The organism is Variovorax beijingensis, assembly GCF_003951285.1.
GTDB classification, from domain to species: domain Bacteria; phylum Pseudomonadota; class Gammaproteobacteria; order Burkholderiales; family Burkholderiaceae_C; genus Variovorax; species Variovorax beijingensis.
In genome coordinates this window covers 56052-111333 of sequence record NZ_RXFQ01000004.1, presented here as the reverse complement: position 1 = coordinate 111333, position 55282 = coordinate 56052, and the positions used below count along the sequence as shown (strand labels likewise).

Below are 55282 nucleotides of genomic sequence, written 5' to 3'. Positions count from 1 at the left end.
CTGGGCCTCGCTGCGCGTGAAGCTCGACCAGATGTTCTTTCGCGACGGCGTGCATCCGCCGGCCGACATCATCGAATCGGCGTCTTTCCTGGCGCAGATCAGCTTTTTGCAGCAGCGCGATGCCGTGGCCTTCATGGCACGCTCGGTGGCGCGGCATTTCCAGCAGCAGGGCATGCTCAAGGTGCTGGCGCTCAAGGTGCCGATCGAGCTGCCGCCGGTGGGCCTCATCACCATGCGCGGGCGCCGGCGCACGCCCAGCACGCAGCAGTTGATCGATTGCCTGCGGCGCGCGGCCAGGGTGAAGTCCGCAGCTTGAGAGGGTGCCATGGCGGCATCCCCAGTTCATGGGAATGCACTCTGCAGTGCCTTCGCAGACCATTCGGGCATGTATTTGCATACCCTGGTCGCCGGTCTGCCGCACGCGGACCGCACGGCATTGGACGAGGCCAGCGAACTGCGCTCCTACCAGTGCGATGAAACCGTTCTTGCCTCGGGCGAGTGGACCGACCGGCTCTTTTGCGTGGCGAGCGGGTTGCTGCACGTAGTGAGCCACGGGCGCGGCAGCGATGGCGGCGTCGTCACCGATTCCATCCGCCCGGACGAATTCTTTCTTGGCCCCACTCTCAGCGAAGGCCGCTACCAGGCCAGGCACGCGCTGGTTGCGGCGCAGGCCTCGTCGGTGTACCTGATTCCGGTAGTGGCCATGCGCGGGCTCTGCGAGCAGCACCCGCAGGTAGCCCTCAAGCTGCTTGGCATTGCCATCGAGCGTACGAGGGCGATGCGCGTGCAGCTTGGCCAGGGGTAGCCGCCGGCCCGTTCGTTGCCAGTGCGCTATTTGCCCGGCGGGGTGACCGGAACCGTCTGCGGCTCGGTCTTGAGTTGGCGAGAAGACTTCATTCTTGCGATCTCCCTTCACCTTCAGTGCGAAAGGCGGGGGCAGGCGCCCGTTCAGGCCGTGGCCTTCGCGCGTTCGATGATGCCGCGCACCGCAAACGAAAGGGTGCAGAGATAGCGGACGTCGGCCGAAACCGACCGGCTCATGGCGTGGATGAGTTCGTCGAAATCCTCGTCCGCGGGGCCGTTGCCGAGATCGCGGTCGCGGCGGGACAACGAGTCGCAGATCCGGCGCTGGACCTGCACATAGTCGGCGCGCAGCAGCACGCTGCGCGCGAGCAGTACATCCAGGTTCAGCAGGTCCAAGGCGTTCATGGATGTTCCTTCCAGCGCGGTGTCGACATCAAAGATTCGGACGGCGATCGAAGGTGCTGCGTAGGAACCTTTCGCATGTGAGGTGGCAGCGCAGACTACATCCAGCGGCCACGGCAAGAAGCTCGCGCCGATGCGCGCCGGGCGCTCGAAGCCGGCTTCAACGCGCACCTGCCGAAGCCCGCCTTGCTTGAGGAACTCAAGGCGGCCATCGGCCGGCTGTGAGAGCTTGCGCTAGCGCTGCGCGCGGAAGATGAAGCCGCTGGCCGGAGCGATCCATTCGGCCTCGCCGGTCGCATGCGCTGCGGGCGGCGCGGCGCGGCCGGTGAACAGCATGCGTTCCTCGGCCAGCTGGAACTGTCGCGCGGGGGCGCCCTGATCGGCCGCTTGACTGACGTGCAGCGTTGCGCCCGCAAGGCGCAGGGTGTCCCCGGGCTGCGGCCACAGCACGGCGGCATCGGGCCATGCGGATCGAAGCGCCTCGAGCGACGCGGCCGAGGGCAGCGTACCTGCCGCGGTCCAGAGCAGCCACTTCACCTGGCCCGGCGCCGCGTTCTGCGCAAGGCCGTGCGGCAGGGGATCGATCAATGCCCAGTGGCCGCCTTCGCCGCCGACGAAATAGCCGTGATGCGAATCCGCTGCGCCCGCCATGCGCACGACGCGCGCCGACAGCCGTGTGACCAGGCCGGGCTCGAGCGCGTAGTGCGCATGGCCCTTGCCGTCGGGGTCGAGGTGGCCGATCTCGTCGTAGGCGGCTTCGTCGATGTTCACCGCGCGGCGGCCCGCAGGCCCGTCGGCCAGGCGCGGCATGTTCAGCACGATCCGCGTCAGCGCCCGCGAATGCGCCATGCAGTCGGCGGCGCTGCCGAAGCCTGCCAGCTGTTCGAGCGTGCGCCGCGTCACGTTCATCAGCTTGAGGCCGCGGCGCGGGTCCGCCGCCTCCGCGGGCTTGAGCCACATGTGCGCCACGGTCTCGCGGCCGTCGGGCCTCACGGCCTGTGCCGGCGGCATCTGCGCAATGAAGAAGCGGGTGTCGAAGCGGCGCGGCATGCCGGGCGGCGTGAGCCAGTGGCTGAAATAGGCCAGCCGGTCCATCGCAAGGCGCCAGCCTTGCGCCTCGCACATGGCCAGCAGCGCATCGGTGCCTTGCTCGGCGGCATGGCGCATGGCTTCGAGCCGGCTCGGCGGCAGCCCGTCGAGCTCGACCAGGCGGTCGTCGGCATCGCTTGCGAACAGGACGCCCGCTTCCTCGAAGCATTCGCGCACCGCGGCGGCGTAGTAGTCGAGGCCGCCATCGGGCAGGCCCAGGCGCGCGCTGGCCGCGGCGTCGTCCAGGCCCTTGCACATCAGGTGCAGGCGGCGGTCGTGCGCGTCGACCACGCCGCCCGGAAACACGCTGGCGCCGCTGTTCTGGTCATCGGCCTTCTCGGCGCGGCGCAGCAGCAGCACTTCCATGCCGTCGGCGCCGTCGCGCAGGAGGATCAGGGAGGCCGCGACGCGGATGGGGCGCGGCAGGGACGGCGCTGGACCGGGTGGGGTCGTTGTCGTCGAGGGCTTGGCGTTCATGGGCGCCGATTGTCGGGCCAACGACGGCCTCGGGCACCGCGCTAGATCGCCCGCTGGTTCACGCGCCTGGAGAGCTGCTCGGCGCTTTCCTTGCGCTCGCTGTAGCGGTCGACAAGGTAGGCGGCCGCATTGCGCGTGAGCAGGGTGAACTTCACCAGTTCTTCCATCACGTCGACCACCCGCTCGTAGTAGGCAGAGGGCTTCATCCGTCCCGCTTCGTCGAACTCCAGGAAGGCCTTGGCGACCGACGACTGGTTGGGAATGGTCAGCATGCGCATCCAGCGCCCGAGCACGCGCAACTGGTTCACCGCGTTGAACGACTGCGACCCGCCCGACACCTGCATGACGGCCAGCGTCTTGCCCTGCGTGGGCCGCACGGCACCCACGCTCAGCGGAATCCAGTCGATCTGCGCCTTCATGATGCCGGTCATGGCGCCGTGGCGTTCGGGCGAGCACCACACCATGCCTTCGGCCCATTGCGCGAGTTCGCGCAGCTCCCGCACCTTCGGATGATCGTCGGGCGCGCTGTCGGGCAGCGGCAGGCCGGCGGGGTCGAAGATGCGCGTTTCGCCGCCCATGGCCTGCAGCAGCCGCGCGGCCTCCTCTGTCAGCAGGCGGCTGTAGGAACGCTCGCGCAGCGAGCCGTACAGCAGCAGGAAGCGCGGTGCGTGGCGCGCCGGCGCCGCATGGGAGAAGCGCTCGGGCGAGGGCCGGTCGAACAGCTCGGCGTCGATGTTCGGCAGCTCAGGCAGCGCGTTCGACACGGCGGCCCTCCGCATCGATGACCATCTCGCCGTCTTCCTTGGTGAACGGGCCTTTTTGCGGCAAGGGCAGGATGTCGAGCACTTCCTCGGAAGGGCGGCACAGGCGGGTGCCGATCGGCGTGACGACGATCGGGCGGTTGATGAGGATCGGATGCGCGAGCATGAAGTCGAGCAGCTGTTCGTCGGACCATTTTGGATCGTCGAGCCCGAGTTCGTCGTAGGGCGTGCCCTTGCGGCGCAGCAGCGCGCGCGGCGCCATCGCCATGGCGGCGAGCAGTCCGCGCAGTGTTTCCCTGGTGGGAGGGGTCTTCAGGTATTCGACGACCCGGGGCTCCTCGCCGCTGTTGCGGATCATCGCCAGCGTGTTGCGCGAGGTGCCGCACGCGGGGTTGTGAAAGATGGTGATGGATGAAGTTGTCGATTGCATTCTTGCAATTATGCAACTATTATTGAAATATGGAAGAACAAGACATCGTCAGATCCCTGGCCGCGCTGGCCCAGCCGGTGCGCCTGCAGGTGTTCCGCGCCCTGGTGGTGGCGGGACCGGCGGGGCTCACGCCCGGCGCGCTGGTGGAGGCGCTCGACGTGCCGGCCACCAGTCTCTCGTTCCACCTGAAGGAATTGACCCATTCGGGGCTGGTGACGCAGGAGCGCAGCGGCCGCAACCTGATCTACCGCGCGGCCTTCGGGCAGATGAACGCGCTCATCGGCTACCTCACCGAAAACTGCTGCCAGGGCGAGGCTTGCCTGCCCCAGGCGGCCCAGGCTTGTCCATGCTGAAGGAGAAACCATGAAGCGATTCCATGTGCATCTGAACGTCCAGGATCTGCCGGCGAGCATCGCCTTCTACTCCAGGCTTTTTGCCTCGGAGCCGGCGCGCGTCGAGAGCGACTACGCCAAGTGGATGCTCGCCGATCCGCCGGTGAATTTTGCGGTGTCCACGCACGCCGGCTCGACGGGCATCGACCATCTGGGGCTGCAGGCCGAGAACGAGGAAGAACTCGCGGAACTCAAGGCCCGCGCCGCCAAGGCCGAGATCGAGACCTTCGACGAAGGCGCCACCACCTGCTGCTACGCACGCAGCGAAAAGCACTGGATCACCGATCCGCAGGGCATTGCCTGGGAACACTTCCACACGCTGGGCAATGTGCCGGTGTACGGCGAGACGAGGGCGGTTGCGAGCCAGAAGACCGCGTGCTGCGCACCAGGGACGGCGAATTGCCATGGCTGAAAGAATCTACAACGTGCTCTTCGTGTGCACCGGCAACTCCGCGCGATCGATCATGGCCGAAGGCCTGCTCAACCACATGGGCGAGGGCCGGTTCAAGGCGTATTCGGCGGGCAGCCATCCGACGGGCAAGGTCAGCCCGCATGCGTTGCGCACGCTCGAGCGGCTGCGGCTTTCCGCGCAGGGCTACCGCAGCAAGAACTGGGACGAGTTCGCCGCGCCCGGCGCTCCCGCCATGGACTTCGTGCTGACGGTCTGCGACAAGGCCGCCGGCGAGGTGTGCCCGGTATGGCCGGGCCAGCCGATGACCGCCCATTGGGGCGTTGCCGATCCCGCGGCTTTCGAGGGCTCGGAGGAAGCGACCGAGCGCCAGTTCATGGACACGGCGCTGACCCTGAAGCGCCGCATCGAGCTGATGCTGGCGCTGCCGCTCGCGCGGCTCGATGCCATGGCCATCCAGCGCGAGATGCGCGACATCGGCAAGGTCCAGAAGGCCGCGCCATGACGGTCAACGTGCTGATCCTGTGCACGCACAACTCGGCCCGCAGCGTGCTCGCCGAAGGCATGCTCAACCAGCTGGCGCGAAAGGCGGGCAGGGACGTGCGGGCCCACAGCGCCGGCAGCGCGCCCAGCGGGCGCCTGAACCCCTTCGCGCTCGAGGCGCTTGCCAATGCGGGCGTCGACGTGTCGGCCTGCCGCAGCAAGAGCTGGGACGAGTTCGTGGGCGAAGGCAAGCCGGCCATGCGCATCGTCATTACCGTGTGCGACAGCGCCGCGCAGGAGACCTGCCCGTACTGGCCCGGCAGCCCGGTGCAGGTGCACTGGGGCTATCCCGATCCGTCGAATGCACCCGGCGGCGACGAAGGCAAGCGGGTGGCCTTCGAGCTGACGCGCCAGGCCCTGGCCTACCGTCTCGTGCAGCTGCTGGCGCTGCCAATCGAGACGATGGCGGACACCGAACTTCAAGCGGCGCTGGCCGCGATTTCCGAAAGCTGACCTTTCATGAGCACCCATACCGCCACCGCCACTGCCGCTGCATCGTCCGCACCGCCGCCCGCCATCGGCTTCTTCGAGCGCTACCTCACGATCTGGGTTGCGCTGTGCATCGTGGTGGGCATTGCGCTGGGCCAGTGGCTGCCGGGCGTGTTCCGCGGCATTGCCTCGCTCGAGGTGGCCAAGGTCAACGTGCCGGTGGGCGTGCTGATCTGGGTGATGATCATCCCGATGCTGCTGAAGATCGACTTCGCGGCGCTCGGGCAGGTGAAGGCGCATTGGCGCGGCATCGGCGTCACGCTCTTCATCAACTGGGCCGTGAAGCCGTTCTCGATGGCGCTGCTGGGCTGGATCTTCATCCGCCACGTGTTCGCGCCGCTGCTTCCGCCCACGCAGCTCGACAGCTACATCGCGGGCCTGATCCTGCTGGCTGCCGCGCCCTGCACGGCGATGGTGTTCGTGTGGAGCCAGCTGTGCAAGGGCGACCCGTACTTCACGCTGTCGCAGGTGGCGCTCAACGACGCGATCATGGTGGTGGCCTTCGCGCCGGTGGTCGCGCTCCTGCTCGGGCTGTCGTCGATCACGGTGCCGTGGGACACGCTGCTGACCTCGGTGGGCCTGTACATCGTGGTGCCGGTGGTCATTGCGCAGCTGCTGCGCAAGCACTTGCTCAAGAAGGGCGCGGCCCACTTCCAGGCGGTGGCGGCGCGGCTCGGGCCCTGGTCGATCTCGGCGCTGCTGCTCACGCTGGTGCTGCTGTTCGCGTTCCAGGGCGAAGCCATCATCCGGCAGCCGCTGGTGATCGCACTGCTGGCGGTGCCGATCCTGATCCAGGTGTTCCTGAACTCGGGGCTGGCCTATGTGCTCAACCGCAGGTTGGGCGTGGCGCACTGCGTGGCCGGCCCGTCGGCACTGATCGGCGCGAGCAATTTCTTCGAGCTTGCAGTGGCCACGGCGATCAGCCTGTTCGGCTTCCAGTCGGGCGCCGCGCTGGCCACGGTGGTGGGGGTGCTGATCGAGGTGCCGGTGATGCTGCTGGTGGTCGCGGTGGTCAACCGGTCGCAGGGCTGGTATGAAAAAGGCGTGAGGGCGGACTGACCGGCGCCGAGGCCGCCACGGCATGGCCCCCGCATCGCGCCGGGCGCTGACGGTGTCGGTGCTCGGAACCGCACAGACGCTCTCCTGGGCTTCGTCGTACTACCTGCCTGCCATGCTGGCCGCGCCCATCGCGCGCGACCTCGGCGCGCCGTCGTTCATCGTGTTTGCCGCGTTCTCGCTGGCGCTCGTGGTGTCGGCCGCGCTGGGGCCCTTTGCCGGCAAGGCGATCGACCGGTTCGGCGGTCGGCCCGTGCTGATGGGCAGCAACCTCGTCTTTGCCGCGGGCCTGCTGGCACTGTCGCAAGCCGGAAGCGTTCCATGGCTGATGGCCGCGTGGGTGCTGATCGGCATGGCGATGGGCAGCGGGCTTTACGAGGCGGCTTTTGCCACGGTGGTGCGCATTCATGGCGCCGACTCGCGCGGTGCCATCACGGGCATCACCCTGTTCGCGGGATTTGCCAGCACGGTGGGCTGGCCGCTGACGGCGTTCCTCGAATCGCATTACGGCTGGCGCGGCGCATGCATGGCCTGGGCGGGCCTGCACCTGGTGCTGGGGCTGCCGCTGAACGCCATCGTTCCGAGGGTGCGGGAGGCCGCGGCGCAGCAGCTTCCCAAGACCAAAAAAGCCGCCGCGACTGCACCGGGTGGTGGGCCCCGGCCGCGGCGAACGGAATTCCTGCTGGCCTATGTCTTTGCCGTCGGCTGGTTCATCAGCACGGCGATGGCGGCGCATCTGCCGAGCCTGCTGCATGCGAGCGGGGTGTCGGTGATGGCCGCGGTTTCCATTGCCGCGCTGGTGGGACCGGCGCAGGTGGCGGGCCGCCTGCTGGAGTTCGGTTTTCTCAGGCGCGCACCGGCGCTGCTGTCGGCGCGGATCGCCGCGCTGGCGCATCCGCTGGGAGTGGCTGCGCTGCTGGTGTTCGGCGCGCCGGCGGCCGTGGTTTTTGCCGTGCTGCATGGCACCGGGAACGGCATCCTCACGATCGCGGTCGGGACTTTGCCCTTGCTGCTGTTCGGCCCCCAGGGCTATGGCGGGCGGCAGGGCCTGCTGATGGTGCCCGCGCGGCTCTTGCAGGCCGGTGCGCCGTTCCTCTTCGGCCTGCTCGTGCAGGGCTGGGGCGCGCGCGCGCTGTGGGCTTCGGCCTTCCTCGGGCTCACGGCCCTGGGCGCGCTGATGTGCATCCCGGAGCCGGGCGCACCTCGAAGCGACCGCCGCTGAAGCCTTCCGGGCGGTTCGCGGCTTCTCGCGGGGGGCGTGTTCTCCGACATGGCCGGGGCGGCTTTCGGGCCATGATCCGATGCATCCGCTTGTGTTCGACGCAGCGTCCATGAAGATCGCGACCTTCAACGTCAATGGCATCAACAGCCGGCTTGCGCTTGTGCTGTCATGGCTGGCCGAGGCCCGCCCGGACGTGGCCTGCCTGCAGGAGCTGAAATCCCCGGACCCGAATTTTCCCGCCGCGGCGATCCGGGACGCGGGCTACGGCGTGCTGTTCCACGGCCAGCGCGCATGGAACGGCGTGGCCATTCTTGCGCGAGGAAGGGAACCGATCGAAACCGGCCGCGGGCTCGACGGCAACTCCGAAGACACCCAGAGCCGCTATCTCGAAGCCGTGGTGGGCGGCGTGATCGTCGGCTGCCTGTACCTGCCCAACGGCAATCCGCAGCCCGGCCCCAAGTTCGACTACAAGCTCGAATGGTTCGAGCGGCTCAACGCCCATGCGCGCCTTCTCTGCGGCTGCGGCATGCCGGCGGTGCTGGCCGGCGACTTCAACGTGGTGCCCACCGATGCGGACATCTACAACCCGGCTTCATGGCAGGACGATGCGCTGCTGCAGCCGGAAAGCCGCGCGGCCTTCGCCCGCCTGCTGAAGCAAGGATGGACCGACGCGATCCGTGCGCGCCATCCGCGCGAGGCGATCTACACCTATTGGGATTACTGGCGCAACCGCTGGCCGCGCAATGCCGGCCTGCGCATCGACCACCTGCTGCTCAACCGGGAGCTCGCATCCTTGCTGGCCGATGCGAACGTGGACCGCGAAGTGCGCGGGCGGCCCGGAGCGAGCGACCACGCGCCGGTCTGGGCCGAACTCGGCTTCGACCTGCCTGCGGGCTGATCATGGCGAGGCTGTCGATGAAACGATTACATTTGAATACTTCTTGGTGCAGTTCGACGACTTGATCCCTTTCCCGCGAGATCCACTCCAGTGACCATCGGAACAATGGCGGATGCCTGCTTTCCCGGCTTCGATGACGGGTTCGTCATGGCCTTCCAGCCGATCGTGGATTTCCAGCGGCGCGAAGTGTTCGCGCACGAAGCCCTGGTGCGCGGCACCTCGGGAGAGGGCGCCTTCGAGGTGCTCTCGCGCGTGAACCCGCGGCACCGCTTCGCGTTCCACGAGGCCTGCCGCGTGAAAGCCATCGAGACCGCTTCGGCGCTGGGCATGGAAACGCGGCTGAGCCTCAACATCCTGCCCAACGACGTGGCGGGGCGGCAGGACCAGTGCTTCCATACCGCCATGGTGGCCGCGCAGCGCTGCAATTTTCCGGTGGACCACCTGATGTTCGAGATCACCGAAGGCGAACGCGTGGCGGACCTGCCCGCGCTGGCGGCGGTGTTCCGTACCTACAAGGACTACGGCTTCACCTCCGCCATCGACGACTTCGGCGCCGCCTATGCGGGCTTCGAGCTGCTGGCGGGCTTTCAGCCCGACGTGGTGAAGATCGACATGGGCCTGGTGCGCAACATCCACAACGACGCGGTCCGGCTCAGCATCGTGAAGGGCTTCGTGGGCACCTGCAGCGAACTCGGCATCCGGGTGGTGGCGGAAGGCGTCGAGACTTCGCAAGAGGTTCACGCGCTGCGGGCGCTGGGCGTGGACCTGTTCCAGGGCTACCTGTTCGCCAGGCCCGGCATCGCGATGCTGCCGGCCGTGGCGTGGGACGCCGCCTGAGGCGCCAGCTCAGGCGTTGCTGGTTGCGCGGACTTCCTCGATGGTGGTCTGCCCGGCCAGGACCTTGCCGATGCCGTCCTGGCGCAGCGTGCGCATGCCCTCGCGCAGCGCGGCTTCCTGCAGTTCCTCGGCGCGCGCGCCGCCCTGCACCAGGCGGCGCAGCGTCCTGGAGATCACCATCAGCTCGTGGATGCCGACGCGCCCGCTGAAGCCGGTGTTGTCGCAGTGCAGGCATCCGGTGCTCGAAAAGGCCTGGAGCTGGCCGTCGCGGCCGTGCTGGCCGAGCCAGGTGTTGTGCACGGCTTCGCGTTCGGCCGGCGTCTCCTGTCCCGCGAACGCGTGCATGTAGTCGGCCAGCAGCTCCTCGATCTCCTCGGGACGCATCGGGCGGCTCTGGAGGCAGTGGCTGCACAGGCGCCGCACCAGCCGCTGGGCCAGCACCGCGAGCAGCGAGTCCGCGAAGTTGAAGGGGTCCATGCCCATGTCCAGCAGCCGCGTCACGGTTTCGGGCGCGCTGTTGGTGTGCAGCGTGGAAAGCACCAGATGGCCCGTGAGTGAGGCCTCGATGGCGGTGCGGGCCGTTTCCTCGTCGCGGATCTCGCCGACCATGATCACGTCGGGATCGGCGCGCACGAAGGCGCGCAGCGCCTTGGCAAAGGTCCAGTCGATGCGCGGATTCACCTGCACCTGGCGCAGGCCGGGCTGGGTGATCTCGATCGGGTCTTCGGCCGTCCAGATCTTTCGCTCGGGCGTGTTGATGTGCATCAGGGCCGAATGCAGCGTGGTGGTCTTGCCCGACCCCGTGGGCCCGACGCACAGCACCATGCCGTAGGGCCGCTCCACGGCCTTGGTGAGTTCCGAGAGATTGCGCGGCGACAGCCCGAGCTTGTCCAGCGCAATCGGCTTGGCCGAGGCCAGGATGCGCATCACCACGTCTTCGAGCCCGTTGGCGGTGGGAATGGTGGCCACGCGCAGCTCGATGCGGTGCTGCGGCGAGTACTTGGCGAAATTGATCTTGCCGTCCTGGGGCTTGCGCTTTTCGCTGATGTCCAGGTCGCACATGATCTTCACGCGCGCGACCACCGCGTTGCGGTAGCTGGCCGGCAGCTCCAGGTGGGTGTGCAGCCGCCCGTCGCGGCGAAACCGGATGCGGGTCTTTTCCTTGCCCGGATAGCTCTCGATGTGGATGTCCGACACGCCTTCGCGGTGCGCGTCCACGATCATGCTGTTGATCATCCGCACCAGCGAGTTGTCCGACTGCTCGATGGCCGTCTCCTCGACGGCGGGAGCGGGACGCTCCTTCTCGAGCGTGACCAGCAGGTCGCTGGTGCCCAGGCTGGTACCGGTGCCGGGGCCGGGGCTGCTGCCGGGGCCCGCGCCGCCCATGTCGAAGTCCAGCGGCCGCGAGGGATCGTGCACGATGGTCGGGTCGGCCGAGTCGGTGCCGATCTTGCCGTAGGCCTTGTAGAGCACGGTGTCCAGCACCAGGCATTCGCCGATCACCGGCACCACCTTCTTCTGCGAGATGAACTCCACTTCGTCGATGGCCGCATGGCGGCTGGCCGGGTCGTCCAGCGCAAGGATGAGACGCCCCTCGTGGATCATGAGCGGCATCACCTGCAGGCGGCGGGCCACGCCATGGCTGATGGTGCGCAGGGCGTCCACGGCGACCGGGAACTCGTGCAGGTTCACGAGCGGATAGCCCATCTTGCGCACCAGCGCCGCCTGCAGCTGGGCCCGCGTCACCACGCCCATGCGAACCAGGGTCTCGCCCAGCGGCACGCTGCGGTCCAGCTGCTGCTGCTCAAGGCCGGCGCGCAGTTGTTCTTCTGTGAGCATGCCCAGCGCCATCAGGGCCTGGCCGATGCGCAGGATGGGCATGCGGCTTTGGACTTCCAGTGCGTGCAGCAGTTGCTCGGGCGTGACGACTTCGGTGGGGGACATGAAATGGTTTCTCCTGTGAAAGGGATTCTGAGGCCGCCAGGGCGGGCTTGTCAGCAGGAATGCGCCCCCCGCCACCTGCAAGGGCGATGCGCAACCACTACCAAAGTTCTCAATCAGAAAAACCGAAGGTGTTGCGTCCCGCGGCCTTTGCGCGATAGAGCGCGGCATCGGCGCGCGCCAGCAGGTCGGCGGCGCCGGCCGAGGCGTCCGCGGCCTGGTGGAAGGCGATGCCGATGCTGGTCGTGACGTTCAGGCTGCGGCCGTCCAGTTCGAAGGGGACGGTGCCCACCCGCTCGACGATCTTTCGCGCGATGGCCACGGCGGCTTCCCGCGTGTGCACGTTCTCCAGCACGACCACGAACTCGTCGCCCGCCAGGCGCGCCACGGTGTCGGTGCCTCGCACGCTGGCCAGCAGGCGCTGCGCATATTCCACCAGCACGGCGTCGCCGGTCGCGTGGCCGAGCGTGTCGTTGATGGTCTTGAAGTAGTCGATGTCGAGAAACAGCACCGCCAGCGCGTTGCCCGAACGCTGCGCGCGGGCAATGGCGCCCGGCAGGTACTCGTTGAAGGCGAGCCGGTTCGCAAGGCCGGTGAGCGTGTCGACCCGCGCCAGGTCGCTCAGCTTGCGCTCCACCGCCTTCAATGCGCTGATGTCCAGGCTCAGCGAGAAGATGCCGCGCGTGGCGCCGTCGGGGCCGATGTCGGGCACGTAGCTCACGCGGGTGGTGCGGTCGACACCCTTGGTCCTGGTCTGCGCCTCGAACTCCACGCGCTCGCCCGCCAGCGCACGCGCGATCATGGCCTTGCGCGAGAGATACAGCTCGGGGCCCGCGACGTCGCCGACATGGCGGCCCAGGATCTCGGCCGGCTCCACGCCGAGCCATTCGCGGTAGGTGGCATTGGCAAAGGTGATCTTCTCTTCGCGGTCGATGTAGGTGATGAGGGCCGGCAGGTTGTCGGTGATGGTGCGCAGGCGCCTTTCGCTCTCGGCCTGCCGCAGTTCCGCGCGCTTGAGCGCGGTGATGTTGAAAGTCATGAGATAGAAACCGACGAGCCCGCCCTGCGGGGCCATGTCGGCAACCAGGTTGACCTGGAAAAAGCCATCCTTCCCGTGCAGCGGCGCCTGCACCGGAAAGCGCACCGACTTGCCCTCGCGCACCAGCGGAAGATAGGGCCGGATCTGCCGGTGCACTGTCCTGCCCAGCGCCGAGCGCAGGGTGACGCGGTCGAGCGGGCCGCTGCCCAGGCCCGCCATCTGCCGCGCGCGGCTGTTGGCGAAGAGGCAGTTCTCGCTGCTGTCGAAATAGCCCACCAGCGCGGGGATGCTGTCGGTCACGTCGCGCAGCCGCTTCTCCTGCTCGGTCAGGGCCTTGCGTATGTTCACCTCGTCGGTGATGTCGAAGGTCATGGCGAACACGCCCTGCACCACGCCGTTCGCGTCCCGGTCGGGAATGTAGTGGGCCTTGAAGGTGCGCTCGCCGATGCCCAGCGCCGGATCGCCGGATTTCTCGACGACCACCGTCTCGCCGGCCAGCGCGCGCTCGTAGGCCTGCACCACGATCGCAAAATCCGACGGACCGCGAACCTCCGGCATCGATTGCCCCACCATGGCGCGGTCCTTGTGCAGTGCCCTCACCTGGGCATTGACGAAGGTGTATCTCAGCGAGGAATCGACGTGCGAGACCAGGGCAGGGATGTTGTCCGCAATGACGCGAACCTGCGCTTCGCTGTGGGCCAGGCTGAATTCGATGCGCTTGCGCTCGGTCACGTCGGAGGTCATGGCGTAGTAGCCGCGGACCTGCCCGGCCTGGTCGCGGTCGGGGATGAGTTCGGTCTGGAAGTAGCGGTCTTCCTCGCCGCGCTTCGCTTCGCCCCGGCTTTCGAAGCTGACGGCCTCGCCGGCCAGCACGCGCCGCACTGCGGCGTCCACCGTCTCGTCTTCGCCGATGTTCTGCGCCGTTCGCCCGATCAGCTGCGCCGCGCCGCGGTCGAGCTTCCTGCACAGCGGGGCGTTCACGAAGGTATAGCGGCCCTGCGCATCCACATGCGACACCAGCGCGGGAAGGTTGTCGGTGATGTCGCGCAGGAACTTCTCGCTCGACTTGCGCTGCTGCATCAGCGTGTCGAAGGTTTGCGCAAGATCGCCGATCTCGTCGCGCCTGTAGGTGCGCGGCACGGCCGTTTGCAGGGCCGGGTTGTCCGCGTCCAGCATGTGCCGGTGCAGATGCGTGAGCGGCCTGAGCTGCTGCCGCACGAGGCCCAGCGCCGCGGCACCCGCAAGCATTGCGAGCACCACCGTGCCGATCCATGCCGAACGCTCGATGGCGTCGACGCGGGCGAATGCCTCCGCGCTCGGATACATGGACCCCAGCACCCAGTTCGTCTGCTGGATGCGCTTGAAGGCATACAGGCCGTGCACGCCGGCATGGTTGAGGCCTTCGGCCGCGCCTTCGTAGCCTTCCAGCGGCCGCTCGATCTCGGGATTGCCGACGCCCTTCAGGCCCGTCTGGTTGATGATGCGCTCGGTGCGCGGATGGTCGATCACCACGCCGTCCGTGCTGGTGATGAACAGATAGCCGGTTTCGCCGAATCTCACGTCGGTGAGCTCGCCCAGGAGGTTGCGGTCCTTCAGGTTGATGGCGCCCGAGATCACGAACTTCAGGTTGCCTGCGGGGTCCAGCACCGGCTCGGTCATGGCGATCTGCGCCAGGCCGCTGAGCCGGTTGAGATAGGGTTCGGAGATCACGCCGACCCGGGATGAGAGCGTTTGCTGGAAGTACGGCCGGTCCTTGATGTTCACCCGCCCCGGCTGCTGCGCACCGCTCAGGCTCGCGATCAGGTCGCCCTCGGGCGTGAAGAACGCCACGTTGCTGAAGGCCTGGCGCAGCGACGGATGCCTTTCGAGGAAGGCCTGCAGCGCCGGCGCGTCGGGGAAGTCGTTCGATCCCAGGCTGTCGGCAAAGGTCTCCAGCAGGGTGCGGCGGCTGACGAACTTCTGGTCCACTGTGTTCGCGATGGCCGACAGGCGTGCGAATGCTTCGCTTTCGATCGAGGCCTTCATGCTGGTCTTGACCAGCTGCAGGGCAACCGTGGCAATGGCGAGCGTGGCGGCCAGGACCACCGCGGCAACGCCGAGGCCCACGCGTGTGTTCAGGCTGATGCGGATATTCCGAAGACCGGGCAATTTCATTGGCATGGACGTGCATCGCGATGAGATCCGCGCTGCGCCTGCACGTAGTGTGTCAGAAGCGAGGGACGGCCGCCTCGCGCAATCCCCCATGCACCGCCGGCCAACGGCGCACTCTCGCATTTCCCCGCGCTTGAGAAGATGATCGAGCGGGCCGACGCGGAACCACCGGTGGCCGTGGGGCTCCAGCAGCATGCAGTGCTTTCCCTTCGAGTTGGCGCGGCTTGCGATCCGCCGCGCACGCCCATGCAGTGGAGCCGGGCACATGCGGCCGGCATGAGCAGCTCGATGCCGGCGCCGACGTGCTGGCTTCCACCCACGCGGACCGGACCGGCGCCGCGGCCGCGCGGCTACTGGCCCGAGGGATAGGTCTCTGGAACTTCCGCGTCCATGGCTGCCGCATCGCGTTCCAGCGGCTCGACCGAGGCGCTGCTGTCGAAATGCAGCAGCGCATCGAACTGCACCGGCAGCCGCGCGAAGAAATAGTGGCTCTGCCGCTCGGTCTCGGGCCGGTAGATGACGCCGATCGCGCGTTCGAGCCGCGGCTCCCGCAGCGCGAAGAAGTGGCTTCCCTCGCCGCGCAGCGGCAGCATGAAGCGATCGAGACCGGTCTCGTGCATGAGGCCCTCGTAGCTGTCCTCGCGCGAGGGAAGCACCTGCTTGCGTTCGGCGGCCGCGCCCCAGTCGGAGGCCGCCATCACCGTGCCGGCGTGCGTGGTGAAGCCCACCAGCACCGCATCGCGGCCCTGGCGTTCGCGCACCAGCTGGCCGACGTTGAGTTCCCTGCGGCGCTCGCCCATCTCGGTGGCGCGCGCATCGCCCAGGTGCGAGTTGTGCGCCCACACCACGATCTTCGGACGTTCGCTCGCGCGCCACAGGTGGCGCTCGATCTCGCCCAGCGTCTCCACCATGTGCCGGTCGCGCTGGTTCCAGGAGGACACGTCGCTCAGGTACATCGAACGGTAGTAGGCCTCGGCGTTCTTGATCAGGCGTGCGTTCTGCTCGGCGTTGAAGGCCTCTTCCTCGCTGGCCGCGCTGCCGCTGCGCCATGCGTCGCCGGCGGCGCGGCGCATCTCGACCAGCATCTCGACCACTTCCCGCTGGCAGGAGGGTGTGTTGCCAAGGCCGGCCATCAGGCCGTAGACCTGCCCGCCATCGCTGAAGCGGTCGAAGCATCCGTAGCGCTCGCGGGCGCTGCGCGCCGCCACGGGATCGGTGCGGTCGAAGTAGTCGAGCACGGCTTCGATGGAGGCATGCAGGCTGTAGAGGTCCAGCCCGTAGAAGCCGGTCTTGCCCTGCGGCGGGCCCGCATCGTTGAAGGCGCGCTGCCATTCGATAAAACTTGCGACGTCCTCGTTGCGCCACATCCAGGTCGGAAAGCGCCGGAAGCCTGCGAGTGCATCGCGCGCGTTGGCGTCGTCGCCGGCGCCCCTCACATAGCGGTTGACGCGGTAGGCGTCGGGCCAGTCGCCTTCGATGGCCACCGCGTGGAAGCCTTTCTCGGCCAGCAGGCGCCGCGTGATGTCGGCGCGTGCCGCATAGAACTCGTGCGTGCCGTGCGAAGCCTCGCCGAGCAGCACGTAGTGCGCGTCGCCGATCAGCTCGAGCAGCGCGTCGTGGTCGCTGGAAGATCCATCCATCGGATGCGCCACTGCACGCAGCGCCTCTGCCTCGTCCGAAATGCGCGATGGCTTCATCGTCCACGGTCCTCAGGCAGGAAGCGCGCCATGATGGTTGGCGTCTTCGATCAGGTGGCAGACTTCCTCGTCGCTGGTCTGCGAGAAGTCCAGGTACCAGCGCCCCACGCCGAGGAAGGGCTCCGGCGTCTCGGCGCAGACCACGTCGTCCGCTGCGCCGAGCAGCAGCGCGCAGGCTTCGCGCGATCCCACGGGCGCTGCAACCACCACGCGGGCTGGCGCCTGCCGGCGCACCGCGCGAACGGCCACGCGCATGGTCGAGCCGGTCGCAAGCCCGTCGTCCACCAGGATGGCGGTGCGGCCATGCAGATCGGGCGCGGGCCGGTCGCCGCGGTAGGCGCGTTCGCGCCGTTCGAGTTCGTACTGCTCGCTGCGCACGACTTCGTCGACCTCCTTCGCGCCGATGCCGAGCTCTCGCACAAGGTCTTCATCCAGCACCCGCTCGCCGCCGCCTGCGATGGCGCCCATCGCGTACTCCTCGTGTCCCGGCACGCCGAGCTTGCGCACCACGAGCACGTCCAGCGGCGCATGCAAAGCCTTGGCCACTTCGCAGGCCACCGGCGTCCCGCCGCGCGGCAGGGCCAGCACGACGACGTCCGGCTTGTGCGCATAGGCGGCGAGCCTGTGAGCGAGCACGCGGCCAGCCTGCTGCCGGTTCCTGAAAAACTCGAATGCCATTTCCCGGATGTCCTTGCGGCCACCTTATTTTTGCCGGCGCATGGATGTTGTAGGGCGATGCCCACATTGGCGTAGGCGTGCACTGCCACCGGGGCGTGCGGCATCGCCATAGAGTGGAACGCATCTGGAGACGCAGTGGAGCCGCCGATGCAGGAGAAAGAACTCTGGGAACTCGAACGTACCTTCTGGGTGGATGGCGAGCCTGCCTATGCGCAGGGCCTTGCGCCCGAGTCGCTGATGGTCTTTGTGCCGCCGGTGGGTGTGCTGGACCGCGCGCGCACCCTCGAGGCGATCCGCAACGCGCCGCGCTGGAAACACGTGGTGTTCGCCGCCGAGCGCGCAATCTCCGCCGGACCGCATGCGGCCGCACTGGTGTACGAGGCCACCGCCGAGCGCGACGACGGATCGGCGCCCTACAGGGCGCAATGCAGCTCGGCCTATGTGCGCATCGGCGGGCAGTGGCGGCTGGCTTTGCATCAGCAGACGCCCCTGGCGAGATGAATACCCGCCTCGCCCTCAGGTGCCGGCCCGCAGCCCACCCCGCCCGTGCCGCTCCGCTTCCCGCCACGCATTCACAATCAGCTCGCGCGCCTTCGGGTGCTCGGGGTCGGTGACCACCCATTCGGGGTAGGCGTGCGGAAGGCTGGCTGCGGTCGCGCGGATCGCGTCGAATTCGATGGGGGAGAGCGGCGCGGCGGTGGCGCGGTGGGCCAGGGTCTTGCGCAGGCCCGCCTTCCATGCGTCCGGCAGGTGATCGACGGCGGGCAGGAGTGCCAGCGCGATGTGCGCGGCGCGCGGGCTCAGGGCCGCGGCGTCGGCGCGCAGCCGCGCCAGGCACTCGGTGCCGCTCATCTTCCTTCCATCGCCTGCGTCGCATGGCATGCTGCGCCCCTCGCTCAGGCTGCCTGGATCTCGATGCGCCGCGGCTGCGCGTGTTCGGCCTTGGGAATGCGCAGCTTCAGCACGCCCTGCGAAAGCTCGGCCGAGATGGCGTTGGTGTCGAGCTCCTTGCTGAGCGTGAAGACGCGGCGGAACCGGCCCAGGCTCACCTCCGTGTGGCTCGATTCCAGCCCCTCGGGCACGGAAAGTCCCGACTCGGCCTCGATGGTCAGCGTGTCGGATGCGACCTGCAGGCTGAGCTTGTCGCGCGAGACACCCGGCAGGTCGGCAAAGAGCGTGATGCCGCCGCTGTCCTCGACCACGTCGACCGGCGGAGTGAGCGCCGCGTCGCTGTAGCGCGTGCTGTCGTCCTTGCGCGCGATCTCCTTCGATCCGGCCGCGCGAGGCGAAGTGGTGGTGGTGTTGCGGTCCATGATCGTCTCTCCTTTCTTCAATTCATCGTTGCATCATCGTCACTGAACAGCAATGCGCCGCGGCTGCGACGAAGCGCGGCGCTGCACGCTGATGTGCAGCACGCCGTCGCGGTACTTGGCGGTCACGGCGTCCGGGTCGGCATCGTCGGGCAGGGTGAGCACGCGCCGGAACGAGCCCTCGAAGCGCTCGTTGATGTGCACGGCCGCCTTGGTGTCGGACCCGGGCAGGTTGTTGGCGCGCTGGCCGGCAATGGTGAGCAGGCCGCGCTCCAGGTTCACCTCGAGGCTGGACGGGTCGACACCGGGCGCGAATGCGTAGATCTCCACGGTCTGCGGCGTGCCGCCGATGTTCAGGGCCGGAAAGCCGTTGCGGCCGAAGCCCCGGATGGTCGGAGACAGATCGAAGGCCTGCTGCATCTCGCGCTGCAGGCGATCCATCTCTGCAAACATGTCGCGCGGAAACAGGGATCGGTACATGGCGAAAACCTCCATTCAAAGAACGAACAACAGGTTGAACGGTGCGCCGCAGGCGTGCGCCTCCAGCGCTTCCGATCAGCGAAATAGGCGCTGGCGGCTGGTTTTCAAGAGGGGATATCCGAGGGCGCTAACCTGATTGCCCAGGCGCTATGAAGGCCGATGCCGCAATTGAAAAAAACTAGAGTCGAGGCCTCTTGAACGCGCGCCGCGCGGACCTACATCGTTCCTCGTCGAAATCGTCAATCGTCATTCCAAACCTGAAGGAGATTTGCCATGCCGATGGACCTGCTCAAGCAGATTGCCGCATCCCGCCTGCCCGTGTCTTTCCGCACGCCCAAGGAGATCGACGAGGTCAGGATCCTGCGCCAGGCGGGGCTCGTGATTGCACTGATTCCGGCGCCGGCCGACCCCCTGAAGCTCGCTGGCAGCGAGCCCGCGGCGCAGGTGCTGGCCATTACCGAGAAGGGACGCGAGGAGCTCGCGCGAATCCGCTATCCGGGCGAACGGTCGCAGCCCGAACCCGGCTCCCGGGGCCCCAAGAACTGGCTCCGCGCAAAGCGCTTCGGACATGCATTGCAGCAAGTCTTACCCGCGCGAAGCCGCGATTCGCACCCCTCGCAGGGGTTGTAGGCCGCATCCTTCCTGAACATGCGCGCAAATCCATCCTGCCGGGTGCGTGGTTCCGCGCTGAATCCGATTCGCTCATGCAAGCGAAAGAATTCATCAGGAGACAGACATGGACTTCGAAGGCATCTATTGCTTTGACACGGCGGCCGTCCGCTTCGCGATCTACCCGGACGGCCACGATGGCGCGCGGATCATCGGGCAGATTTCGGAGGAAACCCTGCACGACGTGTTCGGCACCCGAAACCTGGGCGACCGCCTGCTGGAAACCTGCAAGGCGCACTTCGATGTCATTGGCGCGGCGGCGCTCAAGCGCTACCGCGCCAACCCGAACCAGCCGATCGTGCTGACCGTGGACGATTTTTCGCGGCGCTTTTCTCCCCGGTCCGGAGGCTCGCAAATGGCACCGCAGGCCACGCCGCTCGCCGCCTGAAAACGCCGCGCCCGGTGCGCGGCCGGTTTTCGTCCCTGGTCGCGTGATGGGCAACTCTCCGACACGGCAAGGAGGTTTCAGCCTTACCCGCTGAGCCCGGATTCTTTGCAAATTGTGCGGTCAGGCCTTGTAGATGCCGAAAGCGTGTTCCGTTGGACACCCGGTCGCTGGCCTTCATGCATGCAAGCAAGGAACACCGGTGCCAGTGACCCAACTGCTTTCAGAGCCTGAGGCGCAAGACGCCTACCTGTTCCGCGAAGGAACGCATTCCCGCCTGTACGACCTCATGGGTTGCCACCTGCTGAAGGAGGGCGGCGCGCGCTTCGCGGTGTGGGCGCCCAATGCGGAATCGGTGACGGTGGTCGGCGACTGGAACCATTGGTCCGGCGATGCCGATCCGCTCGTGCCGTCCGCGGACGGCACGGGCATCTGGCAGGGTCACGTGCCCCACGCCGCGCCGGGCCAAGCCTACAAGTACCGCATCCGCTCGCGCTTTGGCGGCTACACGGTCGACAAGGCCGACCCCTTCGCGTTCTGCGCCGAGCTGGCGCCCGCCACGGCCTCGCGAATCTGCGAACTTTCTTATGAATGGAACGACGCCGAATGGATGGCCACGCGGGCCGCGCGCAATGCGCTCGATGCGCCGATGTCCGTCTACGAGGTGCACCTGGGTTCGTGGCGCCGCCGCGAGGGCCGGTTCATGGGCTACCGCGAAATCGCGCATGAACTCGCGGCCTACGTGAAGGAGATGGGCTTCACGCACGTGGAGCTCATGCCCGTGACGGAGCACCCTTTCTACGGCTCCTGGGGCTACCAGACCACCGGCTACTTCGCGCCCACGGCGCGCTACGGCTCCCCGCAGGACTTCATGTACCTGGTCGATCACCTGCACCAGAACGGCATCGGCGTGCTGCTGGACTGGGTGCCTTCGCACTTTCCGGCCGACGAGCACGGCCTCGCGTTCTTCGACGGCACGCACCTCTACGAGCATGCCGATCCGCGCCAGGGCTTCCACCCGGAGTGGAACTCCAGCATCTTCAACTACGGCCGCGCGGAGGTGCGCAGCTTCCTGGTGTCGTCGGGCCTGTTCTGGCTCGACAGGTACCACCTCGACGGGCTGCGCGTCGATGCGGTCGCGTCCATGCTCTACCTGGACTACGCGCGGCAGCACGGCGAATGGATTCCCAACCGCCACGGCGGGCGCGAGAACCTGGAGGCGATCGACTTCCTGCGGACGCTGAACCGCGCCGTCTACCGCGAGCACCCCGACACGATCACCGTGGCCGAGGAATCCACCGCATGGCCGCGCGTCTCGCGGCCGACCGACATGGACGGGCTGGGCTTCGGCGAGAAATGGAACATGGGCTGGATGCACGACGTGCTCGCCTACATGAAGGAAGAGCCCATCCATCGCAAGTACCACCACCACAAGATGACCTTCTCGCTGGTCTATGCGTTCCACGAGAACTTCGTGCTGCCGCTGTCGCACGACGAAGTGGTCCACGGCAAGGGCTCGTTGCTCGGCAAGATGCCGGGTGACCAATGGCAGCAGTTCGCCAACCTGCGCGCGCTGTTTGGCTTCATGTGGGCGCACCCGGGCAAGAAGCTGCTCTTCATGGGGGGCGAGTTCGGGCAGCGGCGCGAGTGGACGCACGACGGCGAGCTCGAATGGTGGGTCTGCGATCTCGAAGGGCATGGCGGACTGCAGCGGCTGGTGGCGCAGCTCAACCGCGTGTACCGCGGCTCGCCCGCGCTCTACCAGCAGGACTTTTCGGCGGCGGGCTTCGAATGGGTCGCAGCCAACGATGCCGACGCCAGCGTGTTCGCCTTCCTGCGCAAGCCGCGCGACGGCCATCCGCCGCTGCTGGTCGTCAGCAACATGACGCCGGTGCCGCGCACCAACTATCTGCTGGGCGTGCCACTGCCCGGTTTCTGGAGCGAGCTCATCAACACCGACGCCGTTGAGTTCGGCGGCTCGGGGTGGGGCAATCTTGGCGGCGTCGAGGCTGCACCCGTGCGTTCGCATGGCCGCATGCACTCGGTGTGCATGACCTTGCCGCCGCTGTCCACGCTGATTCTCGAGCACCGGCCATCATGATGAAACTGTTCACAAACCCGCAGGCGCCCACGGCTTCCGTGGCGCCCGATGTGCAGGGCGGCAACCGGCGCGCAGTCATCGACACCGTGCTGCCGTCGGTGGACAACGGCCGCTTCGCGGTGAAATGCATCGTCGGCGAAAGGGTGCGCGTGAAGGCGCACTGCTTCACCGACGGCCACGACGTGCTGCGGGTGCAGCTGTGCTGGCGTCCGCAGGGCAAGACCGAGTTCCGCGAAGTGCCGATGAAGCCGCTGGTCAACGACGTGTGGGAGGCCTCGTTTGCGCCGCCCGCGCTCGGGCGCTACTTCTACACGGTGGTGGCCTGGGTCGATCCCTTCGAGTCGTGGCGCCATGAAATGACGCGCCGCGTGGACCCCGACGACGTGCGCATCGCATCGCAGGTGGGCGCGCTGGAGGTGGCCGCCGCGGCCGAGCGGGCCGAGGGCGCGGACCGGCAGGCACTGGCCAACTGGGCCACCGAGCTCGATGCCGTGGCCGCCGACCCCGGCGCGGATGTGTCGGCGCTCAAGGCGCTGGCGCTGGACGAAGAGCTCGCCGTGCTGGCGTGCCGCCACCCCGACCGCCGGCACGAGGTGCATTTTTCGCTCGAACTGCCGCTGGAGGCCGAGCGCGAGCGTGCGCGCTTCAGCACCTGGTACGAGCTGTTCCCGCGCTCGGCCGGCACCACGCCCGGCGTGCACGGCACCTTCAAGGACGTGGAGGCGCGGCTGCCCGCGATTGCGGCCATGGGCTTCGACGTGCTGTACTTTCCGCCGATCCATCCCATCGGCCGCCTGCAGCGCAAGGGCCCCAACAACGCGCTGGCCAGCGGCGCGGACGACGTCGGCAGCCCGTGGGCCATTGGCGCGGCCGAGGGCGGCCACAAGGCCATTCTTCCGGCCCTTGGCACGGCGGAAGACTTTCGCCACCTCTGCGCACAGGCCGCCTCGCACGGCCTGGAGATCGCGCTGGACATCGCCTTCCAGTGCGCGCCCGACCATCCCTACGTGAAGGCGCATCCCGACTGGTTCCGCTGGCGCCCCGACGGCAGCGTGCAGTACGCGGAGAACCCGCCCAAGAAGTACCAGGACATCTATCCCTTCAACTTCGAGAGCGAGGACTGGCGCGGCCTGTGGGCCGAGCTGCGCAGCGTGATCGAGCATTGGATCGGGGAGGGCGTGCGCATCTTCCGCGTCGACAACCCGCACACCAAGGCCTTCTCGTTCTGGGAATGGGTGATCGGCGAGATCCGGCGCCAGCACCCGGAGGTGATCTTCCTGGCCGAGGCCTTCACGCGGCCCAAGGTGATGCACCGGCTCGCGAAGCTGGGCTTCTCGCAGTCCTACACCTACTTCACCTGGCGCAACACCAAGCAGGAGCTGGTCGAATACTTCACCGAGCTGTCCACGCCGCCGGGCGTGGACTACTTCAGGGCCAACGTGTGGCCCAACACGCCCGACATCCTGCACGAGCAGCTGCAGGGCGGCGAAGCCTCGGTCTACATGGCGCGGCTGGTGCTTGCCGCCACACTGTCGGCCAACTACGGCATCTACGGGCCGGCCTACGAGCTGCGCGAACACCGGCCGCGCTCGTCCGGCAGCGAGGAATACCTCGACTCCGAAAAATACCAGCTGCGCCACTGGAACCACGATGACCCGGGCAGCCTGGCGCCGTTCATCACGCGCGTGAACCGCATCCGCAGCGAGAACCCGGCGCTGCACCGGGACCGCGGCCTGCGCTTCCTGCGCATCGACAACGACCAGCTGCTGGCCTATGCCAAGGTGTCGGAGGGCGGCGACAACGTGGTCGTGACCGTGGTCAACCTCGATCCGCACAACGTGCAGTCGGGCTGGCTCGAGCTCGACCCCGAAAGCGTGAACGTCGATCGGTCGCGCCCATTCCAGATGCACGACCTGCTGAGCGGGCAGCGCTTCATCTGGCAGGGCGGGTGGCACTACGTCAAGCTCGATCCGCACAGCGTGCCCGCGCACATCTTCGTCGTACGGCGGCGCCACGGCGACGAGCGCGACTTCGACTACTTCCTGTGAGGCCGCAACGATGAACGCCCCTGTCTCCCACATTGCGCTCGAAACGGTAGAGATCGACATCAGCGACGACCCCCTGTGGTACCGCGATGCGGTGATCTACCAGCTCAACGTCAAGGCGTTCTTCGACTCCAACAACGACGGCATCGGCGACTTCAAGGGCGTGACGGCCAAGCTCGACTACGTGAAGGAGCTCGGCGTCAACACGATCTGGCTGATGCCCTTCTATCCATCGCCGCTGCGCGACGACGGCTACGACATCTCGGCCTACGAGGACGTGAACCCGCAGTACGGCACGCTGGACGACTTCCGCGAGATGCTCGATGCCGCCCACGAGCGCGGGCTGCGGGTGATCACCGAACTGGTCATCAACCACACCTCGAGCGACCACTCCTGGTTCCAGGCCGCGCGCCGCGCGCCGGCCGGCTCGCCCGAGCGCGACTTCTACGTGTGGAGCGACACCGACCAGATCTACCAGGGCACGCGCATCATCTTCACCGACACCGAGACCTCCAACTGGGCCTGGGACCCGGTGGCCAAGGCCTACTACTGGCACCGCTTCTTCAGCCACCAGCCGGACCTCAACTTCGACAACCCCGCGGTGCTCGAAGCCATCTTCAAGGTGATGCGCTTCTGGCTCGACATGGGCGTGGACGGCTTCCGGCTCGACGCCATTCCCTACCTGGTGGAGCGCGACGGCACCAGCAACGAGAACCTGCCCGAGACCCACGCGGTGATCAAGAAGGTGCGCGCCGCCATCGATGCGCAGTACAAGAACCGCTTCCTGCTGGCCGAAGCCAACATGTGGCCGGAAGACGTGCGCGAGTATTTCGGCGATGGCGACGAGTGCCACATGGCGTACCACTTTCCGCTGATGCCGCGCATGTACATGGCGATTGCGCAGGAAGACCGGCATCCCATCGTCGAGATCATGCAGCAGACGCCCGACATTCCCGAGGGCTGCCAGTGGGCCATCTTCCTGCGCAACCACGACGAGCTCACGCTCGAGATGGTCACCAGCAAGGAGCGCGACTACATGTACACCATGTACGCGGCCGACCTGCGCGCACGCATCAACCTGGGCATCCGCCGGCGGCTGGCGCCGCTGATGGAGAACGACATCGACCGCGTCAAGCTCATGAACGGCATGCTGCTGTCGATGCCCGGCTCGCCGATCATCTACTACGGCGACGAGATCGGCATGGGCGACAACGTGTTCGTGGGCGACCGCAACGGCGTGCGCACGCCCATGCAGTGGAGCCCCGACCGCAACGCCGGCTTCTCGCGCGCCGACCCGCAGCGGCTGTACCTGCAGCCCATCATGGACCCGATGTTCGGCTACGAGGCGCTCAACGTGGAGGCACAGGCGCGCGACAGCAGCTCGCTGCTCAACTGGACCAAGCGCATGCTGGCCGTGCGCAAGACCAGCCATGCCTTCGGCCGCGGCAAGCGGCGCTTCCTGAAGCCGGGCAACCGCAAGATCCTGGCCTACCTGAGCGAGTACGACGAGGACATCATCCTCACGGTGTTCAACCTCTCGCGCGCTGCGCAGCCGGTGGAGCTGGACCTCTCGGCCTTCAAGGGCCGCGTGCCCATCGAGATGCTGGGCCGCGCGCCGTTCCCGCCCATTGGCGAGCTGCCGTACCTGCTCACGCTGGCCTCGTACGGTTTCTACTGGTTCCGGCTCACCTCCGATGCCGAGATGCCCAGCTGGCACCAGGAGGGCGTGGCGCTGCAGGAGTGGCCCACGCTGGTGCTGTTCGACGGCTGGACCAGCTTCTTCCGCGAGCGCGTGATGCCCTGGCGCATCGGCATGTCGGAGCGCATGCGCAACCAGTTCGAGCTGGAGACGCTGCCGCGCCACATCGAGATCCAGCGCTGGTATGCATCGAAGGGCACCGCCATCGAGCGCGCGCGCCTGGCCGACCATGTCGTGTGGGAGGTGGGGCCGCTCAGCTGGATGCTGCCGCTGCTCGAACTCGACGGGCCGCCCGGCGGCGCCACCTACTTCATGCCGCTGGCACTGGCCTGGGAAGAGCGCGACGAGGAGCGCATGGCCGGCGTCGCGCAGGCGGCGCTCGCCAAGGTGCGACAGCAGGCGCAGGTGGGGCTGATGGGCGATGCGTTCTACGACGAGGCGTTTTGCCGCGAACTGGTGCTGGCCATCCGCAGCGGCCTGGACCTGGAAACCGCGCAGGGGCGGCTCAGGTTCCGCGCGACGGCTGCCTTCGCCGATGTGGAGGCCGACATCGCCAGCCTGCCGATCGGACGGCCCAGCGGCGTGAGCAGCAACACCGTGGTGACGCTCGACGAAACCCTGTTCCTCAAGGGCTACCGCCACCTGCGCGAAGGCCTGAACCCCGAACTGGAGATGGGCCGCTTCCTGACCGAGGTTGCCAGATATCCGCATTGCGTTCCGGTGCTGGGCGCGCTCGAATACACCGGCAACGACGGGCGCACGATGACGCTGGCCATGGTGCAGTCCTATGTGTCGAACCAGGGCGACGGCTGGGACCACACGCTGGGCTACCTGGAGCGCTTCCTGCGCGACTTCGCCACCACCGACGGCGCGCTGCCGGACCCGATGGCCGTGCATGGCGGCTTTCTCGCGCTCATGGCCACGCTGGGCCGGCGCACCGCCGAGTTGCACCAGGCACTCGCGCTGCGCACCGGCGCGGCGGCCTTCGACCCCGAGCCGCTGCTGGACAGCGACATCGCCCGCTACGCAGAGCAGGCCCGCGCCGACGCCGCCACCACCCTGGGGCTGCTGCGCGAAAGGCTGAACCAGCTGCCGGCGCCGGCGCAGCCCGACGCCCAGGCCCTGCTCGCGATGGAAGCTGCGCTGCAGGACGCCATTGCCGCGCGCACGCCCCAGGCGCACGGCGGCATCAAGAGCCGCTACCACGGCGACTTCCACCTGGGGCAGGTGCTGCTGCGGGACAACGACTTCGTGATCATCGACTTCGAAGGCGAGCCGGCGCGCGGCTTCGACGAGCGCCGCGCCAAGGGATCGCCGCTGCGCGACGTGGCCGGCATGCTGCGCTCGTTCAACTACGCGCGCTGGTCCGCCCTGCGCCGCGTGGCGCAGAGCGTGGAGGAGGCCGCCTACCTGGGGCCGCCCGCCGCCGCCTGGGAACAGTCGGCGCGCCAGGCCTTCCTGGACGGCTATTCGCAAGCGGGCGCGGGAAAAGACGCCACCCGCATCGACGCCGACCTGCTCGCGCTGTTCGAGATCGAGAAGGCGCTGTACGAGCTGCGCTACGAGCTCAACAACCGCATCGACTGGGCGCAGGTGCCGATGAACGGCGTGCTCGCGCTGCTGCAGGTGGAGCGGCCCGGTTGATGCTTGCACCGCATTCGCCGCCTTCGTCCGCAACCGCAACCGCAACCGCATAACCACGCACCGGAGAAAAACATGGACCGATTTGGCATTCACCTGGAGCCGCTGAACGCAATGCTCTACCAGGTCGGGGCCTTCGTGCCCCGCCTGGCGATTGCATTGGTGGTGGTGCTCGCCGGCTGGCTCATCGCCAAGACGGTGCGCTTTGCGGTCACCAAGGCGCTGCGCGCCATCAATTTCAACGTGCTGACCGAGCGCGCGGGGCTGGACAACTTCCTGCGCCAGGGCGGATGGCCGGGCGACACCAGCAGCCTGTTCGGCGTGCTGGCCTATTGGCTGGTGATCTTTGCGGCGCTGCTGCTGGCGTTCAACGGCATGGGCCTGAGCTACATCGCCGACCTGCTCGGGCGCGTGGTGTGGTTCGTGCCGAATCTTTTCGTGGCCCTCTTGGTGCTGGCCTTCGGTTCTTACTTTGCCCGCTTCGTGGGAGAGGCGGTGTCGAGCTACTTCCGGGGCGCGCAGATGCGCGACGCCATGCTGCTGGGGCAGATCGCGCGCTATGCGGTCATGGCCTTCGTCATCCTGATTGCGCTGGACCAGGTCAAGGTGGGCGGCGACATCGTGCGCCAGAGCTTCCTGGTGATTCTGGCGGGCGTGGTGTTCGCGCTGGCGCTGGCCTTCGGCCTGGCCGGCAAGGACTGGGCGGCCGAGCAGATCGAACGCTGGTGGCCGCGCCTGCCGAAGGACGACAACGACATTCCCAAGGGCAGCCGGTCCGACGAGCGCCCACCGCGCTGAAATTTTTTTCTCCCACTCCAATTTGATGACACGCAGCAGCCAACGCAATCCGATCTCGGCCGTCTGGCCGGGGCGCCCCTATCCGCGGGGCGCCAACTGGGACGGGGAGGGCGTGAACTTCGCGCTTTTTTCCCAGCACGCGCAAGGCGTGGACCTGTGCCTCTTCGACGACAAGGGCCGCCATGAAATCCAGCGCATCCCGATCCGGGAGCGCACCGACGGCGTATGGCACTGCTACCTGCCCGAGGCCCGCCCGGGCCAGGCCTATGGCTACCGCGTGCACGGCCCCTACAAGCCGGAAGAGGGCCATCGCTTCAACCCGCACAAGCTGCTGGTCGACCCCTACGCGAAAGACCTGGTGGGCGAACTGCGCTGGGGCGACGCGCTCTACGGCTACACGGTGGGCAGCAAGCGCGAAGACCTTTCGTTCGACCGCCGCGACAGCGCACCGCTCGTGCCCAAGGGCCGCGTGCTGGAGCCGGCCTTCACCTGGGGCGACGACCGCCGCCCCTCGGTGCCCTGGCAGGACATGGTGATCTACGAGCTGCACGTGCGCGGCTTCACCATGCGCCACCCCGACGTGCCGCCCGAGCTGCGCGGCACCTACGGCGGCCTGTGCTGCGCGCCCGTGGTCGACTACCTCAAGCGCCTGGGCGTGACCACCATCGAGCTGCTGCCGGTGCACAGCTTCCTCAACGACCGGCACCTGGCGGAGAAGGGCCTGCAGAACTACTGGGGCTACAACTCGCTGGCCTACTTCGCCCCCGAGACGCGCTACAGCGCCTCGGGCAAGGTGAAGGAATTCAAGACCATGGTGAAGACGCTGCACTCGGCGGGCATCGAGGTGATCCTGGACGTGGTCTACAACCACACCTGCGAAGGCAACCAGCTGGGGCCCACGCTCTCGATGCGCGGCGTGGACAACGCCTCCTACTACATCATCAACGCCGACAACCGGCGCTACTACGACGACTTCACCGGCTGCGGCAACACCGTCAACCTGGAGCATCCGCATGCGCTGCAGCTGGTGATGGATTCGCTGCGCTACTGGGCCGAGGAAATGCACGTCGACGGCTTCCGCTTCGACCTGGCCTCGGCGCTGGCGCGCGAGGCCGGCAAGGTCGAGAACCTGGGCGGCTTCTTCGATGCCATCCGCCAGGACCCGACGCTCAACCGCGTCAAGCTCATCGCCGAGCCCTGGGACCTGGGCCACGGCGGCTACCAGGTGGGCAACTTCCCGCTCGGCTGGGCCGAATGGAACGACCGCTACCGCGACGGCATGCGCGGTTTCTGGAAAGGTGACTCGGGCGTGATCGGCGAGGTCGGCAAGCGGCTCACCGGCTCGGAAGACCTCTACGGCTGGTCGGGCAAGCGGCCCAACGCGAGCATCAACTTCATCACCGCGCACGACGGCTTCACGCTCGACGACCTGGTCTCCTACAACGACAAGCACAACGAGGCCAACGGCGAGGACAACCGCGACGGCAGCAACCACAACATCTCCTGGAACTGCGGCGCCGAAGGGCCGACGCAGGACGCCGGGATCGCCGCGCTGCGCGAGCGCCAGAAGCGCAACTTGCTGGCCACGCTGCTGCTGTCGCAGGGCGTGCCGATGCTGCTGGCCGGCGACGAGCGCGGCCACACGCAGAACGGCAACAACAACGCCTACTGCCAGGACAACGACATCAGCTGGATCGACTGGACGCCCACGCCGGAGCGGCAGGCGCTGATCACCTTCGTGGAGCGCACCATCGCGCTCAGGCGCGCCCACCCCTCGTTCCGGCGCCGCAGCTTCTTTGCCGGCAAGCCCTCGGAAGCCGAGAGCGTGACCGACGTGGTCTGGCTCAAGCCCGACGGCGCCGAGATGCGCCCCGAGGACTGGAGCGACGGCAACGCCCGATGCCTTGCGATGTACATGTCCGGCGGCGGCATTGCCGACCGAGGGCCGCGCGGCGAGGCGCTGCACGACGATGATTTTCTGGTGCTGTTCAACGCGCACCACGACGAGATCGCGTTCACCCTGCCGCCTGCGCCCTACGGCGCATGGCGGCTGCTGCTCGACACCGCCAGCGGCACCCCGCCGCCCGCCACCGAGGACGTGGCCGCGCTCGCGCCCGCCTGGTCGGAGCCCGCCTATCCGCTGCAGTGCCGCTCGCTGGTGGTGCTGAGCCGGCCGGACGTGCGGCCATGAAATTCAGCATCCACCGAATGCCCTTCGGCGCCACGGTGCACGGCGGCGGTGTGGACTTTGCGCTGTGGGCGCCGTCCATGCACGGCGTCCTGCTCGTGCACACGCCGGCCGGCGGGAAGGCAGCCTCGCACGCCATGGCGCAGGACGCGGACGGCTGGCACCGCCTCACGCTCGCGGATGCGCGCGCTGGCGACAGCTACGCCTACCAGCTGGCCGACGGCACCACCATGCCCGACCCGGCCGCGCGCTTCAATCCGCAGGATGTGCACGGCCCGAGCCAGGTGGTCGATCCGGCCCGCTACGAATGGGCCGACACCGCCTGGCGCGGCCGGCCCTGGCACGAGGCCGTGGTCTACGAGCTGCATGTCGGCACTTTCACCGAGGAAGGCACGTTTCAGGCCACGCGCGAGCGGCTCGGCGAACTGGCGGAGCTGGGCATCACCGCCATCGAGCTCATGCCGCTCGCGGATTTTCCCGGTGCGCGCAACTGGGGCTACGACGGCGTGCTGCAGTTCGCGCCGGATGCCAGCTACGGATCGCCCGACGATCTCAAGGCTCTGGTCGACAGCGCGCATGCGCTGGGGCTGATGGTGCTGCTCGACGTGGTCTACAACCACTTCGGGCCGGAGGGCAACTACCTGCATGCATGCTGCCCGGAGTTCTTCGATGCGGCCGAGCACACGCCATGGGGCGCGGCCATCAACTTCGACGGGCCGGGCTCGCGCACCGTGCGCGACTTCTTCGTCCACAACGCGCTGTACTGGGTGGAAGAATTCCACTTCGACGGCCTGCGCATGGATGCGATCCATGCCATTCGCGATTCATCTCCCAGGCACATCGTGCAGGAGATCCGCGAAGCGCTGAACGCTGGTCCGGCGCGCGAGCGGCAGGTGCACCTGGTGCTGGAGAACGACGCCAACCAGGCCTCGCTGCTGGCGCGCGACGCCAACGGCCTGCCCGTGGCGGGCACCGCGCAGTGGAACGACGATCTTCATCACGCCGTACACGTGCTGGCCACCGGCGAGCGCGACGGCTACTACGCCGACTATGCCGATGACGCGGCGGGCCGCTTTGCGCGCGCGCTGGCCGAGGGCTTCATCTACCAGGGGCAGCCATCGGCCTTCCGCGGCGGGGAGCCGCGCGGCGAGCCCAGCACGCAGCTGCCGCCGACCGCGTTCGTGTCTTACCTTCAGACCCACGACCAGGTCGGCAACCGCGCGTTCGGCGAGCGCATCCATGCGCTCGGCGATCCGGTGCTGGTGCGCGCCGCACTGGCCTGCGTGCTGCTGTCGCCGCATGTGCCCATGTTCTTCATGGGCGACGAGTTCGCGGCCTCCTCGCCGTTCCTGTACTTCTGCGATTTCGGCCCCGAGCTGGCCTCGGCCGTGGCCGAAGGGCGCCGTGCGGAGTTCGGGCGCTTCGCCGCCTTTGCCGACGAAGCCGCGCGTGCGCGCATTCCCGATCCCAACGCCGCCCAGACCTTCCAGGCCTCGAAGCTGCGCTGGCGAGAGCGCGGCGCGCGGCCGCACTTCGCGCGGCTGTGCGAGGTGCAGCAACTGCTCGACGCGCGCCATCGCCTGCTGGTGCCGCACCTGGCCGGTGTGCGCGGCGCGGGAAGCCATGGCGGCGAAGACGGGCTGATCCGGGTTCAGTGGGCGCTGTCGGGCAAGCGCCTCCATCTGCTCGCGAACCTTGGCGCCGAGCCTGCCGTGGACACTGCCGCGCCTGCGGGCACGGTGCTCTACAGCCGGGGCGCCGTGGCCGATGCGGCAGGCCTGCAACTCGAGCGCGGCGCCGTGCATGCGACGCTGGAGGACATGGCCGGTGGCTGATCCGGGTCATTGGGATAGCGATGCGCTGGAGCGCCTGTGCCGGCACTACGGCATCTCCGCGGCCTACCACGACGCCTTCGGAACGCTGCGCCATGCGTCGCCCGAGAACCTGGCCGCGCTCCTGGCCGAGTTCGGCGTGCAGGCGGGTGCCGCGGTGGATGAAGGGGGCGGTGCTTCATCGATGCCCGCCATGCCGCCGGTGCAGGTGGTGCAGGCACACGCGCCGCACTGGTCGCTGCAGCTGCCGCAGCGCTCAGGGAGCCTGCGCTGGCGGCTGCGCGACGAACAGGGCCTTGTGCGCCAGGGCGAAGCCGATGCGCAGCCCTGGCCGCATGGCAGCTGCACGCTGCAGTTGGCAGAGCCGCTCGCACCCGGCTACCACTGGCTGCACGTCGAGGGACTGGCCGGCGAAACGATGCTCATCGCTTCGCCCGGCCCCTGCTACCGGCCACCCGCCGTGCAGGACGGCGGCCGCGTCTGGGGGCCGGCGCTGCAGCTGTATGCGCTGCGCTCGGCGCGCAACTGGGGCATCGGCGATTTCGGCGACCTGGAGGCGCTCATCGACCGCATGGCCGGGCAGGGCGCCGACCTGATCGGCCTGAACCCGCTGCACGCGCTGTTCCCGACCGATCCGCCGCGCGCCAGCCCCTACAGTCCCTCGTCGCGGCAATGGATCAACGTGCTGTACATCGATGTCGAGGCCGTCGACGATTTCGCCGCCTGCGAGACTGCGCGCCGGCACGTCGAATCGCCCGGGTTCCAGGGCCGGCTCGCGGCGCTGCGGGCCGCGCCGCTGGTCGACCATGCCGGCGTGGCCGCCGCCAAGTTCGAGGTGCTGGAGTTGCTGTTCGAGCACTTCCGCGCCCGGCATCTTTCGCCGGCCGGCGCTCCCGATGCGCGTGGCGAGGCCTTCCTGGCCTTTGTCTCGGCGCAGGGCGAGCCGTTGCGCCAGCATGCGCTCTTCGAGGCGCTGCAGGCCCACTTCGCCGCCGCCGATCCGCAGTGCTGGGGCTGGCTCGCATGGCCCGAGGCCTATCGGGAGGCGGATTCGCCCGAGGTGCAGGCCTTCGCGGCGCGGCATGCCGAGCGGCTGCAATACCACCAGTACCTGCAATGGGTGGCCGAGCGCCAGCTCGCGCGCGCGGGCGAGCGCAGCACGGCGCTGGGCATGGGCATCGGGCTCTACCTGGACCTGGCCGTTTCGGTGGACCGCGGCGGGTCCGACGCCTGGGCCGCGCGGCACTGCTTCGCGGTCGGCGCAAGCATCGGCGCGCCGCCTGACGAGTTCAATCCGGCCGGGCAGAACTGGGGCCTGCCGCCACTGCGGCCCGACCGTCTTCGCACGCACCACTACCAGCCCTTCGTGCAGATGCTGCGCGCCAGCATGCGGCATGCGGGCGCGCTGCGCATCGACCATGTGATGGGGCTGATGCGCCTGTTCTGGATTCCGCCGGGCCGCTCGCCGCACGACGGCGCCTATGTGCGCTACCCGATCGAGGAGATGCTGGCCATCGTGGCGGTGGAGAGCCATCGGCATCGCTGCATGGTGGTGGGCGAAGACCTGGGCACGGTGGAAGACGCCATGCGCGAAGCGCTTGCGCGCGCCGATGTGCTCTCCTACCGGCTGCTCTATTTCGAGAAGCAGCAGGCAGGCGGGTTCACGCCGCCCGCGGCCTATCCGGCGGCCGCGCTGGTGGCCATCAGCACGCACGATCTCGCCACGCTCGCGGGCTGGTGGTCGGGGCACGACCTTCGGCTGCGGCTGGCGCTCGGGCTCTTTCCCGATCCGCGGCTGTTCGATGCGCAGCTGCTGGGCCGCGCGCAGGAGCGCATACAGCTGATGCTGGCCGTGCGCGAGGCGGGGCTGCTGTCGCCGGACGAGGCGGCGCAGGTGCTGTCACTCGCAGTACCTTCGCCGCGGGTCGTGCAGGCGATCCACGCGTTCCTTGCCGCGGCCCCGTCGGCGCTGATGGTGTTCCAGCTCGAGGACGTGGCTGGCGAAGTGGAACAGGCCAACATGCCCGGCACCACCGACACGCATCCCAACTGGCGGCGCAAGCTGGTGCCCACCGTGCAAGAACTGGCGGCGGGCGATGCGATGCAGGGGCTCACGGAACACCTGCGCGCGGCCCGCCCGCGCCGCAGCGTGGGCGCCGAAGCCGCGCCTCCGGCGCTGCTGCAGGCACGCGTGCCGAGGGCCACCTACAGGCTGCAGTTCCACCAGGGCTTCGGCTTCGACGACGCCATCCGCGTGCTGCCCTACCTCGCGCAGCTCGGCGTGAGCCATGTGTATTGCTCGCCCATCCAGCGCGCGCGCGCGGGCAGCACGCACGGCTACGACGTGGTGGCCCACGCCGAGGTCAATCCCGAGCTCGGCGGTGCCGAAGGCTTTGCGCGCTTCGTCGAGGTGCTGCAGGCGCACGGCCTCGGGCAGCTGCTCGACATGGTGCCCAACCACATGGGCGTGCTCGGCGCCGACAATGCCTGGTGGATGGACGTGCTGGAGAACGGCCCGGCCTCGCTGTTCGCGCATCACTTCGACATCGACTGGCAGCCGCTCAACAAGGAGCTGGCCGGCAAGGTGCTGCTGCCGGTGCTCGGCGGGCACTACGGCGAGGTGCTCGCGAGCGGAGAGCTGGTGCTGCACTTCGAAGCGGCGCAGGGCAGCTTTGCGCTGCGCTACTTCGACCACCGGTTTCCGCTGGCGCCCGAGAGCTATCCCGTGGTTCTTGCATGCGCATTGCCGCACCTGAAGGACCCCGTGCTCGCGGCCCAGCTCGCGAGCCTCTCGACGGCCTTCGGCCACCTGCCAGGCCGCCGCGCGCAGACGCCTTCGGCATGCACCGAGCGCGTGCGCGACAAGGAGCTGTTCAAAGCCCGCCTTGCGCATCTGGCAGAGGTGCATCCGTCGCTCGCGCGCGCCGTGCTGGCAGCGGTGGCGGAGTTCAACCTGGCTTCGGAGGAGACGCGCGACCAGTTGCACCGGCTCATCGACATGCAGGCCTTCCGGCTCGCCTACTGGCGCGTGGCGGCCGACGAAATCAACTATCGGCGCTTCTTCGACATCAACGACCTGGCGGCGGTGCGCATGGAGCGCGACGAGGTGTTCGAGGCCACGCAGTCCTTCGCCCTCGACCTTGCCGCGGCCGGCGTGGTGGACGGCCTGCGCATCGACCATCCCGACGGCCTGTACGACCCCGCACGATACTTCCGGCAGCTGCAGGAAGGCTATGCGCGGCGCGCGGGCATCGTGCTGCCGGCCACCGGTCCGGACGGCCGGCCGCCGCGCCCGCTGTACGTGGTCGCCGAGAAGATCGCGGCCTCAGAAGAAGAGGTGCCGGTCGAATGGCATGTGCACGGCACCACCGGCTACCGCTTTGCCAACGTGGCCAACGGCGTGCTGGTGGACACCGCCGCGGCCGACGCCTTGCGGCAGGCCTGGCATGGCTTCACGGGCGAGGCGCAGGACTTCGACTCGGTGGCAAGGTCTGGCAAGCGCGAGGTCATGCGCAATGCGCTGTCGTCGGAACTCAACGTGCTCTCCACCGAACTGCTCAGAATCGCGCGGGCCGACCGCGGCACGCGCGACTACACGCTCAACGCGCTGCGCCGCGCGCTCGCGGAAGTGGCGGCCTGCATGCCGGTCTACCGCACCTACATCGTCGACGCGCCCTCCGCGCAGGACGCGCATTTCATCGACGCCGCCACCGAGGCCGCCGAGCGCCAGAGCGCCGATGCCGACCGCTCCGTCTTTGCCTTCGTGCGCCGCTCGCTGCGCGGCGAGACTGTGGCCGCGCATGCGCCACCGGCGCTGGCCGAGCGCGTGCGCCGGTTCGCGATGCGCTTCCAGCAGTTCAGCGCGCCGGTCGCGGCCAAGGGCGTGGAGGACACCTCGTTCTACCGCTACTTTCCGCTCAGTTCGCTCAACGAGGTGGGCGGCGAGCCAGACCGGTTCGGCATCGACGTGCCCGAGTTCCACGCGCTCAGCGCCGACCGCGCACGGCACTGGCCGCACACCATGCTCGCGACCTCCACGCACGACAACAAGCGATCGGAAGAGGTGCGCAACCGCATCGACGTGCTCTCCGAAATGCCCGGCGAGTGGCGCGATGCGCTCGCGCGCTGGCACGCACTCTGCCGCGGCGGCGAGCCGGCGGGCGCGGCGCCTTCGCGCGCCGACGAATACCTGCTCTACCAGACCCTGCTCGGCACCTTGCCCTTCGGCGGCCTCGATGCTGCCGACGTGCCGGCCTACGCCGCGCGCGTGTGGCAGTACATGCAGAAGGCCGCGCGCGAAGCCAAGCTCCACACGCGCTGGACCCAGCCCGATGCGCCGTACGAGGCGGCGCTCGAGGGCCTGGTGCAGCGGATTCTCTCGGACCTGTCGAAGGACGGCTGCCTTGCGGACATCCACCGCCTCGCCGATCGCCTGTCGTGGTTCGGTGCGTGGAACGGGCTGACGCTCACGCTGCTGAAGTACGGCTCGCCGGGGGTGCCGGATCTCTATCAAGGAAGCGAGCTTGTCGACCTGAGCCTGGTCGACCCCGACAACCGGCGGCCGGTGGACTATGAACTGCGCAGCCGTCGGCTCGATGAGCTCCAGGCGATGGCTGGCGAGCACGATCTGCCAACGCGTGTGCAGTCGCTGGCGGTGGCGCCGCACGATGGCCGCGCGAAGCTCTGGTTCATCTGGCGGCTGCTGTCGATGCGGCGCGAGCATGCGGAACTGCTCCGCGAAGGCAGCTATGAAGGGCTCGCAGTCGAAGGGCCGCTGGCGCGGCATGTCGTGGCCTTTGCGCGCCGGCACGAAGGGCGGACGCTGGTGGTGATGGCGGGGCGGTTGTTTGCCGGGATTGCGCGCGCCGGGGCGAATGGTGTGCCGGTGCTTCCCGATGCGGATGCTTGGCGGGGGACGAGGGTGGTGTTGCCAGATGGCGTTGAAGGCGCGGGACTGGTGAACGTGCTCACCGGGGAATCGCTGCTTGCCGAGAATCGCACCTTATCGCTCGAAGAAGCGTTCTGCCGCATGCCCTGGGCGGCGTTCAAAAACTGAGAGCTTGATTCGTCGAATCGTTTGCAGAGTAGTGAAGTGCGGCCGACCGGATAGGCGTAGTCGAGAGATCCTCCGCCCTCGGAGACTTGGCTGCGCGAGGTCGAGAGCTACTTGAGTGAGGTCGACTCATTGTTGAGCACGGGGACGCCGAAGTAGAGGTGTGTTGGATGTCGTCGGAAATGATCGCGCACTCATGATGCTGGTGTCGCGATAAACTCCAAACTGTTCGGGACCTGAAAATCTCGAGAGCGCCGACGCTACGTCGGTGCACCGCCAGCCGGCCAAGCCGCTGGCGCCCGGGTTGCGCCAAGCGTCAGCGGGGATCACTTCAACGTGAAACCTTATGACGCACAGGACCAATCTCTGCGCGCTCCGCGAAAGCGCTTTCTTGGCTCAGGGCCACCCTTGTTTTTACTGTCTGCACCCGATGTGGCGCGCAGACGCGAAAGCGTTCGCGGCGGCGCATGGCATCTCGCGCGACCGGGCGCGAATGTTTCGGCTGACGGCCGAGCACCTGACCGCGAAGATGGATGGCGGGCGCACCATCGCTTCCAACATCGTGGCCGCTTGCCGCTACTGCCACCACGGCCGCCATGCGCAGTTTCCGGGCGCCGCCTCCGACCCTGAGGCTTATTCATTCTTTGTGCTGCTCAGTGTTGCCGCCGGAGTTTGGCGTGCGAAGGGCCCGACGGTTGAGCATCCGTGTCGCCCGCCGCGCGGCAGGGCCGCCAAGAACAGCCTACTCTCGCAGCGTGAATACCACTGACAGGTATGAGACCGGATGGGTCGGAATGGCCTCGATCCCATGGAGTGCGGTCGCATCGAACAGCAGCGAGTCCCCGGCCCTCACCTCCAAAGACCTGCCGCCATAGCGGTAGCTGACCTGCCCGGACAGAAAGTACAGGAACTTCAGGCCCGGGTGCTGGAAGGTCACGTAGGGATCGGCGCCGGGCAGCAACGTGACGAGATAGGGCTCGACGAACAGGTTGCCCGACAGCAGATGGCCCAACAGCTCATAGCGGTAGTCCGCCACTGCGCCGATGCGATCGACCAGGACACCATGTCCTGCACGCACATGGCAAAAGTCAGTGCGCCGCGCCTGATCACTGAAGAAGCGCGAGATCGGCACCTGTAGGCCCTGCGCGAGGCGCTCCAAGGTCTCCACCGAAGGCGAGACCAAACCGCGCTCGATGCGCGAGAGCATCGAGGCGGAGATACCCGACAACCTCGCCAACCCGCCGGCGGAGGTACCGCCGGCTATGCGCAGCGCCCTCACCTGCGCACCGATACGCGATGCAGACGCGCTACGAACCACAGGTGATGATTGCCGCAGCTTTGCGGGCAATGCAGAAGCAGGTATTCGCACCGTTCGTGCGGTCGGGAGTGGCGACGGGAGCAATCTCACGGACATTTGGCCTACCTTCCGAATTGGTAACCATATACCGTGATATTTTATCCCGTGGTGCTTTATTCCTTTAAAACTGACCATCTCCACATGGTGAATGGGGTCTCAGTTCGCAGGAAAAAGGTGCCAGAGCTAGTGCTTTTTGGCGAGGCGGTACGCGAGCGCCGAAAGGCGCTTGGCTATTCCCAAGAGGCATTCGGTGACGCATGTGGAATTGATCGCAGCTACATTGGCGGCATAGAGCGGGGCGAACACAACCTGGCACTTATCAACATTCTCAAAATCATTGCAACCTTGAAGATCCAGCCCTCTGAGTTCTTTCAGGCGTTGGACAGACCGCACAAGAAGTTGAGATCGAACTGAGATCCCTCGACGACCAACTCTCCCGCCGATGCGAGCTGGCAGGACACACCTCTCAGCATGCTGAAGGAGCGCGCGGGCATTCGGCTCTGCACAGCTTTGCGCGCTGACGGCGCTGTAGCCATGCGGCGTCACTTGAGCACAAGGTTCGCGTTCGCCTATGAACGAGCGCGATGCCTGCCATTGAAGCTTTGGGTCAAACAAGCGTGGAAATTCATCCGGGGCCTATGGAGCCTTTGCCATGACTATCTGGATTTGGATTCTGCTGATCGCCTTGTCGCCTTGTCGCCTTGTCGCCTTGTCGCCTTGTCGCCTTGTCGCCTTGTCGCCTCAGTCGCCTCAGTCGCCTTTGGCGTGACCTACACCGCGCTTGGTTTGAAAGCCAATGCTCACCTTAACGAAAAAGCCCCTAACTCCGACCGCTCGGTCGGATGGCTCTTCTGGTGGTCGTTCAGCAAGAACAAGTACAACGAGGAAGGGAAAGGGCTGTGCGCCCAAGGGCAGATGCTTGCACTCGTGTTGCTCGCCCTCTACGCCACTTGGTATTTCGTCCTTCTGAAGAAATAGCGGCAACTTCGGTTGAGATGAGGCCAGCTTCCCCGCCGGTCCTTGTTCCTCACCGCCTGGAGAATTTTCGAATGAACGGGCGTGAAATTCACACGCAGTGGCCGCAGCCTTCTCCAAAGACCGCGGCCGGCAGGTCCCTCAAAGCCCGTAATACTTGTCCACCGTCCCGCTGTACGCATCGTCGTACTCGGGCACCCGGTCGCTCGCATACTTCGGCGCACCCTCGATCTGCGCCTTGGTCAACGGCACCACGTAGCCGTCCTGCGAGGTGTCGTACTTCAGCATGGACCAGGGGAGCGGATAGCGGTCCGTGCCCATGCCCAGGAAGCCGCCGAACTCCAACACCGCATAGCGGACCTGGCCCGAGATCTTGTCGATCATGAGTTCATCGATGCTGCCGAGCTTGTCTCCCGACGTGTTGTAGACGGATGTCCCCTCGACGCGCTCCGACGAAATAACTGGATTGGCGCTCACCATGGAAAAGTCTCCGGCCGGCATTTCTGGGGAATGACGGCATAGATTGCTGTGCCCAGGATTGCAACTTTCGGTCTAGAAAATTCTCGCCGCATCGGCCGAGAGACTGTCGTGTTGTAGGAGGCTGTCTGGCACCCGGGTGCAGCATGAAGCCCCGCCTAGTTTGGCAACTGCCGTGCCTTCTTTTCGCGCGCGCCAATGGCCCCGGAAGCCGCGGCCCGCACGATGCGCCTGAAGGTTGGGCACTCCATGTGGCTGGGCGCGGGGCAGGCCGCCGCGTGCCGCAGGCCGTCGCGCATGGCGCTCAGTTTGCGGATGGTACGGTCGAGCTCTTCGGCCTTGGCCGCGAGCATCTGCCGGTCGATGCGCGGGCCGCCCTCGGGCGCGAACATGCGCGCGATCTCGTCGAGCGAGAAGCCCGCGGCGCGCCCGACCGCGATGAGCGCCAGGCGTTCGAGCACGCCGGCATCGAACAGGCGGCGCAGGCCGCGCCGGCCGGTCGAGGCGATGAGCCCCTTTTCCTCGTAGAACCGCAGCGTCGATGCGGGGACGCCGGATTGCAGTGCCACTTGGGCGATGTCCAGATGTTGTGCTGCCACCTCTTGACCTCAAGTCGACTTGAAGTTGCAAAGTCTAGCTTCCGCCTCTTCAGGCAAGCCAAGGACAAACCATCATGGACATCACAAAGCAGCAAGACAACGAACAAGCCGCCCTCTGGAACGGCCGCGGCGGGCGCGCCTGGGTCGATGCGCAGGAGTCGCTCGACCAGCTGTTCACCCCGTTCGAGAACCTGCTCGTGGACGAGGCGCGCGCCGCGTCCGCGCACCGGGTGCTCGACGTCGGCTGCGGCACGGGCGCCACCACGCTGGCCATTGCACAGGTGCTCGGCGCGGCGGGGCATTGCGTCGGCGCCGACATCTCCGAGCCGATGATTGCCGCCGCCCGGGCGCGTGCAGAACGGGCGTGCGCGCCGGCGAGCTTCATCTGCGGCGACGTGCAGAGGCACGCCTTCGAGCCGGCAAGCTTCGACCTGATCGTTTCGCGCTTCGGCGTGATGTTCTTCGACAGCCCGGTGCAGGCCTTTGCGAACCTGCGGCATGCCGCGAAGGATGGCACCGCGCTCCGGGCCATCGCATGGCGCAGCGCCGCGGACAATCCGTTCATGACGACGGCCGAGCGCGCCGCCGCGCCGCTGCTGCCGAACCTGCCGGTGCGCAGGCCGGGGGCGCCGGGACAGTTCTCCTTCGCGGACCGCGATCGGGTTGTCTCCATCCTGGAGGAGAGCGGCTGGGCCGGCATCGACATCCGGCCGATCGATGTCGAATGCACATTGCCCGAGAAGGCCCTGCATGGCTATCTCACGCGGCTCGGCCCGGTCGGCCTGGTTCTCCAGGATGCGGACGAGCGAACGCGCGCGCAGGTCACCGAGGCTATGCGCGCGGCGTTCGAGCCTTATGTGCACGGCAGCGAAGTCCGCTTCACCGCGGCCTGCTGGATGATCGGCGCTCGGGCGCCTTTCGCATTGGACACGCACGAGGAGGCTGCCCGTGCCTGAAGCGCTTGGCTACCTGGTGTGCGCCGCCGTGGTCGGGACCGGCGCCACGGCGGTGATGGACCTCTGGGCCGTCATTCGAAAGCGGCTGCTCGGCGTGCCTTCGCTCGACTACGCGCTGGTGGGCCGCTGGTTCGTCAACCTGGCGCGCGGGCGCTTCCGGCACGATCCGATCGGCGCATCGCCGCCCGTGGCGCACGAGCGGCTGATCGGCTGGACGGCCCACTACCTGACGGGCATCGCCTTCGCGGCCGTGCTGCTCGCGTTCTGGGGCATTGGCTGGGTCTGCCGTCCGGCGATCGGTCCGGCGCTGGTCGTCGGCATGGGCAGCGTGGTGGCGCCGTTCTTCCTGATGCAGCCGGGCATGGGTGCCGGCATCGCGGCGAGCCGCACGCCGCGCCCAGGCGTTGCGCGCTTGCACAGCCTGGTCACGCACGGCATCTTCGGGCTCGGGCTCTATGCGACCGGGTGGGGGGCAAGCCTCCTGCTGGAACGGTTGCAATGGCGCGGCTTCTGTTGAAGCGGCGGCTCAGCCGAGCAGCCGCGGCACGGCCTGTACCGCGAGCGCCCCGATGATTCCTTGCGCGGTCACGCAGTGCCACATCAGCGCGGTGTTGTCGATGGTCGCGCGGGCCGCGGGCTGCAGCCGGCCCGCCCATGAACGCACGAGCACATAGCCGCCCATCAGCATCAGCACGGCGGCGTGGAAGGCCTGGTAGCCCAGCAGCATGCCGACCGAAGCGCTCCAGCCTTGCGCGCGCGGGTCGAGCCCGGCGAGCTGATGGCCGCCGATGTCGAGCGCGGCCGCGCCGGCAGCGCAGGCCATGGCCAGTGCTGCAAGCATGCGCAGCAAGCGCTGGCGGCGCGCATCGGCCGTGTGCAGCCTGCGCACGGCCAGCGCCATGGCGGCCGAGCCGGCCGCGAGCAGCAGCGCCGCGCCCAGCGGCCAGCGCAGGGGCGGCAGCGCGGCACCGGGTGGCGGGCACATGTCGCTGGCCATCGACAGGTGCACATGGGTGTACAGCAGCGAAACGAAGATCGTCATGTCCACCGCAATCAGCACGACCATGGCCCACCACGAGTGCGATGCCCGCCCATGCGCGCCGACCGGCAGCTGCACGCCATGGCCGACGTCGACCGTGGCCACCGGCGGCGGACGGTCGGAGTCCCACAGCCAGCGCAGGATGCATGCGACCGCGATCACGCCGCAGGCAAACGCAGGCAGCGTCTGCGACACCGTGAGAAGAAGAAAGAAGCCTGCCGTGCCGGCAGCCGCTCCCAGCGGCCACCAGCTGTCGGTCGGCAGGCGCAGCAGGTGCATAGGCCGCGCGTCGCGCAGGCTGGTCACCAGCGTTTCGCGGCCGCCGAACACCGTGCCGGGCAGCCAGTGGCGCCCGGCCTCCACCTCCTGCGGCAGCGCGGGCTGCCGCCACAGCGGATAGCGCGAATCCACCAGCGGAATGCTGCGCACGCCGTACTCGCGCGGCGGCAGCCATTCGAGCGTGCCCGCGCCCCAGGGATTGCCGTGGTCCTGCTGGGGCCGGCGCAGCGTGCGCGCCGCATCCACCATGAAGAGCAGCACGCCGGCCGCGAGCGTGTAGGCGCCGAGCGTCGACAGCATGTTGAGCGTGTTCCAGCCCAGGTCGCCGCCGTAGGTGTACACGCGCCGCGGCATGCCGAGCATGCCCGCGATGTGCATCGGGAAGAACGCCAGGTTGAAGCCGCCAAACATGAGCCCGAACACCCAGCGGCCCCAGCGCTCGGAAAGCCGGTGGCCGTTGAAGACCGGCGCCCAGTAGTAGAAGCCCGCGAACACCGGAAACACCATGCCGCCGATGAGCACGTAATGCAGGTGCGCGACGATGAAGTAGCTGTCGTGCGCCTGCCAGTCGAAGGGCAGCACCGCCACCATCACGCCGGTGAGGCCGCCCAGCACGAAGATGAAATGAAAGCCCAGCAGGAACAGCGTGGGCGCATTGAGCGCGACGCGGCCGCGCCAGAAGGTGGCGATCCATGCGAACACCTGCACGCCGCTCGGTATGGCCACGATGAAGCTGGCGGCCGACACCACCAGCAGCGAGAGGTTGCCCAGGCCCGCGGTGAACATGTGGTGCGCCCAAAGCGCGAAGCTCACCACGCCCACGCCGATGAGCGCCAGCACCACCGCGCGGTGTCCCACCAGCGGCGTGCCCCCAAGCGTGGCGACCATCATCGACACCATGCCGGCCGCGGGCAGGAAGATGATGTAGACCTCCGGGTGGCCGAAGAACCAGAACAGGTGCTGCCACAGCAGCGGATCGCCGCCACGCGCGGGAATGAAGAAGGGCCAGTCGAATGCGCGCTCCAGCTCCAGCAGCATGGTGGCCGCGATCACGGCGGGAAACGCGATGACGATCATCAGCGCGGTGACCAGCATGGCCCAGGCGAAGATCGGCATGCGCATCAGCGTCATGCCGGGCGCGCGCGTGAACAGCACGCCCACGATCAGCTCGATGGCCCCCGCAATGGCCGAGATCTCGATGAACCCGATGCCCAGCAGCCACCAGTCGGCGCCGCGTCCGGGCGAGAACTCCTTGCCGGTGAGCGGCGGATACATGAACCAGCCGCCATCGGGCGATACGCCGAAGAACAGCGTGCAGAAGAAGGCGATGCCGCCGATGGCATAGGCCCAGAACGCATAGGCCGAGAGCAGCGGAAAGGGCAGGTCGCGCGCGCCCAGCATGCCTGGCAGCAGGTAGATGGCCACGGCCTCGACGATGGGTACCGCGAACAGGAACATCATCACGGTGCCATGCATCGTGAAGAGCTGGTTGTAGGTGCCGGCGTCGATCAGGTGGTTGTCGGGCACCGCGAGCTGGGTGCGCATCATGAGCGCCAGGATGCCGGCCAGCACGAAGAAGAGCATGGCGGTGGCGATGTAGAACACGCCGATGCGCGTGTTGTTGACCGCCGAGAACTGCCGCCAGCCGACGGGCGGGCGCCACGCGCGCTCGAGCGCCTCGCGCTCGCCTGCGGGGCGCGGCGGGTTGGAGCGGCCTGCTTCGGGAACTTGCGTCGTCATTTCAGTTGCGCGAGCCAGATCGCGATGGATTGCAGGTCGGCCTCGCCGATGCGCTCGCCGGAGGAGGGCATGCGCGCGCCCGGTTTCAGCTGCTGCGTGTGGGCCACCCAGGCGGCGAGCTGCGCGGGATCGTTCGGCACGGTGCCGGCGCCCAGGTGCAGCCGGCTGCCCACGTGGGTGAGGTCGGGGCCGAGGCGGCTTTGCTCGCTCACGCCGCGCACGGTGTGGCAGGCGTTGCAGCGGTGCGCGAGGAAGGCCTCGCGGCCCCGCTCGACTTCGGGCGATGGCGTGGCCGCCGGCCTTGCCTGCGCCGCGAGCCATGCATCGAAGGCCGCGGGCTCCTCGGCCACCACGTGCAGCGCCATGCGCGCGTGCTGCTCGCCGCAGTATTCGGCGCACTGCCCGCGCCAGGTGCCGGGCCGGTCGGCCTGCAGCTGCAGGTGCTGCACGCGGCCGGGCAGCATGTCCATCTTGCCGCCGAGCGAGGGCACCCAGAAGCTGTGGATCACGTCGGCGCTGCCAAGGCCGAAATAGACCGGGCGGCCGACGGGAATGCGGATCTCGTTCGCCGTGACCACCTCGGCGCCGCTGGCGGGGTCGCGATAACGCACCTCCCACCACCACATGTGGCCCGTGACGCCGACGATCAGCGCGCCGGGCGGTGGAATGGGCTGCCATGGCGGCCGATGGAATTCGCTGTAGGCGAAGAGCGCCGAGAGCACCACCGTCGGAAACACGAGGCCGCCGCCGAGCAGCCACCAGCGCGTGCTGATCCGGCTGCCGCCCCGGCGGCGAACGGCGAGCACGAGCAGCAGCATGACCCCGGCGAAGATCAACGCGCCGCCCACCACCAGCACGCCGCTCACTTCGAGCAGCGTCTCCGCAACGGGGCCGGCGGCCCGCAGGGCGGATTGGGGCAGGCCTTCGCTCGCGGTGTTCATCGTTCGAGCGCGAGCAGGTAGGCCGCCATGTCGCGCGCATCGTCGGGCGAGACGCCCATCGCCGGCATGAGGGTGCCCGGCACCACGGCGGCCGGCGCGACGATCCAGCGCACCAAGGCGTCAGGATCGTTCGGCACCTGGCCGGCGATGTAGCTGCGGCGGCCGAAGGCGGCGAGCGTGGGGCCGGTGCGGCCGCGCGCGGCCTGCACGTCGGGAATGGTGTGGCAGCTTCCGCATTGGTACTGGGCCAGCAGCAGCCTTCCGCGTTCGCGCTGCGCGGGCGGCGCGCGCTCGGAGGCGAGGCCGCTCTCTCCCGGCGTGCAACCGGCCGCGAGCACCGCCAGCACCAGCAGGGCGAGCGGATACACAGCACGGCATGACGGGGCGGCCACCATGCCGCGATTCTGCGGATGGGAACGCGGCTTGCGCCGACACGGCGGCGCCGGTGCGCGTCGGACAATGCCGCCAATTGAATGCCGCCGATGGGTGCACCCAAGACCGTTCTACTCACTGTCGCCGCGCTGGGCCTCGCGGGCGTGGCGGCGGGCGCGCTGGTGGTGTACGGCGGCCTCTACGACGTGGCGGCCACGCAGCAGCATTTCCAGCCGGTCTATTCGCTGCTGGAAACCGCCATGCACCAGTCGGTGAAGATGCGCGCGCGCAACATCGAGCCACCGCGGCTCGACGACGAGCGGCTGGTGATGCGCGGCGCGGCCTGCTTTCGCGACAAGTGCGTGCAATGCCATGGCGCTCCAGGCGTCGCGCAGGGTGACATCGGAAAGAGCATGCAGCCGCTGCCGGGACCGCTGGTGGACGCGCGGCACCACTGGAAGCCGCGCGAACTCTATTGGCTGACCAAGCACGGCATCCGCATGAGCGGCATGCCGGCGTGGGAGTTCAGGTTGTCCGAGGAAGACCTGTGGTCGGTGGTGGCGTTCATGGCGCGCCTGCCCGACCTCACGCCGCAGCAGTATGCCGAAGCGACGCGCGTGGAGGCCACCGGCGTGCAGGGCGCACCGGTCCGCACGGCATGCGGGCCGGCAGCCGCGGCGGCGCCGCTGCGGGTGGCCGATGCGCAGCGCGGCGCGCGCGCGCTGTACCAGTACGCATGCAGCGCCTGCCACACGATTCCAGGCATCACGGGCTCGTCGCCGAACGTGGGGCCTCCGCTCGCAGGCATCGGGGGCCGTTCGCTGATCGCGGGAAAGCTCGCCAACACGCCGGACAACATGGTGCGCTGGCTGCGCCAGACGCACGAGGTCGATCCGCTCACGGCCATGCCGGAGATGGGCGTGTCCGAGCAGGACGCGCACGACATCGCCGCCTACCTGGCGGCGCTGCGCTGAACATTTCTAGAATTTGGCCACGCTGCGTTCGTCGTCGACCGTGGCGATGCGCAGCCGGGCCCGCTCGTGCTTGATGACGAGCCTGGCGCACTGCTCCTGCATGGAGGCGTCTGTGGGAGGCCGCTCGCTGCAGTCCACGAGAAGCTGCGACTCGGCGAAGTCGAGGCCATGAAGAACCTCCTGGCCATGCGAATTGATGGCCAGGAGGTTGTCGGCCGACAGTTGGGCGCGCAGGGCTTCGGAAATGGCGAGCGTCTGCAAGGAATTCACCGTTTCCTGGTGCCTGGTGCCGGGGTTGTCCGCCATTACTTCTTCATCGCCTTGATGTCGGCCTTGCCCTTGGCTTCTTCGGCCTTGGCTTCCTTCACACAGGCGTTCTTGGCATCGCCCTTCTGGTCGTCGCACTTTTCCTTGGCAATGCTGTAGGCAACTTCCACCTTGGCCTCTGCAAGCTTGCGGGCATTGCCGTCGCTGGGCTTGTGCTTCTGCTCGAGTTCGGCCTTGGCAATCTTTTCCTTGCCCTTGGCTTCTTCCATGCAGACGTCCTTGGCGTTGTCCTTCATGGCATCGCAAGCTGCCTTGTCGGCCTTGTAGTCGGCCGAGATCTTGTCGCGCGCGGCCTTGTATTCGGCCATGGCCGGATCGGTGGCCGCCGCGGGAGGTGTGTTCACTTGCGCATGCACCTGGACCACTGCCATGCAGGAGGCTGCGGCGCACATCAATAGCAGTTTCTTCATGGTTGAACTCCTTGACGCCGGTGGTTTTTCTTTCAGGGGGAGGATCCGGCGCCTGAGGTCAATATAGAAGTCGGAAGTGACGCAACGGTAGGACGCCTTGCGAAGCGGTCGTAAGCACATGCTGACGCTTCCCACGGGCGGTGGACATGCGGCGGCGGGGCGTCGGCGGAGCCCCCGGCCGGCTTGGGCGCACGTCCTACCGGCGCGGCCGGTGCGGCCTCCACACTGGCGCAAGAGCGACTGACAGGAGATCGCCATGCAAAAGCCTCACGCATTGTTCGCCGCCGCACTGCTGTGGGCGGCTGCGCTTATTCCAGCCGGTGCGCAGACTTCGCCGCCGCATCCGGCCGAGATCGATCCGGCCATCGTCGAATACGGCGCTGCACGGGAACGGATCGGCGCCAACCTGAAGGCCGCGCTGGAACAGTGCGAGAAACAGGTCGAGCCCGCCAGGGCGGTCTGCATCAAGGAAGCGCAGGGCCGCCAGAAGATTGCCCTGGCCGAGCTCGACCAGCAGCGCAGCCCCAGCGACGCCAATGCCCGCAGGCTCGCCGAAATGCGGGTGGCGGTGAACTACGAGGTTGCCAGGGAGAAGTGCAACGAGCGGCAGGGCGGCGACAAGGCCGCATGCCTGTCGCGCGCGAGCGAGGAAGAATCGAAGGCCCGGGCGGGCATCAGGACCGGGCAGTAGTGAGTAGGAGAGACCAGGCTCATGGTCACGCCGTCGCGCTGGCCCAGTATTCGCGCATGGTGGCCTTGATGGTCCGCATGGCTTCGGGGTCGCCCTGCCACAGGGCCCGCAGGTAGGCCTTGGCCTGGGCGAGCGAAACGTCGGGCGGCAGCGGTGGCACGGCGGAATCGGTGACCATTTCCAGCAGCATCGGGCGGTCGGCCGCAAAGGCGGCGTCCCATGCCGGGCCGATGGCTTCGGGCGCATCGACGCGCAGGGCCGCAAGGCCGAGCATTTCCGCGAAGCGCGCATAGGGAAAGTCGGGCAGCTCCTGCGAGGCATTGAACTCCGGATCTCCGCCGAGCACGCGCTGCTCCCAGCTCACGAGGTTGAGGTCGCGGTTGTTGAGCACCATGACCACGAGGCGCGGATCGGCCCAGTCGCGCCACATGCGCGCCAGCGTGATGAGCGCGTTCAGGCCGTTCATCTGCATGGCGCCGTCGCCCAGCATCGCGACCACGGGCCGGTCGGGATGCACCAGCTTGGCCGCAATGGCATAAGGAAGGGCCGGGCCCATGGTGGCCAGGCCGCCGGAGAGGCTGGCCTTCATGCCGCGGCGCAGCTTGACGTCGCGTGCGTACCAGTTGGCGGCGGTGCCGCTGTCGCAGGTGAGCACCGTTTCCTCAGGCAGGCGCGGCGACAGCTCCCAGAACACGCGCTGCGGATTGACCGGCGAGGCCTCCACGTGGGCGCGTGCCTCGAGCACCCGCCACCAGCGTGCCACGTCGGCCTCGATGCCTTGGCGCCAGGCACCGTGTTCCTTGTGGTCGAGCAGCGGCAGCAGCGCGGCGAGCGTGGCGCGGCTGTCGCCGACCAGGCCCAGCTCCGTCGGGTAGCGCAGCCCGATGGCACGGGGGTCGGTGTCGATCTGGACGCAGCGGGCCTGCCCCTCGGGCGGCAGGAATTCGGCGTACGGGAACGACGAGCCCACCATCAGCAGGGTGTCGCAGTCCTCCATCATGCGCGAGCTGGGCCGCGTGCCGAGCACGCCGATGGCGCCGGTCACGAAGGGAAGATCGTCGGGCACCGCCGCCTTGCCGAGCAGGGCCTTGGCGATGCCGGCCCCGAGCCGCTCGGCCGTGTGGATCAGCTCGTCGGTGGCATGCAGGGCGCCCGCGCCCGCCAGGATGGCCACCTTGCTGCCGGCGTTGATGATGTCCGCTGCCTGCCCCAGCGCCGCGGCATTCGGCACCGTGGCACTGGCCGTGCTGCCGATGCCGCTGTGCACGGTGCCGTGCCTGCGCGGCGGCACCGGCACCGCCGGCAGCTCCTGCACGTCGTTGGGGACGATCACGCAGGTGACGGCACGGCGGTCGCGCGCGATGCGCATCGCGCGGTCGATCAGGTGGCGAACCTGCTGCGCGCTGGTGGCCATCTGCACGAACTCGTGCGCCACGTCCTTGAACAGCGAGACCAGATCCACCTCCTGCTGGTAGTCGCCGCCGAGCGCGCTGCGCTGCTGCTGGCCGACGATGGCGACCACCGGCTGGCGGTCGAGCTTCGCGTCGTACAGGCCGTTCAGCAGATGGATCGCGCCCGGTCCCGAGGTGGCCAGGCAGACGCCCACCTCGCCCGAGAACTTGGCATGCGCGCAAGCCATGAAGGCGGCCAGCTCCTCATGGCGGCTTTGTATGAACTCGATGGCGCCGTCCGCTCGGTCGAGTGCGCCCATGAGGCCGTTGATGCCGTCACCGGGGTAGCCATAGACGCGCCGCACGCCCCAGTCGTGCAGGCGCTGGACCATGAAATCGCTGACTGTCTTTTTCATCGGGGCTCCAATTCCATTGCCGGGCACGGATGCGCCGGCGGTTGTTCAATCAATCATTCATTCATTCGTTGCGGATGACGCTGACCTTGCCGTCGCTCTCGAGCCGGGCGACGCGGACCATGCCGAGATCGTCAACGCCTTCCTCGCGCAGCTTTCCCATCAGTTCGTCGACGGTGATGCGCTCTTTCCTGAGCGTTCGCGCGACCAGCTTGCCGTGCCGCACCAGCGGCTCGGGCGGGGGCTCCAGAAGCCGGGCCACGATTTCGTAGCGATAGGCAAGCACGTCGAGCAGGTAGTTCCAGGCGATCAGCGTGCCCAGCAGGGCCACGCCATTGGTAATGGATTTGTATTCGCCCTGCATCGCGCTGCTCGACGCGTCGGCCACGAGCACGATGAACAGCAGGTCGGCCATGCTCATCGAGCCGATGTCGCGCCGCAGGACGAAGCGGAAGATCACCAGGAGGAACCAGTAGATCGCGCTGCCGCGGATCACCATCTCCAGCAGCGGCTGGTCGGGGGAGAACAAGTCGGACAGGTTCATATGTGGCGCCCTTCGGCGGCGAGGGCGGCCACCTGCAGCGCCATGTTCCGTGCAGGCCGCGCCTGCGGGTGTCGTGCAATCGGCCTCAGGCACCGTCGGCGCAATCCCACAATGGCCCTCGCCAGACTGCTCCCACGCACACGGCCTGTGTCCTCCGACCCGCAATGAGGACCGGGCGCGCAGCATGGAACGCTCCTTCACCCTTCAGGAGAAAGCAATGCCAAGAGGTGACAAGTCGTCCTACACGGACAAGCAGAAACGCAAGGCCGAGCACATCGAGGAAGGCTACGAGCATCGCGGCGTGGGCAAAGGCGAAGCCGAAAGGCGCGCCTGGGCCACCGTCAATGCCGAGACCGGCGGCGGCAAGAAGAGCGGCAGCGGCCGCGGCAAGGCGGAGAACCACGCGCCCTCGCGCACCGGCGGCCACAAGGGCGGCGCCGCGGCGGCGTCCCGCACGGCCGCCGAACGCTCGGCATCGGCGAAGAAGGCTGCGGCCACCCGCAAGCGCAACGCCGAGCGGCGCAGCGGTTGATCCACCCGAGGAAAGCATGCAATGACACGCGTATCAGAACTGATGACCCGCGGCGTGCGGACCTTGTCGCCGTCCGACACGGTGGCGCTGGCCGCCCAGGCCATGGACGAGCTGGACATCGGCGCCATTCCCGTGTGCGACGGCCAGCGGCTGCTGGGCATGGTGACCGACCGCGACATCGTGCTTCGCGTGGTCGCGCAGACGCGCCCGCTGGACACCGCGCTCTCCGAGGTGATGTCGAAGGACGTCAAGTGGTGCAGCGAGAACGACAACGTCGAAACCGTGATGGACGAGATGGCCGGCTACCAGGTGCGGCGCATGCCGGTGGTGGACCGCGGCCGCAGGCTGGTGGGCATGCTGTCGCTGGGCGACACCGCCGCGAAGGGCGACATCGGCAAGGCCGGCGACACGCTCAACATCATTTCCCAGCCGGCCGAGCCCGACCGCTCGGGGCAGTCCGCGGCAAGCGGTCCCGCCGGCGGCGGCTCCTCGTAGGTCCGGCGCGGTGCGGGTTCGGTTCGTCTACCTACGGCGTGTGTACGAAGCACAGCTTGTGTCCTTCGGGGTCCAGGCAGTAGGCGGCGTAGAAGTCTTCAGCGTAGCGCGGCCGCAGGCCCGGCGCGCCGACATCCATGGCTCCATGAGCCATGGCGCTTTTCCATGCGGCATCGACGGCCTCCCGCGAGGTGGCCAGAAAGCTCACCTGCGAGCCGTTGGCGGTGCCGGGCGGGGCGCCATTGAGCGGACGATTGATCACGAACTGCGGCCAGCGCGCACCCGGGTGCCGCCACAGCACGCCCGCCGGCCCGACGCGCGCGAGATCGGTGAAGCGCACCATGCCGAAGTGGCGCAGCACCTCGTCGTAGAACGCGGCCATGCGGGGAAGGTCCTGCACGCCGAGCTGGATGTGGGCATACATGGATGGTGGTCCTCAGGATGCATAGCGCTTCCGGGGCAGGCGGATGCGCGGCCCGGGCGTGGTGGAGACGCGCAGCGCCTCTTGTGCCTGGCGCAGGAAGCGTTCGTCGCGTGCGCTCGTCTGCGAGGCGACGCAATCGCGCGGAACAACGGCCTGCAGGTCGCGCATGCCCGCATCGGCCACGGTGGCCCAGATGCACTGGTCGCTGGCCACGCCGGTCACGATCAGCCGCGTGGCCTTCAGGTACGCGAGCAGCAGCTCGAGCGGCGTTGCGAAGAAAGCGGACTGCTTGGGCTTGAGCACGAAGTAGTCCGTTTCCTGCGGCAGCAGCGCCGAAGTGATCTCGGCACCGGCGCCTCCCGAGGCCAGCGACAGTTCCACCAGCTTGGGAAAGTCCGAGCGCCACCGTCCGCGGTTGTCATTGACGTAGATGACGGGCACCCCGGCGCGCATGCAGCGCGCCTTCAGCGCCGCGATGCGCCCCGCAATGGCATGCGCGCCGGGCAGCAGCTTTTCGGCGTCGGGAAAATCCCAGCAACTGATCATGTCGATGATCAAGAGGGCCGTATGGCCCGCGGCAGGAGCCGGTGCGAGGGCGGGGGGCTGGGAGCGGGGAGGCGCCATGGCGCCCACCATTCCCAATCGCCAGCGCCGCAGCCGTAGGAAAGCCGCGCGTGGCGTCGAAAGTCGCCGCCACGCGCGCTGGTCAGGGCCGGCCGGGGCCGCCGTTCAACGGTCTTGCGGCACGCCGTAGGCCGCGCGCACTTCGTCGAGGCGCACCTGTGCGACATCGAAGCATTCGACCAATTGCTCCGGCGTGGCCGCCGGGTAGCCGGGGGGCGGCTGCAGCGCATTGCCCAGCCGTTCCCAGGCGGCCTCCCAGGCCAGCTTGGCAAGCGCGCGGGACTCCGGGTTGGAAGGAGCGGGCATGTTCGTTCGTCCTCGGTTGTGACGAATCGGAGTATGCGCCCGCGGAAAGAAGGGCGGTTTGGCGCAGGCCGCGTAGGAAGCCTCTTTCACCACGACGCGCGTTATCCCGCCTCGCCAAGCCGAAACCTGTCCGACCATCGCTGCGAGGACGACGCCCGCTTTGGGCCTGCTGCAAAGAAGCCACAAGCTAGGCCCATGCAGGAGGGCCTTCTGTAGGAGCCGGCCTCATCGAGATGCACGGATCACCCCCATGCACCAGCCAACCGTTCACAAGGAGTTCTCCCGATGAACAAATCCGCTTTCACCCGGCCTCTTGCCCTTTTTGCCCTTGCCACCGGCGCTTCCTCCGGCATCCGCCTGGAGGCGCACCGCTAAGCCCGGGCCCATGCCATGGACACCCTTTTCAGCTCGGGAGTCGCCCTCGTGGACACGGTCCTCAAGAGCACCGGCGGCAGCGTCGTGGTCTGGAGCGCGGATCCGCTGGCCTACAGCAGCGATCACGAACGGGCCACGCGCAGCAATTTCGCGCAGCGGCTCGCGGCGCTGAAACAGTTCCGTTACGCGGGCGAATACGACGCCTCGCGCGCGCATGAAGGCACGCCGCTGTACTTCGTGCCGAGCGACACCATCGCCAGCACGCAGCTGGCGCGCTCGCTCGGCATCTCGACGCTGCACGACCTGTTCGGCGGCGTGGTTCCGCACCCCTTCGTCGCCACCAAGGCGATCACGCACCCGCTGGTGGGCAGGGCGGCCGTCTGCCCCGAGGGATGGGAGCCGGCCTTCGCTCCCGCCGTGTCGCATGCGGTGCTCGGCGGCTTTTCCGCGTTCTCGATCGAAGACGCGCGATGGGCCGGGCGCCACCTGCTGGAAAGCGGCGTGGTGCGCGTCAAGCCGGTGTGCGCCACCGGCGGGCGGGGCCAGGCCGTGGCCGCCGATGCCGATGCCCTGGACCGCTGCCTCGCGGCCATGGACGAGAGCGAGATCGCGCTGCATGGCGTGGTGCTGGAAGAGAACCTCGCCAGCCCGGAAACCTACAGCGTCGGGCAGGTGCTCGTCGACCAGATGATCGTGAGCTACTTCGGCCGCCAGCGGATGACGCGCGACAACACCGGCCAGAACGTCTACGGCGGCTCCGACCTGACGCTCGTGCGCGGCAACTTCGATGCGCTGCTGGCCATGACCAGCCCGCCGCCGGCGCTTTGCCTGGCCATCGACCAGGCGCGGCGCTACCACCATGCGGTGATCGAGTGCTACCCGGGTTTCTTTGCCTCCCGCGTGAACTACGACGTGGCGCAGGGGCTGGGCGCGGACGGCGCCTGGCGCTCGGGCGTACTCGAGCAGTCGTGGCGCGTGGGCGGTGCCACCGGGGCCGAGATGGTCGCGCTCGAATGCTTCTGGCGCGACCCGGCGCTCGAGCGCGTGCGCATCTCGTGCTTCGAGGCGTATGGTGAGAGGGCGGCGATCCCGGCCAACGCGACGGTGCACTACCGCGGCGTCGACTCGCAGATCGGGCCGCTCGCCAAATACGCATTGTTCCAGCCATATGACAGCGACACGACATAACTTCATAGACATATCCGTAGACGGCCAGCACATTGCCGGAACGCTGGTTGCCGCCTCCACGATGGTGCCCGGCGTTCTCCTGGTCCATGGCTGGGATGGCAGCCAGGAGCAGTACATCGCGCGCGCGCACGAGATTGCCGCGCTCGGCTGCGTCTGCCTCACCTTCGACCTGCGCGGCCATGCGCGCCACGCCTCGCTGCGCCAGGAGGTCACGCGCGAGGACAACCTGCGCGACGTGCTCGCGGCCTACGACACGCTCATCAGCCACCCGACCGTCGACCCGCAGGCCATCGCCATCGTCGGCAGCAGCTACGGTGGCTACCTGGCGGCGCTGGTC

55 protein-coding genes (2 of these 55 only partly in view) are annotated in these 55282 nt (G+C 67.9%); 31 read left to right on the top strand and 24 right to left on the bottom strand.

Translation table 11 applies throughout. From position 1 onward, the window contains the following. Together EJO66_RS07935 and EJO66_RS07930 are read left to right on the top strand one after the other, a co-directional pair. A protein-coding gene (locus EJO66_RS07935; RefSeq protein ID WP_125964925.1) for a LysR substrate-binding domain-containing protein crosses the window boundary here: on the top strand, positions 1 to 316 show its end. The gene continues 626 nt to the left of window position 1, outside the view; 316 of the gene's 942 nt are visible here — the last part of the coding sequence; its start codon lies off the left edge, out of view; the stop codon is at positions 314 to 316. Positions 317 to 385: 69 nt separating this feature from the next. Then, entirely contained in the window at positions 386 to 805 is a 420-nt protein-coding gene (locus EJO66_RS07930; protein WP_125964924.1) for a Crp/Fnr family transcriptional regulator, read from the top strand. A 143-nt stretch (positions 806 to 948) separates the two neighbouring features. On the opposite strand, the gene EJO66_RS32915 is transcribed toward EJO66_RS07930, so the two are convergent. The 4 genes from EJO66_RS32915 to arsC all read right to left on the bottom strand — a co-directional run bounded on the left by EJO66_RS32915 (position 949) and on the right by arsC (position 3963). Beyond that, positions 949 to 1377: a hypothetical protein gene (locus EJO66_RS32915; RefSeq protein ID WP_240648539.1), complete on the bottom strand. Its 429-nt coding sequence runs from the start codon at positions 1375 to 1377 to the stop codon at positions 949 to 951. Positions 1378 to 1440: 63 nt separating this feature from the next. After that, a complete protein-coding gene (locus EJO66_RS07920; protein WP_240648538.1) occupies positions 1441 to 2772 on the bottom strand; it encodes an NUDIX hydrolase in 1332 nt (443 codons plus the stop codon). A gap of 41 nt (positions 2773 to 2813) precedes the next feature. After that, entirely contained in the window at positions 2814 to 3551 is a 738-nt protein-coding gene (gene arsH / locus EJO66_RS07915; RefSeq protein ID WP_125964923.1) for an arsenical resistance protein ArsH, read from the bottom strand. Next, the gene (gene arsC / locus EJO66_RS07910) at positions 3517 to 3963 is read right to left on the bottom strand and encodes an arsenate reductase (glutaredoxin) (protein ID WP_125964922.1); all 447 of its coding nucleotides are present in this window, start codon (positions 3961 to 3963) and stop codon (positions 3517 to 3519) included. Before arsC ends, arsH begins: the two co-directional genes overlap by 35 nt. A gap of 29 nt (positions 3964 to 3992) precedes the next feature. Here arsC and EJO66_RS07905 point away from each other — a divergent pair, with 29 nt between their 5' ends. From EJO66_RS07905 to EJO66_RS07870, 8 genes are all read left to right on the top strand, one after another. Next, positions 3993 to 4316 carry an ArsR/SmtB family transcription factor gene (locus EJO66_RS07905; RefSeq protein WP_125964921.1) on the top strand — a complete coding sequence of 108 codons (324 nt, stop codon included), beginning with the start codon at positions 3993 to 3995 and terminating at the stop codon, positions 4314 to 4316. A 10-nt stretch (positions 4317 to 4326) separates the two neighbouring features. Beyond that, a complete protein-coding gene (locus EJO66_RS07900; RefSeq protein ID WP_125964920.1) occupies positions 4327 to 4767 on the top strand; it encodes an ArsI/CadI family heavy metal resistance metalloenzyme in 441 nt (146 codons plus the stop codon). After that, positions 4760 to 5269, top strand: a complete 510-nt coding sequence (locus EJO66_RS07895) for an arsenate reductase ArsC (RefSeq protein WP_124959396.1) — start codon at positions 4760 to 4762, stop codon at positions 5267 to 5269. Before EJO66_RS07900 ends, EJO66_RS07895 begins: the two co-directional genes overlap by 8 nt. Then, on the top strand, positions 5266 to 5760 hold the full coding sequence (locus EJO66_RS07890; protein WP_125964919.1) for an arsenate reductase ArsC: 495 nt from the start codon (positions 5266 to 5268) through the stop codon (positions 5758 to 5760). The genes EJO66_RS07895 and EJO66_RS07890 overlap by 4 nt, the downstream gene beginning before the upstream one ends. A gap of 6 nt (positions 5761 to 5766) precedes the next feature. Beyond that, positions 5767 to 6855, top strand: a complete 1089-nt coding sequence (gene arsB / locus EJO66_RS07885) for an ACR3 family arsenite efflux transporter (RefSeq protein ID WP_125964918.1) — start codon at positions 5767 to 5769, stop codon at positions 6853 to 6855. Between the two features lie 22 nt (positions 6856 to 6877). After that, positions 6878 to 8074 carry an MFS transporter gene (locus EJO66_RS07880; protein ID WP_125964917.1) on the top strand — a complete coding sequence of 399 codons (1197 nt, stop codon included), beginning with the start codon at positions 6878 to 6880 and terminating at the stop codon, positions 8072 to 8074. A 109-nt stretch (positions 8075 to 8183) separates the two neighbouring features. Next, a complete protein-coding gene (locus EJO66_RS07875; protein WP_125964916.1) occupies positions 8184 to 8972 on the top strand; it encodes an exodeoxyribonuclease III in 789 nt (262 codons plus the stop codon). Positions 8973 to 9062: 90 nt separating this feature from the next. After that, positions 9063 to 9809, top strand: coding sequence for an EAL domain-containing protein (locus EJO66_RS07870; RefSeq protein ID WP_125964915.1), 747 nt, complete (start codon positions 9063 to 9065; stop codon positions 9807 to 9809). A 9-nt stretch (positions 9810 to 9818) separates the two neighbouring features. Here the strand turns inward: EJO66_RS07870 and EJO66_RS07865 are convergent, their stop codons facing one another. The 4 genes from EJO66_RS07865 to EJO66_RS07850 form a co-directional block, all read right to left on the bottom strand. Beyond that, a complete protein-coding gene (locus tag EJO66_RS07865; protein WP_125964914.1) occupies positions 9819 to 11753 on the bottom strand; it encodes a GspE/PulE family protein in 1935 nt (644 codons plus the stop codon). A gap of 109 nt (positions 11754 to 11862) precedes the next feature. Continuing rightward, a complete protein-coding gene (locus EJO66_RS07860; RefSeq protein WP_240648537.1) occupies positions 11863 to 14895 on the bottom strand; it encodes a sensor domain-containing diguanylate cyclase in 3033 nt (1010 codons plus the stop codon). 395 nt (positions 14896 to 15290) lie between these two features. Further along, entirely contained in the window at positions 15291 to 16637 is a 1347-nt protein-coding gene (locus tag EJO66_RS07855; protein WP_125964912.1) for an erythromycin esterase family protein, read from the bottom strand. Positions 16638 to 16649: 12 nt separating this feature from the next. Further along, complete coding sequence (locus EJO66_RS07850) at positions 16650 to 17315, bottom strand: phosphoribosyltransferase (protein ID WP_125964911.1); 666 nt, start codon at positions 17313 to 17315, stop codon at positions 16650 to 16652. 147 nt (positions 17316 to 17462) lie between these two features. Between EJO66_RS07850 and EJO66_RS07845 the strand changes: the two genes are divergently transcribed. Further along, positions 17463 to 17816 carry a nuclear transport factor 2 family protein gene (locus EJO66_RS07845; protein ID WP_125964910.1) on the top strand — a complete coding sequence of 118 codons (354 nt, stop codon included), beginning with the start codon at positions 17463 to 17465 and terminating at the stop codon, positions 17814 to 17816. 15 nt (positions 17817 to 17831) lie between these two features. Here the strand turns inward: EJO66_RS07845 and EJO66_RS07840 are convergent, their stop codons facing one another. The 3 genes from EJO66_RS07840 to EJO66_RS07830 are packed head-to-tail and all read right to left on the bottom strand — an operon-like array spanning position 17832 to position 19105. Then, a complete protein-coding gene (locus EJO66_RS07840) occupies positions 17832 to 18167 on the bottom strand; it encodes a hypothetical protein (protein ID WP_125964909.1) in 336 nt (111 codons plus the stop codon). A 44-nt stretch (positions 18168 to 18211) separates the two neighbouring features. Then, entirely contained in the window at positions 18212 to 18628 is a 417-nt protein-coding gene (locus EJO66_RS07835; RefSeq protein ID WP_125964908.1) for an Hsp20/alpha crystallin family protein, read from the bottom strand. A gap of 39 nt (positions 18629 to 18667) precedes the next feature. After that, positions 18668 to 19105: an Hsp20/alpha crystallin family protein gene (locus EJO66_RS07830; RefSeq protein ID WP_124959411.1), complete on the bottom strand. Its 438-nt coding sequence runs from the start codon at positions 19103 to 19105 to the stop codon at positions 18668 to 18670. Positions 19106 to 19378: 273 nt separating this feature from the next. On the opposite strand from EJO66_RS07830, the gene EJO66_RS07825 reads away from it, so the two are divergent. The 10 genes from EJO66_RS07825 (at position 19379) to EJO66_RS07780 (ending at position 38285) form a co-directional block, all read left to right on the top strand. Further along, positions 19379 to 19735 (top strand): hypothetical protein, encoded by a 357-nt coding sequence (locus EJO66_RS07825; protein WP_125964907.1) that lies wholly within the window; start codon positions 19379 to 19381, stop codon positions 19733 to 19735. 106 nt (positions 19736 to 19841) lie between these two features. Beyond that, complete coding sequence (locus EJO66_RS07820) at positions 19842 to 20162, top strand: hypothetical protein (RefSeq protein ID WP_125964906.1); 321 nt, start codon at positions 19842 to 19844, stop codon at positions 20160 to 20162. Positions 20163 to 20361: 199 nt separating this feature from the next. Beyond that, positions 20362 to 22260 carry a 1,4-alpha-glucan branching protein GlgB gene (gene glgB / locus EJO66_RS07815; protein WP_125964905.1) on the top strand — a complete coding sequence of 633 codons (1899 nt, stop codon included), beginning with the start codon at positions 20362 to 20364 and terminating at the stop codon, positions 22258 to 22260. Beyond that, positions 22257 to 24308 carry an alpha-1,4-glucan--maltose-1-phosphate maltosyltransferase gene (locus tag EJO66_RS07810; RefSeq protein ID WP_125964904.1) on the top strand — a complete coding sequence of 684 codons (2052 nt, stop codon included), beginning with the start codon at positions 22257 to 22259 and terminating at the stop codon, positions 24306 to 24308. Before glgB ends, EJO66_RS07810 begins: the two co-directional genes overlap by 4 nt. Before the next feature lie 10 nt (positions 24309 to 24318). Continuing rightward, entirely contained in the window at positions 24319 to 27648 is a 3330-nt protein-coding gene (treS, locus tag EJO66_RS07805; protein ID WP_125964903.1) for a maltose alpha-D-glucosyltransferase, read from the top strand. Between the two features lie 72 nt (positions 27649 to 27720). Beyond that, the gene (locus tag EJO66_RS07800) at positions 27721 to 28443 is read left to right on the top strand and encodes a mechanosensitive ion channel family protein (RefSeq protein ID WP_125964902.1); all 723 of its coding nucleotides are present in this window, start codon (positions 27721 to 27723) and stop codon (positions 28441 to 28443) included. A 25-nt stretch (positions 28444 to 28468) separates the two neighbouring features. Continuing rightward, positions 28469 to 30634, top strand: coding sequence for a glycogen debranching protein GlgX (glgX, locus tag EJO66_RS07795; protein ID WP_125964901.1), 2166 nt, complete (start codon positions 28469 to 28471; stop codon positions 30632 to 30634). Continuing rightward, positions 30631 to 32466 carry a malto-oligosyltrehalose trehalohydrolase gene (gene treZ / locus EJO66_RS07790; RefSeq protein ID WP_125964900.1) on the top strand — a complete coding sequence of 612 codons (1836 nt, stop codon included), beginning with the start codon at positions 30631 to 30633 and terminating at the stop codon, positions 32464 to 32466. The genes glgX and treZ overlap by 4 nt, the downstream gene beginning before the upstream one ends. Then, entirely contained in the window at positions 32459 to 37519 is a 5061-nt protein-coding gene (locus EJO66_RS07785) for a malto-oligosyltrehalose synthase (protein WP_240648536.1), read from the top strand. Before treZ ends, EJO66_RS07785 begins: the two co-directional genes overlap by 8 nt. A 343-nt stretch (positions 37520 to 37862) precedes the next feature. After that, positions 37863 to 38285 carry an HNH endonuclease gene (locus tag EJO66_RS07780; RefSeq protein WP_125964898.1) on the top strand — a complete coding sequence of 141 codons (423 nt, stop codon included), beginning with the start codon at positions 37863 to 37865 and terminating at the stop codon, positions 38283 to 38285. Here the strand turns inward: EJO66_RS07780 and EJO66_RS07775 are convergent. Further along, positions 38259 to 38795 carry a helix-turn-helix domain-containing protein gene (locus EJO66_RS07775; protein ID WP_240648554.1) on the bottom strand — a complete coding sequence of 179 codons (537 nt, stop codon included), beginning with the start codon at positions 38793 to 38795 and terminating at the stop codon, positions 38259 to 38261. The genes EJO66_RS07780 and EJO66_RS07775 overlap by 27 nt on opposite strands. A gap of 168 nt (positions 38796 to 38963) precedes the next feature. Here EJO66_RS07775 and EJO66_RS07770 point away from each other — a divergent pair, with 168 nt between their 5' ends. Then, entirely contained in the window at positions 38964 to 39287 is a 324-nt protein-coding gene (locus EJO66_RS07770) for a helix-turn-helix domain-containing protein (protein WP_338067564.1), read from the top strand. Between the two features lie 57 nt (positions 39288 to 39344). Next, positions 39345 to 39851, top strand: a complete 507-nt coding sequence (locus EJO66_RS07765; protein WP_125964897.1) for a hypothetical protein — start codon at positions 39345 to 39347, stop codon at positions 39849 to 39851. Positions 39852 to 39989: 138 nt separating this feature from the next. On the opposite strand, the gene EJO66_RS07760 is transcribed toward EJO66_RS07765, so the two are convergent. Together EJO66_RS07760 and EJO66_RS07755 are read right to left on the bottom strand one after the other, a co-directional pair. Beyond that, entirely contained in the window at positions 39990 to 40328 is a 339-nt protein-coding gene (locus tag EJO66_RS07760; protein ID WP_125964896.1) for a PRC-barrel domain-containing protein, read from the bottom strand. 155 nt (positions 40329 to 40483) lie between these two features. Further along, complete coding sequence (locus tag EJO66_RS07755; RefSeq protein WP_125964895.1) at positions 40484 to 40924, bottom strand: helix-turn-helix domain-containing protein; 441 nt, start codon at positions 40922 to 40924, stop codon at positions 40484 to 40486. A gap of 74 nt (positions 40925 to 40998) precedes the next feature. Between EJO66_RS07755 and EJO66_RS07750 the strand changes: the two genes are divergently transcribed. Continuing rightward, positions 40999 to 41880 (top strand): class I SAM-dependent methyltransferase, encoded by an 882-nt coding sequence (locus tag EJO66_RS07750; RefSeq protein WP_125964894.1) that lies wholly within the window; start codon positions 40999 to 41001, stop codon positions 41878 to 41880. After that, positions 41873 to 42397: a DUF2938 domain-containing protein gene (locus EJO66_RS07745; RefSeq protein WP_125964893.1), complete on the top strand. Its 525-nt coding sequence runs from the start codon at positions 41873 to 41875 to the stop codon at positions 42395 to 42397. Before EJO66_RS07750 ends, EJO66_RS07745 begins: the two co-directional genes overlap by 8 nt. Before the next feature lie 9 nt (positions 42398 to 42406). Here EJO66_RS07745 and EJO66_RS07740 read toward each other — a convergent pair whose 3' ends face one another. The 3 genes from EJO66_RS07740 to EJO66_RS07730 are packed head-to-tail and all read right to left on the bottom strand — an operon-like array spanning position 42407 to position 46274. Beyond that, positions 42407 to 44938: a cbb3-type cytochrome c oxidase subunit I gene (locus EJO66_RS07740; protein WP_125964892.1), complete on the bottom strand. Its 2532-nt coding sequence runs from the start codon at positions 44936 to 44938 to the stop codon at positions 42407 to 42409. Further along, positions 44935 to 45879 (bottom strand): cytochrome c oxidase subunit II, encoded by a 945-nt coding sequence (locus EJO66_RS07735; protein WP_125964891.1) that lies wholly within the window; start codon positions 45877 to 45879, stop codon positions 44935 to 44937. The genes EJO66_RS07740 and EJO66_RS07735 overlap by 4 nt, the downstream gene beginning before the upstream one ends. Next, entirely contained in the window at positions 45876 to 46274 is a 399-nt protein-coding gene (locus EJO66_RS07730) for a c-type cytochrome (RefSeq protein WP_125964890.1), read from the bottom strand. The genes EJO66_RS07735 and EJO66_RS07730 overlap by 4 nt, the downstream gene beginning before the upstream one ends. A gap of 87 nt (positions 46275 to 46361) precedes the next feature. Here EJO66_RS07730 and EJO66_RS07725 point away from each other — a divergent pair, with 87 nt between their 5' ends. Then, entirely contained in the window at positions 46362 to 47225 is an 864-nt protein-coding gene (locus EJO66_RS07725) for a c-type cytochrome (RefSeq protein WP_240648535.1), read from the top strand. 6 nt (positions 47226 to 47231) lie between these two features. Here EJO66_RS07725 and EJO66_RS07720 read toward each other — a convergent pair whose 3' ends face one another. Next, a complete protein-coding gene (locus tag EJO66_RS07720) occupies positions 47232 to 47531 on the bottom strand; it encodes a hypothetical protein (RefSeq protein ID WP_240648534.1) in 300 nt (99 codons plus the stop codon). Beyond that, positions 47531 to 47962: a hypothetical protein gene (locus EJO66_RS07715; protein WP_124959446.1), complete on the bottom strand. Its 432-nt coding sequence runs from the start codon at positions 47960 to 47962 to the stop codon at positions 47531 to 47533. The genes EJO66_RS07720 and EJO66_RS07715 overlap by 1 nt, the downstream gene beginning before the upstream one ends. A 256-nt stretch (positions 47963 to 48218) precedes the next feature. Between EJO66_RS07715 and EJO66_RS07710 the strand changes: the two genes are divergently transcribed. Next, on the top strand, positions 48219 to 48653 hold the full coding sequence (locus EJO66_RS07710; protein WP_125964888.1) for a hypothetical protein: 435 nt from the start codon (positions 48219 to 48221) through the stop codon (positions 48651 to 48653). Positions 48654 to 48678: 25 nt separating this feature from the next. Here the strand turns inward: EJO66_RS07710 and EJO66_RS07705 are convergent, their stop codons facing one another. Together EJO66_RS07705 and EJO66_RS07700 are read right to left on the bottom strand one after the other, a co-directional pair. Then, positions 48679 to 50460 carry a thiamine pyrophosphate-requiring protein gene (locus tag EJO66_RS07705; protein ID WP_125964887.1) on the bottom strand — a complete coding sequence of 594 codons (1782 nt, stop codon included), beginning with the start codon at positions 50458 to 50460 and terminating at the stop codon, positions 48679 to 48681. A 61-nt stretch (positions 50461 to 50521) separates the two neighbouring features. Then, a complete protein-coding gene (locus tag EJO66_RS07700; RefSeq protein WP_125964886.1) occupies positions 50522 to 51001 on the bottom strand; it encodes a DUF421 domain-containing protein in 480 nt (159 codons plus the stop codon). A 217-nt stretch (positions 51002 to 51218) separates the two neighbouring features. On the opposite strand from EJO66_RS07700, the gene EJO66_RS07695 reads away from it, so the two are divergent. Together EJO66_RS07695 and EJO66_RS07690 are read left to right on the top strand one after the other, a co-directional pair. After that, positions 51219 to 51533, top strand: coding sequence for a hypothetical protein (locus EJO66_RS07695; protein ID WP_012747132.1), 315 nt, complete (start codon positions 51219 to 51221; stop codon positions 51531 to 51533). Positions 51534 to 51554: 21 nt separating this feature from the next. Beyond that, a complete protein-coding gene (locus tag EJO66_RS07690; protein WP_018902879.1) occupies positions 51555 to 52028 on the top strand; it encodes a CBS domain-containing protein in 474 nt (157 codons plus the stop codon). A 31-nt stretch (positions 52029 to 52059) separates the two neighbouring features. On the opposite strand, the gene EJO66_RS07685 is transcribed toward EJO66_RS07690, so the two are convergent. From EJO66_RS07685 to EJO66_RS07675, 3 genes are all read right to left on the bottom strand, one after another. Further along, complete coding sequence (locus EJO66_RS07685) at positions 52060 to 52452, bottom strand: VOC family protein (RefSeq protein ID WP_124959454.1); 393 nt, start codon at positions 52450 to 52452, stop codon at positions 52060 to 52062. 12 nt (positions 52453 to 52464) lie between these two features. Further along, a complete protein-coding gene (locus EJO66_RS07680) occupies positions 52465 to 53076 on the bottom strand; it encodes a cysteine hydrolase family protein (RefSeq protein ID WP_125964885.1) in 612 nt (203 codons plus the stop codon). Positions 53077 to 53181: 105 nt separating this feature from the next. After that, on the bottom strand, positions 53182 to 53382 hold the full coding sequence (locus tag EJO66_RS07675; RefSeq protein WP_125964884.1) for a hypothetical protein: 201 nt from the start codon (positions 53380 to 53382) through the stop codon (positions 53182 to 53184). A 423-nt stretch (positions 53383 to 53805) separates the two neighbouring features. Here EJO66_RS07675 and EJO66_RS07670 point away from each other — a divergent pair, with 423 nt between their 5' ends. Beyond that, positions 53806 to 54945 (top strand): DUF3182 family protein, encoded by a 1140-nt coding sequence (locus EJO66_RS07670; protein WP_240648532.1) that lies wholly within the window; start codon positions 53806 to 53808, stop codon positions 54943 to 54945. Next, positions 54926 to 55282: the 5' portion of an alpha/beta hydrolase family protein gene (locus tag EJO66_RS07665; RefSeq protein ID WP_012747137.1), read on the top strand. It continues 423 nt past the right edge of the window; only the first 357 of its 780 coding nucleotides appear in the window; it begins with the start codon at positions 54926 to 54928; its stop codon lies off the right edge, out of view. Before EJO66_RS07670 ends, EJO66_RS07665 begins: the two co-directional genes overlap by 20 nt.

Coding starts and splice junctions, on each gene's coding strand:
- treS (WP_125964903.1), top strand. CDS start 24,319: ATGAACGCCCCTGTCTCCCACATTGCGCTCGAAACGGTAGAGATCGAC.
- EJO66_RS07675 (WP_125964884.1), bottom strand. CDS start 53,382: ATGCCCGCTCCTTCCAACCCGGAGTCCCGCGCGCTTGCCAAGCTGGCC.
- EJO66_RS07765 (WP_125964897.1), top strand. CDS start 39,345: ATGCTGAAGGAGCGCGCGGGCATTCGGCTCTGCACAGCTTTGCGCGCT.
- EJO66_RS07780 (WP_125964898.1), top strand. CDS start 37,863: ATGACGCACAGGACCAATCTCTGCGCGCTCCGCGAAAGCGCTTTCTTG.
- EJO66_RS07830 (WP_124959411.1), bottom strand. CDS start 19,105: ATGTACCGATCCCTGTTTCCGCGCGACATGTTTGCAGAGATGGATCGC.
- EJO66_RS07900 (WP_125964920.1), top strand. CDS start 4,327: ATGAAGCGATTCCATGTGCATCTGAACGTCCAGGATCTGCCGGCGAGC.
- EJO66_RS07875 (WP_125964916.1), top strand. CDS start 8,184: ATGAAGATCGCGACCTTCAACGTCAATGGCATCAACAGCCGGCTTGCG.
- EJO66_RS07735 (WP_125964891.1), bottom strand. CDS start 45,879: ATGAACACCGCGAGCGAAGGCCTGCCCCAATCCGCCCTGCGGGCCGCC.
- EJO66_RS07715 (WP_124959446.1), bottom strand. CDS start 47,962: ATGAAGAAACTGCTATTGATGTGCGCCGCAGCCTCCTGCATGGCAGTG.
- EJO66_RS07800 (WP_125964902.1), top strand. CDS start 27,721: ATGGACCGATTTGGCATTCACCTGGAGCCGCTGAACGCAATGCTCTAC.
- EJO66_RS07835 (WP_125964908.1), bottom strand. CDS start 18,628: ATGGACCGCAACACCACCACCACTTCGCCTCGCGCGGCCGGATCGAAG.
- EJO66_RS07880 (WP_125964917.1), top strand. CDS start 6,878: ATGGCCCCCGCATCGCGCCGGGCGCTGACGGTGTCGGTGCTCGGAACC.
- EJO66_RS07840 (WP_125964909.1), bottom strand. CDS start 18,167: ATGAGCGGCACCGAGTGCCTGGCGCGGCTGCGCGCCGACGCCGCGGCC.
- EJO66_RS07850 (WP_125964911.1), bottom strand. CDS start 17,315: ATGGCATTCGAGTTTTTCAGGAACCGGCAGCAGGCTGGCCGCGTGCTC.
- EJO66_RS07865 (WP_125964914.1), bottom strand. CDS start 11,753: ATGTCCCCCACCGAAGTCGTCACGCCCGAGCAACTGCTGCACGCACTG.
- EJO66_RS07740 (WP_125964892.1), bottom strand. CDS start 44,938: ATGACGACGCAAGTTCCCGAAGCAGGCCGCTCCAACCCGCCGCGCCCC.
- EJO66_RS07685 (WP_124959454.1), bottom strand. CDS start 52,452: ATGTATGCCCACATCCAGCTCGGCGTGCAGGACCTTCCCCGCATGGCC.
- EJO66_RS07810 (WP_125964904.1), top strand. CDS start 22,257: ATGATGAAACTGTTCACAAACCCGCAGGCGCCCACGGCTTCCGTGGCG.
- arsH (WP_125964923.1), bottom strand. CDS start 3,551: ATGCGGAGGGCCGCCGTGTCGAACGCGCTGCCTGAGCTGCCGAACATC.
- glgX (WP_125964901.1), top strand. CDS start 28,469: ATGACACGCAGCAGCCAACGCAATCCGATCTCGGCCGTCTGGCCGGGG.
- EJO66_RS07825 (WP_125964907.1), top strand. CDS start 19,379: ATGCCGATGGACCTGCTCAAGCAGATTGCCGCATCCCGCCTGCCCGTG.
- EJO66_RS07895 (WP_124959396.1), top strand. CDS start 4,760: ATGGCTGAAAGAATCTACAACGTGCTCTTCGTGTGCACCGGCAACTCC.
- treZ (WP_125964900.1), top strand. CDS start 30,631: ATGAAATTCAGCATCCACCGAATGCCCTTCGGCGCCACGGTGCACGGC.
- EJO66_RS07680 (WP_125964885.1), bottom strand. CDS start 53,076: ATGGCGCCTCCCCGCTCCCAGCCCCCCGCCCTCGCACCGGCTCCTGCC.
- EJO66_RS07845 (WP_125964910.1), top strand. CDS start 17,463: ATGCAGGAGAAAGAACTCTGGGAACTCGAACGTACCTTCTGGGTGGAT.
- EJO66_RS07760 (WP_125964896.1), bottom strand. CDS start 40,328: ATGGTGAGCGCCAATCCAGTTATTTCGTCGGAGCGCGTCGAGGGGACA.
- EJO66_RS07820 (WP_125964906.1), top strand. CDS start 19,842: ATGGACTTCGAAGGCATCTATTGCTTTGACACGGCGGCCGTCCGCTTC.
- EJO66_RS07750 (WP_125964894.1), top strand. CDS start 40,999: ATGGACATCACAAAGCAGCAAGACAACGAACAAGCCGCCCTCTGGAAC.
- EJO66_RS07855 (WP_125964912.1), bottom strand. CDS start 16,637: ATGAAGCCATCGCGCATTTCGGACGAGGCAGAGGCGCTGCGTGCAGTG.
- EJO66_RS07890 (WP_125964919.1), top strand. CDS start 5,266: ATGACGGTCAACGTGCTGATCCTGTGCACGCACAACTCGGCCCGCAGC.
- EJO66_RS07705 (WP_125964887.1), bottom strand. CDS start 50,460: ATGAAAAAGACAGTCAGCGATTTCATGGTCCAGCGCCTGCACGACTGG.
- EJO66_RS07730 (WP_125964890.1), bottom strand. CDS start 46,274: ATGGTGGCCGCCCCGTCATGCCGTGCTGTGTATCCGCTCGCCCTGCTG.
- arsB (WP_125964918.1), top strand. CDS start 5,767: ATGAGCACCCATACCGCCACCGCCACTGCCGCTGCATCGTCCGCACCG.
- arsC (WP_125964922.1), bottom strand. CDS start 3,963: ATGCAATCGACAACTTCATCCATCACCATCTTTCACAACCCCGCGTGC.
- EJO66_RS07690 (WP_018902879.1), top strand. CDS start 51,555: ATGACACGCGTATCAGAACTGATGACCCGCGGCGTGCGGACCTTGTCG.
- EJO66_RS07905 (WP_125964921.1), top strand. CDS start 3,993: ATGGAAGAACAAGACATCGTCAGATCCCTGGCCGCGCTGGCCCAGCCG.
- EJO66_RS07710 (WP_125964888.1), top strand. CDS start 48,219: ATGCAAAAGCCTCACGCATTGTTCGCCGCCGCACTGCTGTGGGCGGCT.
- EJO66_RS07725 (WP_240648535.1), top strand. CDS start 46,362: ATGGGTGCACCCAAGACCGTTCTACTCACTGTCGCCGCGCTGGGCCTC.
- EJO66_RS07695 (WP_012747132.1), top strand. CDS start 51,219: ATGCCAAGAGGTGACAAGTCGTCCTACACGGACAAGCAGAAACGCAAG.
- EJO66_RS07720 (WP_240648534.1), bottom strand. CDS start 47,531: ATGGCGGACAACCCCGGCACCAGGCACCAGGAAACGGTGAATTCCTTG.
- EJO66_RS07920 (WP_240648538.1), bottom strand. CDS start 2,772: ATGAACGCCAAGCCCTCGACGACAACGACCCCACCCGGTCCAGCGCCG.
- EJO66_RS07930 (WP_125964924.1), top strand. CDS start 386: ATGTATTTGCATACCCTGGTCGCCGGTCTGCCGCACGCGGACCGCACG.
- EJO66_RS07700 (WP_125964886.1), bottom strand. CDS start 51,001: ATGAACCTGTCCGACTTGTTCTCCCCCGACCAGCCGCTGCTGGAGATG.